The organism is Bradyrhizobium sp. AUGA SZCCT0283, from assembly GCF_018130385.1.
Classification (GTDB): domain Bacteria; phylum Pseudomonadota; class Alphaproteobacteria; order Rhizobiales; family Xanthobacteraceae; genus Bradyrhizobium.
Genome location: NZ_JAFCLU010000030.1, coordinates 1 through 57,671, shown reverse-complemented (window position 1 = coordinate 57,671; position 57,671 = coordinate 1). Strand labels below are relative to the sequence as shown.

Below are 57,671 nucleotides of genomic sequence, written 5' to 3'. Positions count from 1 at the left end.
GGATGCCCTCGGCGAGCAGCGGCCACGCTTTGGCGTTCGCCGAGATCGTGCCGAACATGATGTCGGAGTGGCCGCCGATATATTTGGTGGCGGCCTGCATGCTGATGTCGACGCCCTGGTCGAGCGAGCGGTGAAACAGCGGCGTCGCCCAGGTGTTGTCGTCGATGACGAGCGCGCCCCTCGCATGCGCGACTTCGGCGATGGCGGGGATGTCGCTCATTTCGAACGACTGCGAGCCGGGCGCCTCGACCAGCACCGCTTTGGTGTTGGGTTTGAACAGGCTTTCGATCCCGGCGCCGATCAGCGGATCGAAATAGCTGACCTCGACGCCGTAGCGGGCGAGCATGCCGTTGCAGAAATTGCGCGACGGCCGGTAGACGTTGTCGGTCACCAGCACGTGATCGCCGGCGCTCAGCACCGAGAGTAGGGTGGTGGTAATCGCGGCCAGCCCCGACGGTGTCAGGCCGACGCCGGTGCATTGCGGGCCTTCCAGCGCCATCAGTACGTCCTGCAGCGCGCGCGTGGTCGGAGAGCCGTGACGCCCGTAGGAGAATTCGGCGCGGTGGGCGTGCAGATCCTCGGCGGTCGGATAGAGTACGGTCGAACCGTGGAACACGGCGGGGTTGACGAACCCCCTTTGCCCTTTGGTGTCACGGCCCGCGGTGACCAGTCTGGTTTCGGGTTTTTGCGGGTTGGACGGTCCGTCGTTCGAAAAGCTCATGCGTTTGCATTATCCAAGACGTTATGCCGCAGCCACAACTTGATTGCGAAAACACCGCCGGGCGGCAGGGCGGGGCCGGGCAAGTTAATAACAAGACACAGAAGTCGGCAGTCAACCCCTTGACCCGGCACGCCAGTCGTTCTGAGATGCATGCCAACTAACAGTCGCTGCAAGTTGAGGGGCCTGCCGCGATTTCAGATCCATTGCCTGACCGAACTGGCACGTCAAATGCACGGTGAGGATGACGCTTTTCAGCGAGGGATCAGCGGGTTGGCCCCACAACGTCAGGCGTTGCCTAAAAAACGATCTCCGGACGACCCCCTTGAAAGGCCTTGCCCATGAAACGCGTATCTCTGGTTGTTACCCTTGCCCTAGCCGCCGGTCTCTCGGCCCAGGCCGCCTCGGCGCAAACCCTCAAGACGGTCAAGGACCGTGGCATGTTGTCCTGCGGCGTCAGCCAGGGTCTTCCGGGGTTCTCGTCACCCGACGACAAGGGTAACTGGACCGGGCTCGACGTCGACGTCTGCCGTGCGATTGCGGCCGCGGTCTTCAATGACGCAACCAAGATCAAGTTCGTGCCGCTGTCGGCCAAGGACCGTTTCACCGCGCTGCAATCGGGCGAAATCGACGTGCTGTCTCGCAACACCACCTGGACACTGTCGCGCGATACCTCGCTCGGCGCCAATTTTACTGGCGTGACCTATTATGACGGCCAGGGCTTCATGGTGAAGAAGGCGCTGAAGGTGAATTCCGCGCTGGAATTGAACAGCGCGTCGGTCTGCGTGCAGCAAGGCACCACCACCGAGCAGAATCTGGCCGACTACTTCAAGGGCAACAACATGAAGTACGAGGTGATCGCCTTCGGCACCAACGACGAAGCCGTCAAGGCCTATGAGTCCGGGCGCTGCGACGTCTTCACCACCGATGTGTCCGGGCTTTATGCCGATCGTTTGAAGCTTGCGAACCCCGCCGATCACGTCGTGCTTCCGGAAGTGATCTCGAAAGAGCCGCTCGGCCCGATGGTGCGCCATGGCGACGACCAGTGGTTCGATATCGTGAAATGGACGCTTTTCGCGATGGTCACCGCGGAAGAACTGGGCATCACCCAGAAGAACGTCGACGAGATGGCGAAATCGGACAAGCCGGAGATGAAGCGGGTATTCGGCACCGACGGCAATCTCGGCGAACAGCTCGGCCTGACCAAGGATTGGGTCGCGCGGATCGTGAAGGCCGTCGGCAATTACGGCGAGGCCTTCGATCGCAACGTCGGCGCCGGCTCCAAGCTCGGAATTGCCCGCGGCCTCAACGCGCTCTGGAACAAGGGCGGTATCCAGTACGCACCGCCGATCCGCTAAGCGCCAGCGAGAGGGGCTGCGGCGATGGCCATCGAACCCCGAAAACCACCGTCGCAGCTGCTTCCGAAGCTGCAGCGGGCACTTGGCGGCCGGGCGGGCTGGAGCGGCTTCGTGCTCCAGCTCCTGTTTGTCGCCGCGCTCGCCTGGATCTCCTACGAGATCGTCGCCAATGCCCGCGCCAATTTGCAGGCGCAGCGGATCACTGCGGGCTTTGGCTTCCTTGCCAACAATGCGGGCTTTGACGTCAGCCAGAGCCTGATCCCGTATGCGGGATCCGATCCCTACACGCGGGTTTTTCTGGTCGGCCTGCTCAATACGCTGCTGGTCTCGGTGATCGGCATCTTCTTCGCCACCCTGATCGGTTTCATCGTAGCCCTCGGCCGGCTATCGCCGAACTGGCTGCTGTCACGGATTTCGGGCGGCTATGTCGAACTGATCCGCAACCTGCCGGTCTTGTTCCAGATCCTGTTCTGGTATCTTGCGGTGCTCGCCGCTTTGCCCAATCCGCGGCAGAGCATCTCCATTTTCGACAGTTTCTTTCTCAGTAACCGCGGTCTCGTCATTCCAAAGCCGATCGGCACGGCGGGTTTTGAGCCGTTCGTCGTTGCGGTGCTGGCGGCGATCGTTGCTGCGATTGCACTGTCGCGCTACGCGCGCCAGCAACTGTTCCAGAGTGGCAGGGTGATCAAGGTGTGGCCCTATGCGCTGGGTCTGGTGATCGGCCTGCCGTTGCTCAGCGCGCTGATCTTTGGTGCTCCGGTCTCGTTTGAAGTTCCCACATTGAAGGGGTTCAACTTCGCCGGCGGCTCGCGCGTCATTCCGGAATTCGTCGCGCTCACGCTGGCGCTATCGACCTACACCGCCTCCTTCATCGCCGAGATCGTGCGGGCCGGCATTCTGTCCGTGCACAAGGGGCAGATGGAAGCCGGTTCCTCGCTTGGGCTGCAGCGCGGTTCGGTGCTTCGCCTGATCGTGATCCCGCAGGCGATGCGCGTGATCCTGCCGCCGCTGACCAACCAGTATCTCAACCTGACCAAGAACTCCTCACTGGCGGTCGCCATCGGCTATCCCGACCTGGTCTCGGTGTTTGCCGGCACGACGCTGAGCCAGACCGGGCAGGCGATTGAAATCATCGGCATCACCATGGGCGTCTATCTGCTGATCTCGCTGGTCACCAGCGCGATCATGAGCTTCTATGGATGGCGGATCAGCCGGAGCATGGGCGGATGAGCGACACCCCTTCATCCATTTTCGTTCGCCAGGACCTCGTGCCCGAGCGGCCCGCGCCGGTGAAGACCACCGGTTTCGTCGGTTTTCTGCGCACGCGGCTGTTCAATTCGCCGACCAACATCCTGATCACGATCGTCAGCGCGCTGCTGCTGTGGTTTATCGTCGGGCCCACACTGAGATTCCTGCTGGTTGATGCCGTCTGGACCGGCACGGACCGCACCGCCTGCCTCCCCAAGAATCCCGCTGATGCGATCGGCGCCTGCTGGCCCTTTGTTCAGGCCAAGTTCTCGCAGTTCATCTACGGATTTTATCCGGAGCCAGAACGCTGGCGGGTCAACCTGACCTTCTTTCTTGCCGCGATCCTGCTGTTGCCGCTGCTGATCCCGCGGCTGCCGGGCAAGGGTCCGAACGCCATCCTGTTCTTCCTGGCATTCCCCGTCATTGCGTTCTTCCTGCTGCGCGGCGGCGGGCTGGGTGGCTTCGGCGTGAGCTGGACGGCCGGGCTGTTGTCGGGCTTCAACGACAGTATTGGCGATGGCGGAAGGAAACTCGTCGCTTCGGGCGAAACGACCGCCGTGATCGGGCCGTTGTTGTGGGTGCTCGGCAAGCTGATCGTGGTCCTCAGCACGCTGATTGGCTGGATACTTCTGCCGCTGACCTGGTTGCGCGAACAGATCCAGGCTTTCGGCCGGCCCGTCTGGGCCGACCTCGCCGCAACCGCCTTGATCGTGTCCGCCGTGCTGTTCTGGCTGGGCGGCGGCCTGCGCGCCGGCTGGCGACCGCTGGCCACCAGTCTGGCGATCTTTGCTGGCATCGGCATCGTGATCGCGGCGATGGGGCTCGACAGCGGCGGGCTTCCGGAGGTGGATACGCGGCTGTGGGGCGGCCTGCTGGTGACGCTGGTGGTGGCGGTTACCGGCATCGTTGCGTCGATGCCGGTCGGCATTGCGCTCGCGCTCGGCCGGCGGTCGTCGATTCCGCTGATCCGGATTTTCTCGATTGCCTTCATCGAGTTCTGGCGCGGGGTTCCGCTGATCACGGTGCTGTTCTTCGCAACCTATATGTTGCCGCTGTTCGTTCCGACCGGCTTCACCATCGACGGATTGGTGCGCGCCCTGATCGGGATCGCGCTGTTTACGGGCGCCTACCAGGCCGAAAACATCCGCGGCGGCCTGCAAGCGATCCCGCGCGGGCAGGGCGAGGCGGCGAGCGCGCTCGGCCTGTCCTGGAGCAAGACCACGGCGCTGATCGTGATGCCGCAGGCGTTGCGCCACGTCATCCCCAATCTCGTCAACAGCTTCATCAGCCTGTTCAAGGATACCTCGCTGGTTTCGATCGTGGCGCTGTTCGATTTGCTCGGACAGTTGCGGGCAGCGTTCTCCGACCCGGCCTGGGCGACGCCCACCACGCTGTTCACCGGCTTTGCCTTTACCGGGATGATCTATTTCGTCTTCTGTTTTGGGATGTCGCGTTACTCGCTGTTCGTCGAGAACAGGTTGAACGCGCATCGTCGCAACTGAGTACATGACCATGACCGCAAACTCGATCGTCGGCATCAACGCGCTCAACAAATGGTACGGAGACTTTCACGTCCTGCGCGACATCAACCTCGATGTCGCCAAGGGCGAGCGCATCGTGATCTGCGGTCCGTCAGGCTCCGGCAAGTCGACGCTGATCCGCTGCATCAACGCGCTGGAGGAATTCCAGGAAGGCAACATTGTCGTCGACGGCATCGAACTGGGACCGAACCTGCGGAAGGTGGACGAGGTCCGCCGCGAGGTCGGCATGGTGTTCCAGAGCTTCAACCTGTTTCCGCATCTGACCGTGCTGGAGAACTGCACGCTGGCGCCGATCTGGGTGCGCAACATCCCGAAAAAGGATGCCGAAGCGACCGCGATGAAATATCTGGAGCGGGTCAAGATCCCGCATCAGGCCAGCAAATATCCGGGCCAGATGTCGGGCGGTCAGCAGCAGCGCGTCGCGATCGCCCGCGCGCTGACCATGAACCCCAAGGTGATGTTGTTCGACGAGCCGACCTCGGCGCTCGATCCGGAAATGGTCAAGGAAGTGCTCGACACCATGGTCGATCTCGCCAGGGAAGGCATGACCATGCTGGTGGTTACCCACGAAATGGGATTTGCCCGCGAAGTCGCCAACCGCGTCGTCTTCATGGACGCGGGGCAAGTGATTGAGTCAAACACGCCGCAGGAATTCTTCGCCAATCCGCAGCACGCGCGGACGAAGTTGTTCCTGAGCCAGATCCTGCGGCACTAGCTGAAACCACCGACCTCATCCTGAGGAGCGGCCTCTTGGCCGCGTCTCGAAGGATGGGCCACGGGCTTCATGGTTCGAGACGCGCGAAGACGCGCTCCTCACCATGAGGGTTAGAAAGTGCGACCGGCCGTCCTCACACCTTTTCGAACGGCACGTCGATCTGGGTGCGCTTTTCCAGCCATGCCGGCACCGGCAGGTTCTTCGAGCGCATGAACTCCGGATTGAACAGTTTTGACTGATAGCGGTTGCCGGAGTCGGCGAGGATCGTGACGATGGTCTTGCCTGGTCCGAGCTGCTTCGCGAGCTGGATTGCGCCGGCGACGTTGACGCCGGTCGAGCCGCCGAGGCACAGGCCTTCGTGCTCGAGCAGGTCGTAGATCACTTTCACGGCCTCCTCGTCCGAAATGAGAAAGGCGTCATCGACCTTGGCGGTCTCGATGATCGGCGTGACGCGACCCAATCCGATGCCCTCAGTGATGGAGTCGCCCGGCGTCGATTTGGCGGTGCCGTGCTTGAACAGCTCGTACATCGCAAAGCCATGCGGATCGGCGCAGGCGTTGACGATGCCTGGGTGCTTCTCTTTCAGATAGCGGCTGATGCCGGCCAGCGTGCCGCCGGTGCCGACCGAGCAGATAAAACCGTCGATCTTGCCGCCGGTCTGCTCCCAGATCTCCGGTCCAGTGGACTCGTAATGCGCCTTGGCGTTGTCGAGATTGTTCCACTGGTCGGCGAACAACACGCCGTTCGGCTCGGTCTTGCGAAGCTGGGCGGCCAGCCGCCGTCCGACATGCTGATAGTTGTTCGGATTGGAATAGGGCAGCGCCGGCACCTCGACGAGCTCGGCGCCGCACAGCCGCAGCATGTCCTTCTTTTCCTTGCTCTGCGTTTCCGGGATCAGGATCAAGGTCCGGTAACCGCGCGCGCTGGCGACGACGGCGAGACCGATGCCGGTATTGCCGGCGGTCGATTCCACCACCAGCCCACCCGGCTTGAGTTCGCCGCGCTTCTCGGCCTCCAGGATCATCCATTTGCCCGCGCGGTCCTTGACCGACTGGCCGGGATTCATGAATTCGGCCTTGCCGAGAATCGTGCAGCCGGTCAGCTCAGATGCGCGCTTGAGCTTGATCAGCGGCGTGTTGCCGATCGCTTCGATGACGTCTTTGTTGAAGGCCATGTTCTGAAATTGCCGGTTTGTTTGCCTATTCGTTGGGCGACCCTAAAGGACCGCCGCTAGCCATACAAGCCAGCGCTGAAACAGGGCTGTCAGCCCGATTTCGCAAACACCACCTGACGCACGTCGATATTTCCGGACAGGAACCCCGCCTCGCAATAGGCGAGGTAATATTCCCACAGCCGCCGGAAGCGGTCGTCAAAGCCTGATGGCGTCAGGTTGGGCCAGGCCGCGCGGAAATTGCTTCGCCAGATCGCAAGCGTCCTGGCATAATCTTGCCCGAAAATGCGTTCGCGGATGACGGGAACGCCGAAGCGTTCGCCGAGCGTTTTCAGGATCTGCGGCGAGGGCAGCATGCCGCCCGGAAAGACGTAGCGCTGGATGAAATCGACTTCGCGGCGATAGGTCTGGAACAGGCTGTCCTGGATGGTGATGGCCTGGATGCCGGCGAGGCCACCGGGCAGCAGGCGGTCGCGCAACTGTGAAAAATATTTCGGCCAGAATTGCTCACCGACCGCCTCGATCATCTCGATCGAGGCGATCCGGTCATAGCGGTCGCGCTCGTCGCGATAGTCCTGCAGCCTGATCTCGACCTTGTCGCTGAGACCGGCATTGTGAATGCGCGCCTGGGCGAAATCGCGCTGCTCCTTGCTGATGGTGAGTCCGACGACTTTGGCGCCGAACGTCTTGGCGGCGTATTCGGCAAAGCCGCCCCATCCGCAGCCGATCTCCAAAAGCTTCTGGCCCGGCCGCAGATCGATGGCCTCGGCAAGCCGGCGGTACTTGTTGTGCTGGGCTGCGGTCAGGTCGGAGGTGTCGTCCTCGAACAGCGCAGATGAATAGGTCATGCTCGGATCGAGCCACGCCGAATAGAACGCGTTGCCGATGTCGTAATGCGCATAGATGTTGCGGCGGGCCTGCCGCCGCGTATTGCGGTTTAGCCAATGTCTGACGGCCTGAAAGGTGCGTGTCAGCGGGTTGGCGACCAGCATGGTCTGCATCCAGTCCTGGTTGACGCAGAACAGATAGAGGAATTGCGTGAGGTCGGGCGTATCCCACTCGCCGCGCAGATAGGCTTCAGCGATACCGATGTCGCCGCCGCGCAGCAGACGCGAGGCGAAGCCGTAATCGTAAATCTTCATGGCGGCGGCAGGACCTGGCGCATTACCGCCCAGCCGCACAACGCGGCCGTCGGCCAGCGTCACGTCGAGCGTGCCATGTTGCAGCCTTGAACCAAAGCCCAGCGCCAGCCGGACCAGGCGGGGCAATTCCGGAAACGTCGCGTCTACGGTTTCCGATGTGACCGAAATCAACTCGGGCATGGGCGATCCATCGAATGGCGGTTTACCCGGCCTCGCATGGTCGATCGACCCTGCTTCAATTCCTGGCACGGGTGGACAACGCCGGCGAAGTATAATCGTTGCTTTTCCCGGTCGCCAAGCCGGTATTGAGGGCTGCGTCCTTCCGTGGCACCAGCCGCGCGCCCTTCCGCCAGAGCCGCAGTGCCTCCCAGTGGATCGCCGCCATGATCTTCATGGTGACCAGCGGCAGGGCGAAGAACGCACGCAACAACTCCTTGGTGTTGAGGACGCGATGGCTGCCATTGAAGGTTGCAGCGAGCAGGGGGCCTTCGCGGTCGGTTTCCAGAATTCGCAGTTGCACGCGCTCGCCCGGCGGCAGCACGCGAAAATGGTAGCGCATCGCCATCTCGATGAAGGGCGAGACGTAGAATAGCTTGTCCTGCCGCTGCCGCACGCCGGCATCGCTGATTTCGCCGGATAGCACCGGCAGGACGTAAGCATGGATCTCGCCAAAAGTGTTGCGCACTTCGTAAAGTAACAGTGCCAGCTCGCCATCGGCGCGGTAGCAGAAATAGACGGAGAGCGGATTGAAAGTGTAGCCGAGCAGGCGGGGATAGCAGAGCAGCAGCACCCGTCCGCCCGTGAGGTCGATGCCGCGCTCGGCCGCGCAATGTTGCGCCCAGGCGCGCAAGGATGATCCGTCCCGCTTGCCATGGTCGGCCTCGTGGAAACTGTAGAGCGCCGCGCGGTTGACGCGAAACAGCGGCGATTGCCGGTCCGCGTCCGCCAGCCGGTCGAGATCGATCAAGAGGCTCATCACGCGATAGCTGAAGCGATGGCCCATCGGCTTCAGCCGGGCATGCATGACGTCACCGACGTAAAGCGCGGCGGCCTCGGCAGGAGCGTCGGTTTTCCCCGATCTGATTGGTGTTGCGCGCATGGCTACTCCGCAGCTTCGGCCAGTTCGGGCGGCGCTTGGCGCCATGGCGCCACCGCGCCGAGCGCTTCGGCGACCGCAAGGCCGGATCGCAATCCGTCCTCGTGGAAGCCGTATCCGGTCCATGCGCCGCAGAACCAGGTGCGCCGCCGGCCCTGAATTTCCGGCAGGCGCTTCTGGGCGGCAAAGGCTGTGGCGTTATATTGCGGATGCTCGCACAGGTATTTGCCGAAGGTCAGCGTGGGATCGGGCGCGACCGGCGGGTTGAGGCTGACGAACAACGGCTTGTCGTCGTCGATCCCCTGCAGCTCGTTCATCCAGTAGGTCACGGAGACGTCGTTATCGACGCCGTGATCGAGGCCCCCCTGCCGCGGCCAGCGCAGGAAATTCCATGAGGCCCAGGCGCGCCGGCGCTTCGGCATCAGTGCGGGATCGCGGTGCAGATAGATCGTGTTGGGGGAATAGCCGATCGCGCCCAGTATGGCGCGCTCGCGGTCGTCGGCATCTGACAGCATCGCCAGCGCCTGATCGCTGTGGGACGCAATCACGACATGATCGTAGGTGTCGGTCTTGCCGTGGCTGTCATGGACGACGACGCCATGCGGGGTACGCTCGATTGCGGTGACGGCGCAGCCAAGCTTGATCCGGTCGCGGAATGAAGCGGTGAGCTTTTCGACATAACGCTGGCTGCCGCCCTTCACGGTGCGCCAGACCGGGCGGTCATATTGCAGCAGGCGATGGTTGGCGAAGAAGGCGACGAAATTTTCGGCCGGGAAGTCCAGCATCTCGCTCGATGGCGCCGACCATATCGCAGCGCCCATCGGCGCCAGATAATCGGTCAACAGCCGCGGCGCAAAGTGGCGCGTACGGAAATACTCGCCGAGCGTCAGCCCGGCGAGTTTTCCGGCCGCATAATCCTCGATGCTCTGCTGGTTGAAGGTGACGATGTCGCGCAGCATCCAGAGATAGGAGGGCGACAACAGGTTGCTGGCTTGCGCGAACAATCCGCGTGCGGTCTCGAACCAGTTGTTGCCGCCGCCTTTCCACTCGAAGCGGCCGGTGTCCGCCGTCACCGCAAAACTCATGCAGCTTTCGACGGTTTCGACGCCGAGATGGTCGAACAGCGCCGTCAGGTCAGGATAGTTCAGTTCGTTGTAGACGATGAAGCCGATGTCGACCGCAAGCCGCGCGCCGTCATAGTCGATGCTGACGGTATGGCTGTGGCCGCCGGGCCTGAGCTCGCGGTCGTAGACGGTGACCGGATAATGATTCGACAAGGTCCAGGCCGCGGCATTGCCGCTGATTCCCGTCCCGACCACCGCGACCCGCATTTTTGGCCCTCCATAGCACGCTGCGAGATACGGGGGGGCTGTTCCCGGGGTTTCAAACCGGCCACAGGCGCGGATTCGCTGTAGGACAGACGATGCGGGACGTCAGAACAGGGGGAAAACCCCCGGAAAACCCCAGGAAAACCCATGAAATCTTCGTAAGATTTCGGCGGTCCCGCCGCGTCCCGGCATCGCTCCAAGGCCTATAAAACAAGGGGGAGTGAGCTCTCTGCCGCGTGTTTTACGCGTCCAAACCGACGATCCGTGAAGGGCCGCGCGGGGCTGTCCGCGTGCTGATCGCAAGGCTAGTATCGGGTTCGGTTCCAACGGAAGCATCACCCCCGTGAACGTATCGCAGGCCATCAGGAGAAGCGCTCGTCGTGCGCCGGGCCGGGATTTGCCCGGTGGAGAACGGGTGTGACCCAGCGAATTGCAACGGCTGCGATGGAAGGCTGGCCCGCTCTCATTCCCGGCGGCAAGCGGCTGGCGCGGTCGCTCGCCGTGCTTGGCCTCGTCGCCAGCTCGGCGGGCTGCATCCTGACCAAGGATCTTCCCGATCCCGCACTTGACGTGCCCGAGGGCTACAAGGCGGCCCGGCTTTCGAAGGCCGCGGACGCGCCGCCGACGCTCGACTGGTGGCGCGGCTTCCGTTCGCGGGAGCTCACGGTCCTGATGGAGGAGGCGCAGACCGTCAATCTGGACATTGCGGCGGCCACCGCGCGGTTCAGGCAGGCCGACGCGCAGGCGCGGATCGCGGGCGCGGCATTGTTGCCCAGTCTCAGCGGCGCCGGCCAGGAGACCTATTCCCGCACCTCAGGCTCCAGCGCCAGCGGCCTGACCAATGGCGGCCGTGAGGTGGTCAACTATTCGGCCTCGCTGAGCGCCAGCTACGAGCTGGACTTCTGGGGCAAGAACCGCGACGCAGCGCAGGCGGCGGAAGAGACCGCCGTCGCCAACCGCTTCGACCGCGACGTCATCGCGCTGACGACGCTGACGACGGTCGCCAATGCCTATTTCCAGGTGCTGACGGCGCAGGACCGGATTCGCACCGCGCAGCGGAACATCGCCAGCGCCGAGCGCATCCTCAACGCCATCAAGGACCGCCTGGCCGCCGGCACCGGCAACGACCTCGACGTCGCGCAGCAGGAGAGCGTGCTCGCCAACCAGCGCGCGCTGGTGCCGCCGCTGCGCCAGACGCTCGACCAGAACATCAATGCGCTGGCAACCCTGGTGTCGCGGCCGCCGGAAGCCGTGCGTGTCAACGGCGGTTCGCTCAACCAGATCGCCGCACCGCGGGTCACGCCCGGCCTGCCGTCGGAACTCTTGACGCAACGCCCGGACATCCGCCGCCAGGAAGCCCAGCTAGCCTCGGCGACCGCCAATGTCGGCAACGCCCGCGCGCAGTTCTTTCCGAGCATTCAACTGACCGGGCAGGGCGGCTATCAGAGCTCGGCGCTGACGTCGCTGTTTCAGCCGCACGCCGCGTTCTTCAGCATGGTCGGCAGCCTGACCCAGCCGATCTTCGACGGCGGCAGGATCCTCGGCAATTTCGAGTTCACCAAGGCGCGGCAGGACGAACTGCTGCAGACCTACCGCAAGACCGTGGTGCAGGCCTTTGCCGATGTCGATAACGCCCTGATGTCGATCCGCCAGACCACCGAGAAGCTGCGGTTGCAGCGTGAGGTGGTGGCGGCGTCGCGGCGGGCCTTTCAATTGTCCGAACAGCAGCTGCGGGCCGGCACTGCAGATATCGTAACTGTGCTAAATACGCAGCTGACGTTGTTCCAGGCTGAGGATGCGCTGTCGCAGGCCCAACTGGCCCGGCTGCTTGCGATCGTCAGCCTCTATCAGGCGCTGGGGGGCGGCTGGGAGCCCAGGATGGAAAGGCCGGTCGATGCTCTTTAAGCCGGAATTGAAGGACGACGCCAAGACGGCGGGCAAGCGCGTCGCGCGCGGCATTGGCCGGCGGATGGTGTCGCTGACGGTTACGCTCTTGATCCTCGGCGGGCTCGGCTATCTCGGCTGGAACGCCTTTCAGCAGAAACAGACCGGCCGCGGCGGGCCCGGCGCACGCCCCGACCTGCCGGTGCCGGTGCTGGCGGCTGTTCCGCGGACGCAGGATGTCCCGGTCTATCTCGACGCGGTGGGCTCGGTCCGCGCGCTGAACACGGTGACGGTGCGCGCCCAGGTCGACGGCAAGCTGATCAAGGTGAATTTCGTCGAGGGCCAGGACGTCAAGCAGGGCGACGTGCTCGGCGAGATCGATCCCGTGATCTACCAGGCGCAGTACGACCAGGCGGTGGCGAAGAAGGCGCAGGATGAAGCCCTGCTTGCCAACCAGAAGCTCGATCTGGCGCGCTATCAGCAGCTTGCGGCGTCGAATGCCGGCTCCAAGCAGCAGGCCGATACGCAGCGTGCGGTGGTGGCGCAGCAGGAAGCGCTGGTCAATGCCGACCAGGCCGCGATCGACAACGCCAAGGCCACGCTCGGCTATACCAAGATCATCGCGCCGCTGTCGGGGCGCGCCGGCCTGCGCCAGGTCGACCAGGGCAACATCATCCGCGCGGCGGATGTAACCGGCCTCGTCATCATCACCCAATTGCAGCCGATCGCCGTGCAGTTCAGCCTGCCGCAGCAGCAGATCGTGCGGGTCAACGCCGCTGCGGCCAAGGGCGTGCTGGCGGTGGACGTGTTCGGCAATGACGGCGTGACGGTCGTCGATACCGGTACGCTCAAGGGCATCGACAACCAGGTCGATCCGACCACGGGCACGCTGAAGCTGAAGGCCGAATTCCCCAATGCAAAATTCCAGCTCTGGCCGGGACAATTCGTCAATGTGCGGCTGAAGGTCGAAACGATCGAGAAGGCGATCGTGGTGCCGACGTCGGCCGTGCAGCGCGGCCCGGCCGGCACGTTCAGCTATGTGATCGGCCCCGACAATGTCGCGACCGCCAAGCCGGTCGTGGTGACGCAGCAGAACGAAAGCGACGCCGTGATCGCAAGCGGGCTTTCGACCTCCGACCGCGTGGTGACGACAGGCTTTGCCAATTTGTCCGACGGCGCCAGGGTTCTGATCGGCACCGATGACCGGGCGCCGACCGCCGACCTCGCGCCGCGCAAGCGCAGCCGCAGCCCCGATGCCAAGGGAGATTCCAAGGGCGGTCAGGGCAAGGATGGCAAGCGCGAGCGCGGCGAGGGCGATCAGAAGGGACAAACCGGCCCGGCACCAGCCGGGCCATCGGGCGGCGCTGCGAAGTCGCAGCCGTGATCAACTACGCCGCACGCCTGAAATGAATTCGCAAGTGAGCACGCAACCATGAGCGTCTCCGAACCGTTCATCCGCCGGCCGATCGCGACCTCGCTGTTGGGGATCGCGCTGATGATCGGCGGCGCGCTCGGCTACTGGGCGCTGCCGGTATCGGCGCTGCCGCAGGTCGATTTTCCGACCGTGCAGGTGACGACGCAACTGCCGGGCGCGAGTCCCGACGTGATCGCGTCGCTGATCACGGCGCCGCTGGAGCGCCAGCTCGGACAAATTCCATCGCTGTCGTCGATGCAGTCGACCTCTTCGTTCGGCGTCAGCCAGATCTCGCTGCAGTTCGACCTCAACCGCGACATTGACGGCGCCACCCAGGACGTGCAAGCCGCGATCAACGCCGCCGCCGGAATCCTGCCGAGGAACCTGCCGTATCCGCCGACCTACGCCAAGGTGAACCCGGCCGATGCGCCGGTCCTGACATTGGCGCTGACGTCGGAGACGATTTCGCTGCGCGCCATGAGCGATATCGCCGACACCATCCTCGGCCAGCGGCTCAGCCAGATTTCCGGCGTCGGGCGCGTTGCCATTCTCGGCGGGCTCAAGCCCGCGGTGCGGGTGCAGGCCGATCTGGCCCGGCTCGCCGCCTATGGCATCTCGATGGAGGATCTGCGCAACGCCATCGCGGGCGCCAACGTGTCGGGGCCGAAGGGATCGCTCGATGGCGCGCAGCAGGCCTACACCATCGCCGCCAATGACCAGATCGCGGCGGCGGAGGCCTACAAGCCGATCATCATCGCCTATCGCAACGGTTCGCCGGTCACGATCGGCGACGTCGCCATCATCATCGATGGGCTGGAGAACGATCGCACCGGCGGCTGGTATCAGGGCACGCCGGCCGTGATCATCGACATCCAGCGGCAACCCGGTGCCAACGTGATCGAGGTGGTCCGGCAGATCCGCGCGGAAATTCCCAAGGTGCAGCGCGCGATCCCGGCCGGCGTCAACCTGACCATCGTTTCCGACCGGACCGTCACCATTCGCGCCTCGGTACGGGATGTCCAGTTCACCCTGATCCTTTCCGTGGTGCTGGTGACGCTGGTGGTGCTGTTGTTCCTGCGGTCGCTGCGCGCGACCCTGATCGCGGGCGTGGCGCTGCCGCTGTCGCTGATCACGAGCTTCGGCATCATGTATTTTTCGGGCTTCAGCCTCGACAACCTGTCGCTGATGGCGCTGACGATCGGCACCGGCTTCGTGGTCGACGACGCCATCGTGATGATCGAGAACATCGTCCGTCACATGGAAAACGGCGAGTCCGTGATGGAGGCGTCGCTGAAGGGCGCCAGCGAGATCGGCTTCACCGTGATCTCGCTGACGGTATCGCTGATCGCGGTCTTCATCCCGCTATTGTTCATGTCCGGACTGGTCGGACGCATGTTCCGCGAATTCGCGCTGACGCTGACGATTGCGGTCGTGACCTCGGCGATCGTGTCGCTGACACTGACGCCGATGATGTGCTCGCGGCTGCTCAAGCATGTCGGCGAGGAGATGACGGTCCCGGGGCTTGCCGCCGTCAGCCGCTTCATCGACCGCATGGTCGCCTTTTACCATCGCACGCTGTTGTGGGTGCTGCAGCGCCAGCGCGCGACGCTGGTGGTGACGTTCGCCACCATCGTTGCCACCCTCGTGCTGTATGTGATCGCGCCGAAGGGCTTTCTGCCGCTGCAGGATACCGCTTCGATTACAGCGGTCACGCAGGCCGGGCCCGATGTTTCCTTTGCCGAGATGCAGAGCCGGCAGGCGGCGGCGGCGGCCGTGATCCAGGCCGATCCGGATGTCGTCGGCGTGGTCTCCGTGATCGGGGCCGGCTCGGTCAACCCGACCACCAATGTCGGACGTCTGGTGATGACGCTCAGGCCGCGCGGCGAACGGCACGACGACATTTCCGTCGTGGTCGACCGGCTGAAGCAACGCACCGCGTCGATCCCCGGCATGACCATCTATTTCCAGCCGGTGCAGGACGTGCAGATCTCGACCCAGTCGAGCCGCTCGCAGTACCAGTATACGCTGACCGGCACCGATGCGGCGCAGGTCTCGCTGTGGTCGCAGAAGCTGGTTGCCGAAATGCGCCGCGATCCGCTGTTCCGCGACGTCTCGTCGGAAGCCCAGGAAGGTGGCTTGCGCGCCGCGCTCGACATCAATCGGCAGCGCGCCGGCCAGCTCGGCGTCAGCATCCAGGCGGTCAACGACACCCTCAACGACGCCTTCGCGCAGCGGCAGATTTCGACGATCTACGGCCAGGCCAACCAGTATCGCGTGGTGCTGGAGGCGATGCCGATGTATCAGCGCGATCCGTCGATCCTGTCAAAACTCTATCTGCCGGGGGCCGCGAGTACGACCGCCGGCGCCCCCGGCGCCCAGGTGCCGCTGTCGGCGGTGGCGACGCTGACCCGCACCACCGCGCCGCTGGCGATTTCGCATCTGGCGCAGTTCCCGGCGGTGTCACTCAGTTTCAACCTCGCGCCCGGCGAGGCGCTGGGCGATGCCGTCGAGGCGGTCAAGAAGATCGAGACCAGCATCGGCATGCCCGGCAGTATCGTCGGCGTCTACGCCGGCGATGCGGCCGAATTCTCGAAATCGCTGGCCGGCCAGCCCTGGCTCATTCTGGCGGCGATCGTCACCATCTACATCGTGCTTGGCGTGCTTTATGAGAGCTACATTCATCCGATCACCATTCTCTCGACACTGCCGTCGGCCGGCGTCGGCGCCATTCTGGCGCTGATGCTGTTCGGGCAGGACCTGTCGGTGATCGGCCTGATCGGCATCATTCTGTTGATGGGCATCGTCAAGAAGAACGCGATCATGATGATCGATTTTGCGCTGGAGGCGGAGCGGCACCAGGGCATGTCGCCCAATGAAGCCATCGTGCAAGCCTGCCTGTTGCGGTTCCGCCCGATCATGATGACGACGCTGGCCGCGTTGTTCGGCGCGCTGCCGCTGGCGATCGAAAGCGGCACCGGCGCCGAATTGCGGTTTCCGCTCGGCATTTCCATCATCGGCGGGTTGCTGCTCAGCCAGGTGCTGACGCTCTACACGACGCCGGTGATCTATCTGGCGCTCGACCGGCTCAATCGCAAAATCGAGAAGGCGGTGCCGGACCTCGGGCCGCCAGGACCGACGGTTGCCGGCGCGACCGAGGGGATGCAATAGATGGCATCGATCTCGGAGCCCTTCATCCGCAGGCCGGTGGGCACCACGCTGCTGGCGATCGGGCTCTTTCTGGTCGGCATGGTTGCCTACGTCTTCCTGCCGGTCTCGGCGGTACCCAATATCGATTTTCCGATGATCCGGGTGTCCGCCACGCGGCCCGGCGCCGATCCTTCCGTGATGGCCTCGACCGTTGCAGCACCCCTGGAGCGCCGGCTCGGCCAGATCGCCGGCCTCGACCAAATCACCTCGACCAGTTCGCTCGGCACCACCAGTATCCAGCTGCAATTTGCGATCGGCCGCAACATCGACCGCGCCGCGCGCGACGTGCAGGCCGCAATCAATGCGTCACTGGCGGATTTGCCGAGCGACCTGCCGTCGCTGCCGCGATTCCGCAAAGCCAATCCCGCAGCCGCGCCGGTGTTCGTGCTGGCGCTGACGTCGAGGACCCTGACCACCAGCGCGATGTACGACGTCGCCGATACCGTGATCGCGCAACGCATCTCGCAGGTGCCTGGTGTCGGCGAGGTCACCGTCTCCGGCGCCGACCAGCCCGCGGTGCGGATCGCGCTCAACCCGGTGGCGCTGTCGAATGCGGGGATCGCCACCGACGATGTGCGGCTCGCCATCATCAACGCCAATCCGCTGGGCCCGGTCGGCATCTTCAATGGCGGCCGGCAGAGCGAGACGATTTCGACTAACAAGCAGATGCGCACCGCGGCCGAATTCCGCGACATCATCATCAAGAGCGCAGGCAGCAATTTCGTCCGCCTCGCCGACGTCGCCGACGTCGAGGATTCCGTCCGCAACAGCCGCTCGATCGCCTGGTTCAACAAGCAGCCGGCAGTCCTGATCCAGATCACCAAGCAGGGCGACGCCAATGTGATCGATACCGTCGACCGGGTGAGGGCGCTGCTGCCGGAACTGAAGCAGTGGCTGCCCGGCGGCGTGGAAATTTCGACGCTGGTCGACCGCACCGGCACGATTCGCGCCAGCGTCCTCGACATGCAGTACACGCTGCTGGCGACAGCCTTCCTGGTGATGCTGGTGGTGTTCGCCTTCCTGCGGCGGCTGACGCCGACCATTGCGGCCGGGGTCTCGGTGCCGCTGGCGCTGGCCGGCACCTGTGCCGGCATGTGGCTTGCCGGATTCTCGATCGACAATCTGTCGCTGATGGCGCTCGCAATCTCCGTCGGCTTCGTGGTCGACGACGCCATCGTCATGATCGAGAACATGTACCGCAACCTCGAACACGGCATGGCGCCTTATCCGGCAGCGCTTGAAGGCGCCAGGCAGATCGGCTTTACCGTGCTGTCGATCAGCCTGTCGCTGATCGCGGCGTTTACGCCGCTGATCTTCATGGACGGGATCGTCGGCCGGCTGTTGCGGGAATTTTCGTTGACGCTGACCTTTGCCATCGTGGTGTCGACCGTGGTGTCGCTCACGATCACGCCGATGATCTGCGCACATTACATCAAGGAAGCGACGTCGGACCGTGCGACCTGGTTCGACCGCCTGGTCGAGGGCACGTTGTCGCGTATCGTCGCCTTTTACACCTGGACGCTGCGGGCGGTGCTGGGGTTCCCGTTCCTGACCCTGGTCGTGTTCTTTGCCACCATCGCACTGACGGTGGTGCTGTATATCAAGACCCCGAAGGGTTACTTCCCGACCGATGACAGCGGGTTCGTGATCGGCGCGACGCGGGCTTCGCCCGACACCTCGTTCCAGGCGATGCTCGGGCTGCAGCAGCAGCTGGCCGACATCGTGATGGCCGATCCGGCGGTCGCTGGCGTCGGTTCTTCGCTGGGCGGCCCCGGCGGTCCCGGCGGCGGAGGTTCCAACCGTGGCGTGATGTTCATTAGCCTGAAACCGCCGGAGGAGCGGGCGGGCCTGTCGACCGCGCAGGTGATCGATCGTCTGCGCAGGAATCTCTACCGGGTCGCCGGCATCCGCCTCTTCATGTTCGCCGCGCAGGACATCCGCGCCGGCGGACGGCAGAGCGATTCCGACTATCAATATACGCTGTCGAGCACCAACCTCGACCTCTTGCAGAAATGGGCGCCGCTGGTCGCCAAGCGCATGGAGACGGTGGAGGGCATCACCGACATTTCCAGCGACCGCGACCCCGGCGGCCTGCAATTGTCGCTGGTGATCGACCGCAAGACCGCCTCGAGCCTCGGCGTCCGCGTCCAGGACATCGACAACGCCCTGAACAACGCGTTCGCGCAGCGCCAGATCTCGATCATCTATACCCAGCGCAACCAGTACATGGTGGTGCTGGAAATCGATCCGAAATTCCAGGCTGATCCGTCCAACCTGGAGCGCATCTTCGTGGCCGGCGCCAACGACGCCCAGGTGCCGCTATCGGCCGTGGTGCGCTACCAGCGCGGCCTGTCGCCGCTGGCGGTATTTCATTCGCAGTCGTTCCCCTCGACGACGGTCTCGTTCAATCTGCTGCCCGACGTGCCGCTGGAGGTCGCGACCTCGAACATCCAGCGCGCGGTCGAGGAGCTGCACATGCCGGAAGGCATCCGCGGCAGTTTCGATGGCAATGCCGGCGATTTCAACAGGACCAGCGGCCGGCAGCCGCTTTTGATCCTCGGCGCGCTGGTGGCGATGTATATCGTGCTCGGCGTGCTCTATGAGAGCCTGGCGCATCCGATCACGATCATCTCGACATTGCCGTCGGCGGGCCTCGGCGCGCTGCTGGCGCTGCAGGTGACCAACACGCCGCTGACGGTGATCGCCTTCGTCGGCATCATCCTGTTGATCGGCATCGTCAAGAAGAACGGCATCATGATGGTCGATTTCGCGCTCGATGCCGAGCGCAACCGCGGCCTGTCGTCGGCGGACGCGATCTTCGAGGCGTGCCGCGTCCGCTTCCGCCCCATTCTGATGACGACGATGGCGGCCTTGTTTGCCGGCATCCCGCTGGTGATTGCCACCGGCCCCGGCACCGAGCTGCGCCGGCCGCTCGGCATCACCATCATCGGCGGCCTGTTCGTTTCGCAGATCCTGACGCTGTACACCACGCCGGTGATCTACCTCCTGATCGACCGGCTGCGGCAGCGCCTCCGGCCGGCCCCGCTTCCAGTGCCCGCGGAATAGTTGAATTACTGGCCACGAAGCGTATAGCGGGCGGATGTCAGAACAAGCCCATCCCGGGTCCGGCGCCGCCGAAGAGGTGGTCCCGGACTGTCCGCATTGCGGCAAGCCGCTGCCGCTCTGCATCTGCGACAGCGTCACGCCGATCGAAAGCAGGATCGAGCTCCTGATTCTGCAGCACCCGCAGGAGCAGGACAGGGCGCTCGGCACCGCGCGGCTGACGGCGATGCATTTCAAGGATGCGGTCGTCAAGATCGGCCTGTCCTGGCCAAGCCTGTCCAAGGCGCTGGGACGGAAGGTCGATGATCCCTCGCGCTGGGCGGTGCTGTATCTCGGCTCGGCCAAGGTCGCCGATCTCGATACCGATGCCGAGATCGTGGCGATCAACCGCAAGGGCGAGGTCGAGCCGCACCAGCGCGCCATCCTTTCCGACATCGAAGGCATCGTGCTGCTCGACGGAACCTGGAGCCAGGCCAAGGCGCTGTGGTGGCGCAACGCGTGGATGCTGAAGTGCCAGCGGGTCATTCTGGGTCCGAAACGCCCGTCGCGTTACGGCAAGCTCCGCAAGGAGCCGCGTGGCGACGGCCTCTCCACCATCGAGGCCGCCGGCCTGCTGCTGGCGGGGCTCGAAAAGCGGCCTGAGATCGCCGAGGCGCTCAATGCCAGCTTTGACCGAATGCTGGCGCGGTATCGGGAAGTGCAGGCCGAAATGCCCGAGCTCGCGCCAAAGCCGAAGAAGCGGGACTATCGGCGGCGCAAGCGGAGCTGACTTCCGACCTTTCAACCAGAGGGATGTCGACGAGGTGCGTGTGTCTCGTTGCGTGTCCAGTGTGGCACCGTTGCCCGCCTGGTTCCAATGCCTGCATCAAGGCATAGGTAATCCGAGTTTGCCGGGAAACAGCTGTGGACAATGGTGACACGGCTCTTGACGGTGATAAATTCCTTATCCTCCGCGTAACAATTTGGAGCTTAGTCGATGACTTTAAGCACAGAAATTCTCACGCGTTCTCCATTACTCAGCGCTGATGAACTCGAAGGCGAAATCGGCAACATAATCAGCAGAACCCGGCGAGGGCCCGTCCTCAGAGAAGTGTCCGAGAGCCACGATCGTCCGTTACCGAAAGGCCCGATGCCCGATTACGTCGAGCACAGGGAAGGGGTCAATCAGGTCGGCAAGCTCTCAGCCGAAGCCGTGGTCCGCGAATACGACGCGGCAGTGAAAGAGATTGAAGCCCTCGGTGCCGAACTGACTGAGGCCGCCAAGAAATGTGAGGCGATGGTCGCGGGCGTTCACGCCACGGTGAACGAGATCAGGGAGTTGGCGGCGAATTATCGCGAGGAAGGCAAGCGCTACTTCCTGCAGATCGAGGATTGTTCGCTGATGACATCCGAAGTCCGCAGCGTCTGCGAGACGCTCAAAAAGAAAATTGCCGCAGGTAGCAATCTCGCCGCCTGACGCTCCGATAGGGCGGGCACGATGTTGCTCCATTGTTTCGCTCGCACACGGGTGCGTCAGATGCAAGCGGAGCAACGGGATGGAACTGGTTGCGGATTGGCGCCGGACGGCAGAGGACGACGCGCTGCTGCGATCGTTGATTGGTAACGGCAAGCCTCCGAGCGCCATCGCGCTGAAATGAAGCGAACGGTCGGGGGCATTCGCGCAAGGACACTGGCCCTTCGGAACAACCGTCTCGGCGGTGCGTGCGCCCATTGAAGTGCCGGGCCGGGCGGAAGATCCGGACTGTTTCAGTTTGCTAACCAGTGCGACGCAGGACCAGCGCTGCTTGGTTGCCTATCCGGGGCAGGCCGTATATGAGTGCGCCCCGATGGGGCCACGTGGCGGAGTGGTTACGCAACGGTCTGCAAAACCGTGTACACCAGTTCAATTCTGGTCGTGGCCTCCATCCATATAATCAATGACTTAGATCGATTATACGAGAAGCTACGGTAAGCTAGCCGCGATCAGCAGGCGGCGTACCAGCCCTCGGGAAACGGAACCAGCGGCCAGGGGCCCCGGTTGTCGTTGGCGGCACGCGGCGACGGATAAAAGCGCTGGGTCTGGACCACGAAATCATCCTCCGGGGCTGGCGCAATGGCCGTCTGCACGGCTTCCAGCAGCAGATTGTATTCAACTTCGCTCATCGCGCTCTCCGGGGTTCCAGAGGGCGACGATCGCAAAAGGTTTTTGTTTCCAGCTTGAGCGGATCGTTCGAATTTTAGCGATTCGGCGATCGCGGCAAAGCTGGTTACTAAAGTGTTGAGTTCCCCACGCAAGCACTAACCCGTGCATGCGGGGCGCAGTGTGAGAAAAATCACTTTTTGCAAAATTAAGTTCGCGTATTCGCCTGGATGACGCCTGCCTTGTCAAGGCGGACACGATCCGGGAGATGCAGTCATGAAGGCAAGGTTTGCGCGAAGTGCGGCGCTTCTCCGTCGTTCCCGCCGGGCTTCCACGCTCGGCTTCCTGCTCACGCTGATCGCGAGCGGCTCGGCCGGTGCCCAGCAAGGCAGCCCCGAACAGCGCCGGGCCTGTACCCCCGATGTCTACCGCCTCTGCGCCGGCGAGATCCCGAACGCCCGGGCGATTACCGCATGCCTGCGCCGGCAGAAGTCGAGCTTGAGCCCGGCCTGTGCGGCGGTGTTCGAACAGTAAGTCTCGCGCTTCCCTACATCTCCAGCGCGGCCAGATTCTTCGGCAGCATCCGCTTGAACAAGGTGAGAATGCGGGCAGCCTCCTTGGCGTCCTGCGTGATCGCGTGGCGGACGGTCGCGGCGATCAGCGTCATGATCAGTTGGGAAAACGAGGCGAGGGCGGTTGCGGGTGCGTCGGGTGCGATACGCCGCAGCGCGTCGCCGAGCAGCCCGGCGAGATAGACGCCGTCCTCCTCGTCGAGTTTTTGCAGCGCCCGGTCGGCCTGCGTCGCTTGCCAGATGTCGCGCATCACCGGCACGTCGATGAACATCTGATAATAGCTGTCGGTAATGCGACACAACGCCGGATGGAGATCCCGGGCCGTCTTGACCACGGCGAGGTCGCGCCGGACGCAGTCGCGCCCGGTCGCGTTGTGGCGTTCCGCGAGCGTGCCGATGATCGCGGTCTTGTCCGGAAAGTATTGGTAGAGCGAGCCGAACGGCACGCCGCTGCGTTCGACGACGTCGCTCATGCGGAAGGCTTCGCTGCCTTTTTCAGCCATCAGTTCGGCCGCGCAGGCGAGGATTTTCTCGAACCGCTCGCGGCTGCGCTGCTGGGTCGGGACCAGGCGCGCCAGTCCCGACGCGCCTGCCTCGGCTGTCTTCTGTCCGGCTTTTCCCCTCGGCATCGGTCCTCTCACATAAACGCGACTTGACGCTATTAATACGAGAGTTTATCGGGTTTAGCAAATACGAGATATTATCGTATTTTGTCCCGAAAGGATGATCCATGTCAGAATTTCCGATCCTGATTATCGGCGGCGCGGGCAAGACCGGCGCGCGCGTCAATGCGCTGCTAAGGGCGAGCGGCGTCCCGACGCGGCCGGTGTCGCGTTCGACCTCGGTGCCGTTCGACTGGACCAGGCCCCGGACGTGGCCGCCCGCGCTTGCCGGCGTCTCGATGGCCTACGTCACCTACCAGCCGGATCTTGCGGTCGAAGGCGCCAGTGATGCGATCGCCGAGGTGAGCCGGCTGGCGCGCGAGAACGGGCTTAAGCGCGTCGTGTTGCTGTCGGGCCGCGGCGAGCCGGGTGCGCAACGGGCGGAGGCGGCGTTGCAGCAATCCGGCGTTCCCTGGACCATCGTTCGCGCCAGCTGGTTCGACCAGAATTTCTCCGAAGGCTATCTGCTCGACGGCGTGCTGGCCGGTGAGATCGCCTTGACGGCCGGCGCCGTACCCGAACCGTTCATCGACGCCGACGACATCGCCGAGGTCGTCGTCGCCGCGCTGATGGATCGGCGCCATGCCGGCAAGCTCTATGAGGTGACGGGGCCGCGCGCGCTGACGTTCGCGCAGGCCGTGGCCGAGATCGCCCGTGCCGCGGGGCGGCCGGTCCACTACCGGCAAATCGGTTCGGACGAATTTGCCGGCAGCATGCGGCCCCATGTGCCCGAGGAATACATCGCGCTTCTGCTCGAGTTGTTCACCGTCGTGCTCGACGGGCGCAATTCCGATGTCGCACACGGTGTCGAACAAGCGCTCGGCCGTCCCGCGCGGGACTTTGCCGATTACGCCCGCCGAACCGCCGCGACCGGTGTCTGGAGGGTATGATCATGCTGCAGATGTTGATTGTCGGCCTGCTGTGGTTCTCCGCGATCGGCTGCGGCCTGCTCGCCGGCCTCTATTTCGCGTTTTCGGCCTTCATCATGACGGCGCTTGGCCGCATCGGGCAGGCCGCAGGCATCGCGGCGATGAATGCGATCAACGTCGCGATCGTCCAGTCGCTGTTCATGCCGGTCTTCCTGGCAACGACCGCTGCGAGCGCAGCGCTGGCGGTGACTGCGCTGTTGCGCTGGGGCGAGCCCGGCGCGATGGCGATGGCGATGGCGGCCGGCGGCGCGCTCTATGTGTTCGGCATGTTTGTCGTCACGATGATCTTCAACGTGCCCCTGAACAACGCGCTGGCTGCGGCCGACCCCGCAAGCCACGAGGCCGCGTCGCTGTGGGCGCGCTATCTCACGGACTGGACGTTGTGGAACCACGTGCGGACCGTCTCATCCACGGCGGCTTGCGCGCTGTTTATTGCGGCGATCGCGGCAAGATAGGGTGCCACGGATGCCGATAAACACAAAAGCCGCCCCGGACGAGGGGGCGGCTTTCGAATGGCTTTCGGCGCGCGAGATCAGGCAGCCGTGAGAGCGTTCCCGCCACGCTTGCGGCGATACGCCATGAAGCCGACGCCGCCGAAGCCGAGGATCATCATTGCCCAGGTTGACGGTTCCGGTACAGGCGGAGCATGAATATCGGCGGTGAAATCCGCCACTATCTTAAGCGTCGACGTCCCGCACTCCGGGTTCGTCCATTTGTTTCCGTCGTACCATCCATCGCCATATTCAACGAAATGAATGTCGGAAACCGTCACGCCGTTGAGAGTGAACGGGCCCAGGTTGTTGAGCGTTGCCTGGCTGATGTTGAACACGTTGTCGGGCGACGGATTGGTCGTCTGCTGGATGTTGAGGTTGAACACCACAGTATCGAACGCATTGCTCGGCGAAGTGAAGTTCAGCGAGAACGTGTAGTTGACGTTGAAGTCCTGGTCGGTTCTGTAGGTGGCCAGGTTCACCCAGGTGATCTTGCCGATGACGTAATCGTTCTTGTTGGTCGGAACGTTGGTCTTGGCAATGTCCGTGATGGTCAGCGTGCTCGACTGACCTCCCCACGTTGCTCCCGACATTTTGAGCACGTTACCGTTGTTCGTAATGGAGCAGCCGGGGCTGCCGCCGCTGCAATTCGTGACGTTGGAGAAATTGCCGTCGCCGGTGAAGCTCACGAGTGCTGCATTGGCCGGTGAATGCACGAGACCGGCGAGCAAACCGGCGGTTAGAATTTTAAATACCTTGCCCATGGCGGGACGCCCCAATTTTTAAGCGATTTATTATAATGGAACCCTCTCAGATATAATATAACCAGTCAAGGAACATATTTAAATTTCACAATTAAATATCTATCCCCCGGTTGTATGGTGAATCATGCTCGCCTGCAAGGAAGCTCTGGCCCCGCGGCGCTATCGTTTCGTGCGCTAGTCTAAATGCGATAGCTCCGGATTTGCGGACACCCGGCGGCTACAGGCGGCGGTCGATGCGGGTCTGCGGGCTGCATCCGGAAAGATCTTCGGCAAAACAGACGCGGGCGAGGCTCCCCCGCACCGGCAGGCGTATTATGCCGCGCTGGTCGAGATTTAATCTGGCGTGTCGGAGGACATAATGGCCGTGACTGGCTCCCCGGGCTGGATTCGAACCAGCGACCATTCGATTAACAGTCGAATGCTCTACCGCTGAGCTACCGAGGAACAGGCGAAACAAAGGTTCGCGAGCGGGGAGCGTATAACAAAGCCTTTCGGGCTTGCAAAGGACCAAATCACCGGCTGCGCTCTGGCGTGAAGCGGGGCCGGAAAGCCCCTGCGCTACAACGATTTGTCGTCGTTTTCGACCCCCGGGCAAGCGGCGGCCGGAACCGGCCTTGTGCAATTCCGTCACACACAGGTGTGATGGATCGGGTCGCCAACTCGACAAAATCGCCCAAAAGGCTCGGCCGTGTCGGGTTTCATGGGAGCTGATTCGATGCCAGCCATTGCCGACCTGATCCGCGCAGTGCCTTCGATTGTTCCAAGCGACATTCCCGCCATCAGTGACGACGAATGCCTGCGTCGGCTCGCGCAAGCCGTTGAAGCGCATGATAGCGAGCATCTGGAAGAGGTCGCGCGGCTGATCGCCCGGCTCGCCGTGACGATCGAGTAGGCGACTTTCCCGCGCCACCGGCGGCGCCTCGGCAACAGGCGCCCGGATGTTGCGTTTTGCCGACGCTTGTACCAAAGATAACGCGGTTTCAGCTCTCGCTTCCAGTTCTCTTGCGGCCACGCCGCATGCTCTCAGGGTCTTAGCCTATGTCCGGTTTTGCGACCGCGCGCCAGAAAATGGTCGATGGTCAGGTGCGTCCGAGCGATGTCACCGATATCCGAATTCTCGATGCCATGCTGGCGGTGCCGCGGGAGGCCTTCGTTCCCGAAAACAAGCAGGCCCTGGCCTATCTGGACCTCGATCTCGACGTCAGCGAAGGCGGCGCGGCCAAGCGGTTCCTGATCAAGCCGGTGGTGCTGGCGAAGATGTTGCAGGCGGCTGACATCAAGGAGGCCGACCGCGTCCTGGTGGTCGGCTGCGCCACCGGATACGCCGCCGCCGTGATCGCCCGATTCGCCTCCCAGGTGACCGCAACCGAAAGCGATCCGGCGCTGGCGGCCAAGGCGCAGGCGATTCTGGCCAGCAATGGCTGTGGAAACGTGACGGTCCGCCCCGCGGCGCCGGTTGATGGCGACCCAGCGAAGGCGCCCTACGATGTCATCGTGCTGAACGGCGCGACCGAGATCGTGCCGGAACAGCTCTACGGACAATTGCGCAGCGGCGGACGATTGGTGGGCGTTTTTGCGACGTCGCGGCCGGCGCGGGCCACCATCGTGACCGCCTCGCATGGCGATTTCGGTCACCGGACGCTGTTCGATGCCGCCGCCCCCGTACTGCCCGGCATGGAACTTGTTCCAGCCTTCGTTTTCTAGCGTTTCGCCCCTTCCACGCCCAATATTCGCCCTCTGTGGCCAGCTAAATCCCCTTCGAAGTCAGAAGTGTGGCCCGATTGCCCCACATCCAGAGTTTCAACGGCGTTTGCTTGCGGGGGGTGTTCCGTCCAGGCTACGTGCGGAATAAGGTGAGCCGGGACTCACTTCAAGTGAAGCGACGTTCGGTTAATGATCATGTGCGACCATGGTCATGGGCCGGGCGACCAAAAATGATTGGATTGCTTGGGATGCGTGGGGTGAAGGAATTTGCCGGAGCTGCGGCTTCGGTCCTTCTATTAGTGTGCATGGGCTCGACGCCCGTCTTGGCCGACACGATTGAGGCGGCGCTGGTGCGCGCCTATCAGAACAATCCGCAGCTCAATGCGCAGCGCGCGCAGGTGCGCGTCACCGACGAGAACGTGCCGCAGGCGCTGTCGGGTTACCGCCCTACGGTCTCGGTCACGGCGAGCGCGGGCTACCAATATACGGATACGCTGAGCACGCAGGGCGGTGACGAGAACCGCATCGCGAAAACCGTCATTAACGGCGCCAATCCGCCGCGCAGCGTCGGCGCCACCATCACGCAGACGCTCTTCAACGGCCAGCAGACCGCGAACAGGACCAGAGCGGCTGAGGGCCAGGTTTCAGGCGCGCGCGAAGCCCTGCGCGCACTCGAACAGGCCGTCTTGCTCAGTGCCGCGACAACCTACATGGACTATCTGCGCGATTCCGCGATCGTCGAGGTGCAGAAGAGCAACGTGCGCGTGCTCGAGCAGACGCTGAAACAGACCCGCGACCGCTTCAATGTCGGCGAAGTCACCCGCACCGACGTTGCGCAGTCGGAGGCCCAGCTCGCCGCCGGCAAGACGCAGCTCCTGACCGCGGAAGCCAATTTGACGACGACGCGCTCGAACTTCCGCCGCATCATCGGCAACGAGCCGGAAGCGCTCGCGCCGGGTTCGCCGGTCGATCGCTTCCTGCCGGGGACGCTGCCGGCCGCCGTCGAACTCGGCCTCACGCAAAATCCGAACGTCACCGCAGCGATGTTCGGCATCGACGTCAGCTACCTCCAGGTCAAGGTGGCCGAAGGGGCGCTGTTGCCGACGGTCACGTTGCAGGCCGCGGTGCAGCAGACCTATGAGCAGAGCCTGATACAGTACCGCTCGTTCGGCGCATCCGTGACCGCGCAACTCAACGTTCCGATCTATCGGGGCGGCGGCGAATACTCGCTGATCCGCCAGTCCAAGGAAACGGTGGCGCAACAACGTCTCGTGCTCGATCAGACCCGCGACCAGACCCGTGCCAACGTCGTTACCGCATGGGGACAACTGGTGGCCGGCAAGGCGCAGGTGCAGTCCGCCCAGGCGCAGGTGGCGGCGTCCGAAATCGCATTGAACGGCGTGCGCGAGGAAGCCAAGGCCGGACAACGCACCACGCTCGACGTGCTGAACGCGCAGCAGGCGCTGGTCAACGCGCGCGTCGCGCTCGTCACCGCGCAGCACGATCGCGTGGTTGCGTCCTACTCGGTTCTGAACACGATCGGGCGGCTGGCGCCGCAGGTGCTCAACCTGCCCACCACGATCTATGACCCGAGCGTGCACTATCATCAGGTGCGCGATAGCTGGGCAGGCGTTCGTACGCCCGACGGCCGCTGATATCTGAGAATATTCCCGCGCAGGCGGAACGAATATCATCGCCCGGCGCCTGCTGCGCCGGGCGCTTTGCTTGCAATCAATTGTGGCCATGACGTACCGTTTCCGGGGCGAGCTGAGCGATTCGTGGCCCCGCGTCTTTACATCTCACCGACGCGGGTCACGGGTCGCCTTGAGGGGAGCAGGACCCCCGCGCGATGCAGCGCGCGGGCTTGATCTGGGGACAAGTCGGGCTTGTGCGATGAAAATCCCGGCCTGCATATCCGGAACCGGCAATTCCTTCGTGGCTTTGGTGTAAAATGGTTTCGATGTGGAGTCGGAGATGACGCAACCTGCAAAGGTCCAAGAGCCCTCGATGGAGGAGATTCTGGCGTCGATCCGTCGCATCATAGCCGACGACGAGGCCAAGCCTGCTGCTGCCGAAAAGCCGGCGGGCCCGTCGGCCGCCGCGAAACCGGCCGTGATGAAGGATATCCCGCCGTCGGCGATCGCGCCTGCGCCAAAGCCGGCTGCCGCGCCGAAACCAGCGCCGCCACCGCCGCCTGCACCCGAACCGGTCGCCAGCAACAACCAGGACGACATCGATGCGATGCTGGCGAGCCTCGACGCGGCGACGCCCGAGGCGGACATCAGACCGGCGCAGCCCGAGCCCGAAGCCGACGTGTTCGAACTCACCGACGAGATGGCATTGCCGGAGCCGGCACCAGCAGCGGCAACATTCAGCAAGGTCGAACCGCAGGACGACATCGAATTCACCGAAGCCAAGGCGTCACGTCGCCAGCCGGCCTATGAGCCGTCGTTCGAGAGCGCTGCGCCAGCACGACCCATTTTATCGCATTCGACCGTTTCCGCCGTGGAATCCGCCTTCAACTCGCTGGCCAATACAGTGCTGAGCAACAATGCGCGGACGCTGGAAGATCTGGTCAAGGAAATGCTGCGGCCGATGCTGAAATCCTGGCTCGACGACAATCTGCCGGGATTGGTGGAGCGGATCGTCAAGGCCGAAATCGAGCGGGTTTCGCGCGGCGGACGCTAGCCCCGGGACCGCACCCGATCGGCCATAATTCGGCCCATGGGCCGTCCCAGCCGGCACGATCGCGGTCTCCAACCCTTCAGACAGCGTTGTCAGGTTGACTTGCGGCGCTGCGGCGGCTTTCTAGGGGCCGTCCGGTGCCGACCACATCAGAACCGGACGCGACGGCATGATCCGGAAAAGTGGATACCGGTTTTCCGAAAAGATCATGCCTCTATCATGTTGTTTTGACGCGGTTTCCTCAGGTGAGCCGGTGACGGATTGCCCGAAAACGCCCCCAGCACCCCAATTGCATTGTCATGATCGAGAAAAACTACCAGCCCGCCGATATCGAAAGCCGCATGTCCCGGATCTGGGAGGAGAGCGGCGCGTTCAAGGCCGGCCGTCCGGAACGAAAAGACGCCGCGCCGTTCACCATCGTGATCCCGCCGCCGAACGTGACGGGCTCGCTGCACATGGGCCACGCACTGAACAACACGCTGCAGGACATTCTCTGCCGCTTCGAGCGCATGCGCGGCCGCGACGTGCTGTGGCAGCCCGGCACCGATCACGCCGGCATCGCGACCCAGATGGTGGTCGAGCGGCAGTTGATGGAACGGCAGGAGCATCGGCGCGACCTCGGCCGCGTCAAATTCCTCGAGCGCGTCTGGCAATGGAAGGCCGAGAGCGGCGGCACCATCGTCAACCAGTTGAAGCGGCTGGGCGCATCCTGCGACTGGTCGCGCGAGCGCTTTACGATGGACGAGGGCCTGTCGCGCGCGGTCGTGAAGGTGTTCGTCCAGCTGCACCGCGAAGGCCTGATCTACAAGGACAAGCGGCTGGTCAACTGGGATCCGAAGCTGGTGACCGCGATCTCCGATCTCGAAGTGCAGCAGGTCGAGGTCAAGGGCAGCCTGTGGTATCTGCGCTATCCGATCGAGGGCAAGACGTTCAGCCCCGACGATCCCTCGACGTTTGTCGTCGTGGCGACGACGCGGCCCGAGACGATGCTCGGCGACACCGCCGTTGCTATACATCCGGACAATGAGCGGATCGGGCATCTGATCGGCCAGCACGTCATCCTGCCGCTGGTCGGCCGCCGCATCCCGATCATCGGCGACGACTATGCCGACCCCGAAAAGGGATCGGGCGCGGTCAAGATCACGCCGGCGCACGACTTCAACGACTTCGAGGTCGGCAAGCGGCACGGCCTGCCGCAGATCAACGTGTTCGATCGCGAGGGCAGCATGGCCCTTGTCGACAACGAGGATTATCTGCGCGGACTGCCCGAGGGCGCGGACCAGCTTGCGGAGGAACTCCACAATGTCGAGCGCTTCGCCGCGCGCAAGCAGATCGTGGCGCGGCTGGAAGATTTCGGTTTCCTGGAGAAGATCGAGCCGAACACGCACATGGTGCCGCATGGCGACCGCTCCGGCGTGGTGATCGAGCCCTATCTGACCGACCAGTGGTATGTCGACGCCAAAACCATGGCGCAGCCGGCGATCGCGGCCGTGCGCTCGGGCGCGACCACCTTCGTGCCCAGGAACTGGGAAAAGACCTATTTCGAATGGATGGAAAACATCCAGCCCTGGTGCATCTCGCGCCAGCTCTGGTGGGGCCATCAGATTCCCGCGTGGTACGGGCCTGACGGCAAGGTGTTCGTCGCCGAGACCGAAGAGGAAGCCGTCGGCAACGCGCTCGGTTACTACGTCGAGCAGGAAGTCATTACGGAAGAGCAGGGGCGCGAGATGGCGCAGGACCCTGCCAGGCGCGAGGGGTTCATCACGCGCGATGAAGACGTGCTCGACACCTGGTTCTCCTCCGGGCTGTGGCCGTTCTCGACGCTTGGCTGGCCGGAAGAAACGCCGGAAGTGAAGCGCTATTACCCGACCAACGTCCTCGTTACCGGATGGGACATCATCTTCTTCTGGGTCGCCCGGATGATGATGATGGGCCTGCACTTCATGAACGACGCGCCGTTCTCGACCGTCTACATCCACCGCCTGGTTCGCGACGAGAAGGGCGCGAAGATGTCGAAGTCGAAAGGCAACGTCATCGATCCCCTGGGCGTCATCGACGACTTTGGCGCGGACGCGCTGCGCTTTGCGCTGGCGCGCGGCGCGGCCCACAGCCACGACATCAAGCTGTCGCCGCAGCTTGTGGAAACCAATCGCAATTTTGCGACCAAGCTCTGGAACGCCTGCCGCTTCGCCGAGATGAACGGCTGCGAGCAGCCCGCAGGCTTCGATCCGACAGCGGCAAAGGAGACCCTGAACCGCTGGATCGCGCATGAGACCTCGCGCGCCACGCGGGAGGTCACCGAGGCGATCGAGTTCTATCGCTTCAACGATGCGGCCAATGCGATCTACCGCTTCGTCTGGAACGTCTATTGCGACTGGTATGTCGAGCTCGCAAAGCCCGTGCTGATGGGCGAGGAGGGCGCCGCCAAGGCCGAGACCCGCGCCATGATCGCCTGGGCGCGTGACGAGATCCTTAAATTGCTGCATCCGTTCATGCCCTTCATCACCGAGGAGCTCTGGGCGGTGACGGCCAAGCGCGACGGCCTCTTGGTGCTGGCCGAATGGCCGCGCAAGGCAAGCTCGGTCAGCGCCGAACAGATCGCTGCGATGGCGCTGGCTGGTCCCGGCGACCCGCTGATCGCGCCGGTCATCGCCGCGCTCGACGCCGGCGATTTCAGCGACCCCGCGGCCGAGGCCGAAATCGGCTGGGTGGTCGATCTCGTCACCGCCATCCGCTCTTTGCGTTCGGAAATGAACATTCCGCCGGCCACGTTGATCCCGCTGGTGCTGTCGGGTGCGTCCGCGGAGACCAAAGAGCGCGCACAACGCTGGAACGACATCGTGAAACGTCTGGCGCGTTTGGCGGATATTTCCTTTGCCGACCGCCCGCCGGAAGGCGCGGTGCAGTTGCTCGTGCGCGGTGAGGTCGTCGCGCTGCCGCTGAAGGGCGTCATCGACCTCGCCGCCGAAAAGGCCCGGCTCGACAAGGAAATCGTCAAGGCCGATGCCGACATCAAGCGCGTCGACGCCAAGCTCGGCAACGAGAAATTCGTGGCGAACGCGCCCGAAGAGATCGTTGAGGAAGAAAAGGAAAAGCGCGAGGCGGCGGTTGCGCGCAAGGCCAAGATTCTCGAAGCGCTGGAGCGGCTGAAGAACGCGTCGTAGCCACCGGCTTCGTCATTGCGAGCGAAGCGAAGCAATCCATTGTCCCGCGAAGAAAGTATGGATTGTGCGCGATCCCGACGGCACCCGGATCGAGGCGGTTTGCCATCGCGCCATCTGAAGCGGCTTCCGCCGAACATTTGCCGGGCTTGAATCCGGATTTCGCTTCGTCGATGGTCCTGTCATATATTTCCACATAACCTGTTCTTTATCTCCTTGAGTTCCTTCAATGCTGTTCTACGAACCATCGTTCGTGACGTTCTTTGCCGCGTTCTACGCGCTTTATCTGTTGGCGACAGCTTCGGTTACGAAGAAATCAGCGCTGTTGATCGCCAGCATGCTGTTCTATCTCTGGGGCGAGCCGGTCTTCGTCCTGCTGCTGCTGCTTTCGACCACGGCGGATTACACTCTTTCATTTTACCTCAATGACAAGGTGCCGCACCGGTCAAGGCGGCTCGCCCTCACGGTTGGAATTGCAGGCAATCTGGGCATGCTGATTGTCTACAAATACGCCGATTTTCTTCTCGGCAATCTCAACGCGTTGCTTTCGTCATTCGGTCCGCACCTCCTGCCGCTGCTGCATATCGCGCTCCCGATCGGCGTCTCGTTCGTCGTGTTCGAGAAGATCACGTATCTGGTCGATACCTATCGCGGGGTTTCCTGGCCTGCGGCGTCGTTGTGGGACTACGCCCTGTTCGTGTTCTTCTTTCCCAAATTGCTGGCTGGTCCGATCCTGAAATACCATGAGATGAGGGATCAGATCGCGGCGCCGCCTCCGATTCAGTGGAGTGATTTCGGCGACGGCTTTCTCCGCTTTGCGCGCGGTCTCGGACGCAAGCTGCTGATTGCCGACCCGCTCGGCGCATTCGCCAATCAGGTGTTCTCGGCCGACCCCGCGAATCTCGGCGCATCCTATGCCTGGCTGGGCCTCGTCTGTTTTGCCGTACAGATCTATTTCGATTTTGCCGGTTATTCCGACATGGCCATCGGGCTTGCCCGGATGCTCGGATTTCGCCTGAGGGAAAACTTCAATGCGCCCTACATTTCGCAATCGCTGACGGAATTCTGGCGGCGCTGGCATATCTCCCTGACGACCTGGATTCGCGACTATCTATACCGGCCGCTCGGCGGCAATCGCCAGGGTGAGGCTCGCACCTATCTGAATCTCTGGATCTGCTTTCTCGCATCCGGGCTGTGGCACGGCGCCAGTGGGAATTTCGTGCTGTGGGGTGCCTATAACGGACTGTTCCTGACGCTCGACCGGATGTTCCTGCGCGACACGTTGCAACGTTGCGGCCGCATCGTCGCCACCGCCATCACCTTGTTCATCGTCATGATCGGATGGGCGCTGTTCCGCTCCGAGCAGCCGTCGCGACTATTGCCGTTCCTCGGCGCACTGTTCGGAATGTCGGAGGGAACAACGGCGCTGGAAGTGCCGGCCGAGGTGCCGCTCACACTCTTCATCGGGGCGCTGGTTTCGCTGTTTCCGGCAACGCCGCTTTATCCCTTGCTGGCACGCGCGCACGAGCAACTAGCCTGGCTCAGGTGGGTGACCGTCGCCGTGCTGGTCCTGATCTATGTCCTGGCGTTGGCGCGGGCATTTGCCGTGCCTTTCCAGCCCTTCATCTATTTCAGGTTCTGACGAATGAACCGCTTTGCCCTCACACGCCCAATACCGCGTCTGCTGCTCTGCGGGGCGCTGGCGCTGTTGCCACTCGTCACTGCATGGAATCTGGCCGTGGCGCCGAGCCGGGAGATCAAGATCGGGCCGAAGCTTGGCGGCGTCACTCTCGAAGCGCCCGTCACCATGTCCTGGTCGTCGCTGCGTGACGGCAGCCTTCAGAAGGCTGTGGCAAGCCGGCTAACCGAAGCCATCACTTTCCGGCCGCTCTTGATCCGGCTTAACAACGAGATCCGTTTCGAACTGTTCGGCGCTCTGACCGCGCCGCAGGTCGTCAGCGGCAGGAAGGGACAATTGATCGGCCAAAACTATCTCGACGAATATTGTTCGCGTACCGAGGACCGGGGGGCCACGCTTGCGGCCGCGACCATCCCAAAGCTCAGGGCGATCCAGGACTACTATTCCGAGCGCGGCAGCGTATTCGTCTATATCGTCTCGCCCTCGAAGGCAGCGCATTTGCCGGAGCATTTCCTCGATCGCCTTTCCTGCCCGAGCACGCCGGCGGCGCGGGCGCAACTCGTTCCGCAATATGTCAATGCGCTCAGGGATTCCGGCATCAACGTGCTGGATGGCGCGGGCCTGATTCACGCGCTCAAGGGACGTTACGAAGTCGACCTGTTTCCGCAGGGCGGAGAGCACTGGAATGATCTCGGTGGCGCGCTGGTGGTGAGCGCCCTGGTGAAGGAAATCAACGCCCAGGCCGGCCGTGAGATCGTGCCGCCGTTCACCTTCACCTATACGCTGTCGCGGCCGACCGGCGGTGCCGATCGCGAACTGGCCGATCTGCTCAACGTGTTCTTTCCGCCGCTCGGCTATCTGACGCCGAAGGTGAATTACGTTCAATCGACCCCGTGCGAGCAGGGGGGCGCGCGAACGCTGGACGCGGCGATTGTCGGCAGCAGTTTTGGCCATCTGCCCGCCAGTATTCTGATCGAGCACAACTGCCTCTCCGCTCTCAACCTCTATTACTATGCCAGGCTGGGGCGGTTCGGCGGCGTTCCCTATCGTGAACTACAGAGAAACCCGGGGGACAACGACCTTGCCGCGCTGCGCAACGTCAAGCTCATGATGATCGAGGAAAACGAGTCCCTTATCGGTCGCTCCAGTTATGTCGACGAGATGTTGAGGATCGTCGGCCGATAGTGCGCGGCGACTTCGAATTACGGTGACACTGTCACCGTAATTCTTCGTCATTGCGAGCGCAGCGAAGCAATCCATCGTGCCGCGAGGAAGGTATGGATTGCTTCGTCGCTCCAGCGCAAAATTGCTTTGCAATTTTGTCGCGAGCTCCTCGCAATGACGGCTGAGGTAGTCTCGGTCATCGTTGAGGACTGATCGACGCTTGGCCACGGACGACGGTGACAGCGCAGTCATTTGCAGATCGCCGGCGGTATTGGTCCCACCAGCAATCGAGTACCGTGTCGCCGTACCACCGCTGCACCGGTCTCATTTCACCTTGTCCTGCGACACATCCATGATCATGCGCGCCGACAAATAAAGGCGCGGCACGATTGACTCCAGCTTCACGTATTCGGCGTCGTTCGAGTGGGCGCCGTAGCTGCTCAGGCCGAAACCCTCGATGACGGGGGCGGTGGTCTTCAGCGCCGCGAAGGCGGCGTCGGTACCGCCGCCAGAGGCCACGTCGAGCACCTTCAATGGCAAGCCCAGTTCCTCGTAAATGGCGGCGCCGTGGGCGGCCAGGCGGCGCGAGGCGGGCGTGGCCTCCAGCGGCGGGCGGCGCATCTCGAACCGGAGCTGCACCTTGGCGTCGGGAAGTCGTTGCGACTTCACGCGTTGCTGCAGAGTGGCCTCCAACTGGGTGAAATCGGACACTTTCAGCGCCCTTGCGTCGCCTTGCGCGGTGGCCTGTGCCGGGATCACGTTGCGGTTGGTACCGGCCTGCGAGACCGTCCAGTTCAGGCTCAGGCCCTGGTCGCGCCGCGACAGGTCGCTCAATTGCAACACCTGATGGGACAACTCGACCAGCGCGTTCACGCCCTTGTCCGGCGCAGCGCCGGCGTGCGAGGCCTTGCCGTCCACGGTCAGGTAGGCCGCGCCGATGCCGCTGGTGGCCAGGCGCAGGCGGCCGTCCTCGCCGCCGCCTTCGTAGGAGAACACGGCGTCGTGTTCGCCCGCCATGCGGGTGATGGTGCTGCGCGAGCCCGGCGAGCTGATCTCCTCGTCGCCGTTGATCAGGACGGTCAGCGTGCCGTAATCCCTAAACTGCAATGTTTGCAGCATCGCTATCGCGTGCAGGATGAGGGCTACTCCCTGCTTGTCGTCGGCGATGGCGAGCCCATAGGCGCGCTCGCCGTCGATGCGGAAGGGTTGGTCCTTCAGCATGCCGGGCAGGTAGACGGTGTCCATGTGGGCGATCAGCATGATCTTCTTGGCTCCGGTCCCCTTGAATTCGGCGTGCACCATGGCGCCCGGTCTGGGCGGCGTGTCGTCCATCCGGTAGACGTCGGTCGGCTCAATGATCTCGACCTTGCCCCCCAGCCGCGTCAGGCGTTCGCCGATCAACGCCGCCAGCCGGGCCAGGCCCTCGGCGTCCTTGCTGCCGGATTCGATGTTCACGAGATCGCGCAGCGTGTCGAGCAGCGAGGCTTTTTCCTGCTGCGCCAGATCGTGGATGCGACCCTCCGGCGCAGCCCGAGAGGGCAGGGCCGACAAGGCCAGGGTGCAGGCAGCGATGCAGGCCAAGGGCAAATGCCGAGGGAACCGGGCGGGACGCGACATGGTGGTCCTTTCAAATGGCGGCCTGATGATTGATGGGGCTCGAACGGAAATTGAGACTGCACCGGACCCTGTTGATAGTAACCGGAAGCCGGCGCCTGCTCCAAACGTTCGAGCGTTCTGGCTGCGACATCCGGGGTGTGGTGGCTCGATACTTGGGGCGTAATTCATAAATTCGGAGCGGTCGGCGGACGTCCGCTTTGGTGCGCATTCCGGACGCAAGTCGGACATCGCCCGCTGGTCAGGGCAGGTGGGACCGCGGCGGCGGGCACACCACGGATTATCTCCCACGCCGCGGAGGCCGCGCGTGCTATCGTTCCAAGTATCGAAAATATTGACCTCAGCCCGGGACGGAGTTGCCATGAGCCGGCGCGAATTCATCGACGTTCTGGGCGGCGCCTCCATCGCGTGGTCGCTTGCCTTCCCTGATGCGAGTGGGCAGGAATTGAGAAAGGCCTATCGAGTGGGCTTTCTGGCAATGTCTCAACTCAAGTAGGATATTCTGAACATGTCGACGCTCACCCCGCACGGCGCGTGCCTGCTGTGGAAGCCGGAATTGATCTGGCTGAATGCCGTTTCCGACGCCATGCTCGCCGGTGCCTTCTTTGCTACCGCGTTCGTCCTCGGGTTCTTCGTGTGGCGTCGCCGCGATCTCATGTACCGCGGCGTGTTCGGGATATTCGCCATCTTCGTCACGGTCTGCGGGATAACCCGCCTGCTGGCGATCCTCACCTTGTGGGTGCCGGCCTACGACATCGAAGGCCTTACCAAAGGCTTCCTGGCGCTGATATCGGTCGGGATCACGGCGGCACTGCTGCTGTCGCTGCCGCGGATCCTGGTGCAGCCGTCACGCACGCAACTTCAGCAGGCCAATGCGGCGCTTGAGGAGGAAATCCGACACCGGCGCAAGGCCGAGGCCATGGTTAAACGTTTTCAGGAGATCGAGGCCAACGAGGCCCAGGTCCGGCAAGCGCAGAAGATGGAAGCCGTCGGCCAACTCACCGGTGGTGTTGCGCACGACTTCAACAACATTCTGACCGTGATCACCGGAACCATCGAAATCCTCGGCGAGGCGGTCAAGGATCGTCCGCATCTCGTCCAGATCACCGATATGATCAGCGCCGCCGCAGCGAGGGGGGCTGACCTGACGCGGCATCTGCTGGCCTTCGCCCGTCGGCAGCCGCTGCAGCCGCGCAACACTGACGTCAACGCCCTGGTCATCGATGCCGCGCGGTTGCTGCGACCGACTCTCGGCGAACAGATCGAAATCGAATCGATGCTGGCGCACGATTCCGCGCCGGCCCTGATTGATCCCAGTCAGCTCTCGACTGCGATCCTCAACCTCGCACTGAATGCGCGTGACGCCATGCCGAACGGCGGCAAGCTCACGCTCGAAACCAGGAATGTCGTGCTCGACGAGAACTACCCCGGCATGACCAGCGAGCTCAAGCCGGGCGACTACGTCATGATCGCGGTGAGCGACACGGGGGAAGGAATCCCAGGCAGCCTGCTCGACAAGGTGTTTGAACCGTTCTTCACCACCAAGGAGGTCGGAAAGGGATCGGGGCTGGGTCTCAGCATGGTCTACGGGTTCGTCAAGCAGTCGAACGGACATATCAAGATCTACAGCGAAGAGGGCCACGGCACCACCGTGAAGCTTTACCTGCCGGCGGCGGCGGGCCTGCCGGACGCGCTGGCCGGCGAGACTGGTATCTCGGGGGTCGAACACGGCGACGAATCCATCCTGATTGTCGAGGACGACGCGCTGGTCCGCGAATACGTCGTGACGCAGATCAGCCGTTTCGGGTACCGGACGACCGCCGCCGGCAATGCCGCCGAGGCGCTGGCCATCATTGATGGTCCCGAACGCTTCGATCTGCTGTTCACTGACGTGATAATCCCCGGCGGACTAAACGGCCGTCAGCTCGCGACCGAGGCGCTGAAACGGCGCCCGGAACTCAAGGTGCTCTATACGTCCGGTTATACGGAGAACGCCATCGTCCATCATGGCCGCCTCGACGCCGGCGTGCTGCTGCTGCCGAAGCCTTACCTCAGTTCCGATCTCGCCCGGATGATCCGGATCGCGCTGGCATCGTGAGTTCTTTGGGGGGAGCGATTGCACTCAACTGCGTCAGCCGGAGTTCGCGAGATGGGATGGGCCATGCTTTCCAGCCCTGCGCCAATGTGCGATTTTCCTTTGCAACTTCAAGCTGATTTGCCCCGTCCAGTCTCGCCCGCAAAAATATTCCGCTTCGCGCCAGACCCAAATCACCCCTACAACCTCCGCCATCCCGTCCTAAGAAGAGGGGCGTTGGCCATCGTCACGAACGTTGGGGCGGGTTGCGGTGGACGCGGCAGCGTCAGGCGCGTGGATGTATTCGCAGGGCGGGCTTCCGTGAGCGAACATCGCGCGCAGACGAACGGCGCTTAAACGCTTCCGCCAGATCTTCGGTTGGCCGGCACTCGGCTGGTTGGAGTCTTTGGTGGAGGAAGCTGCGTACGGCAAAACCGTGTGGTCCTGGCGCCCGTGGCTGGCGTCAAGCCGGCGGAGGTTTGCAAAGCTCAACCGGGCGATGCGAACCGTCAATTCGCTGGCGACGGAGGCAAGAGGAATTCGTCTCCGGGGAGAGCTCGGCATAAGCCGTAAAACCATTGCGCAGGGAATGCCGGGATGCTCCGGCTGTACCTGTATGCTCGTGTGCGCATTCTTGAGTGCATCCTGCACACGAGACCGCGGGTGCCAGCCGGCACCCGGCATTCCCTGCGCCCTCTGTTTCGATGGAGGGTAAACTTCAAGCAAGCCTCGGGCGCAACGCGCCGCGAGATTGCAGAGGTGTATCTGGTAGGATGGGTGGAGCGAAGCGATACCCATCAATGCCGGTGCGTGGGGCGATGGGTATCGCTTCGCTCCACCCATCCTACGGACTTCGCTCGCGACGACGGTCTCATGCTCCAGTTGTCAAAACGGCTTGCTCAAAAACCTCGATCCCTTCAACCCGTAGCGCCACGGCAGGTCGGCCGCTTTTGTAATGCCGATCCGCGCGCCGGCGACGATCTCGGGTTTGCCGGGCCGCGCATGGAGTGCGAATGGCGGCTGATCGAGCGGCAACGCATTATGTTTGACGGTGATGCCCAGCGCCTCGCAGAGCTTGCCGGGCCCGGAACACAGCGCGCGTTCCTCCTGCAGGCCGCGGCGGCGGCGCATCGCAGGCAGACCGTGGGTCGGCTGCAGCGCACGGATCAACACGGCGCTGGCCGAGCCTTCCTTTTCGCAGACGAAATTCACGCACCAGTGGATGCCATAGGAGCGGTAGACATAGGCAAAACCCGGCGGGCCGAACATCACGAGGTTGCGCGGCGTCGGCCCGTTGAAGGAATGCGCGGCCGGCTCGGTGTGATGATACGCCTCGACCTCGGTGATGATGCCGCCGACGCCATCGACCAGGAGCGTCGCCCCGATCAGGTCGGGCGCGACCTCATGCACGCTGCGGCCAAAAAACGAGCGTTTCAGCGGCTTGCCGAGGCGAGGGGCGGCGGCATCGGCCGGCTTCGGATTTTGAGCCATTTTCAGGTGGGAATCAGGGCGGAACAGGTGAAAACTACCAATATGTTGCACGTTTCTGCTAGGTTCGGCGAGCCGGATTGCGGCCCTTCCGCAATCGGGGTTGCGGCCTTCCGCAACTGGGTTGCAGCCACCAGGAACACCGATTAGCTAGATGTTCTCGCAATAGCCGGACTTAACATGGTCGTTCTCGTCGATACCGTCTCAGCTACCCAGGTCCGCCCGCGTCACCCCGAAAAGGTGAACCGGCCGGATGCGCTGTCGCCGCCGAAGCCGAACTGGATCAGGGTGCGCGCGCCGAACACGCGCGGCTATGCGGACACGAGAAAGATCGTCAAGGAGAACGGCCTCGTCACGGTGTGCGAGGAGGCGGGCTGCCCGAACATCGGCGAGTGCTGGGACAAGAAGCACGCCACCTTCATGATCATGGGGGACACCTGCACGCGAGCCTGCGCGTTCTGCAACGTCAAGACCGGCATGCCTGGCGCGCTCGATGGAGCCGGAACATGTCGCGGAGGCCACCTTCAAGCTTGGGCTCACCCATGTGGTGGTGACCTCGGTCGATCGCGACGATCTCGCCGATGGCGGCGCTGAGCATTTTGCGCAGACCATCCGCGCCATCCGCGCGCGCTGCCCGACGACGACCATCGAGATCCTCACGCCGGACTTTTTGCGCAAGGAAGGTGCGTTGGAAGTGGTGGCCGCGGCCAAGCCCGACGTGTTCAACCACAATCTGGAAACCGTGCCGGCGCGCTATCTCACGGTGCGGCCCGGTGCGCGCTATTTCCATTCGATCCGGCTGTTGCAGCGGGTCAAGGAGATCGATCCGACCATCTTCACCAAGTCAGGCATCATGGTCGGCCTCGGCGAGGAGCGCCACGAGGTGCTGCAGGTGATGGACGATCTGCGCTCGGCCGAGGTCGATTTTCTCACTATCGGGCAATATCTGCAGCCGACCCGCAAGCACCACGCCGTCATGCGCTACGTGACCCCGGATGAATTCGGAGGGTATGAGAAGGTCGCCTACACCAAGGGCTTTCTGATGGTGTCGGCGAGTCCGCTGACCCGCTCGTCGCACCACGCGGGCGAGGATTTTGCCAAGCTGCAGGCGGCGCGCCTCGCACGGGCTGGAGCGTGATGACTTTTCTTCGAATCGTCATCCCGCTCTGTCTCTTTGATTGGAGCATGATCTTTCGGAAAACCGGTGCCCACTTTTCCGGATCATGCTCTAGCCTCGGATAGAACCAATGCAACGCGTTCTTGTCATGGGATCGTCTGGGTCCGGCAAGTCGACATTTGCTCGGCAGCTGTCGGAGATGACGGGCATTCCCTTTGTTTCGCTGGATGCGCTGTACTGGAAACCCGGCTGGGTCGCCTCCGATAATGCCGAGTTCGGACAGCGCGTGGCCGAGATCGCGCGCCGGCCGCAATGGGTCATGGATGGTAACTACACCAGGCACGGCGCGGGTGAATTGCGCCGCCATTGCAGCGACACCGTGATCTGGTTCGACCTGCCGCGCAGGAGCTGCATGTTCGGCATCGTGAAGCGGATCGCCGGCAGCTATGGCCAAGTCCGCCCGGAGATGGCCGAAGGCTGTCCGGAGAAATTCGACGTCGAGTTTTTTCGCTATGTCTGGACCTACCGCCGGCAACAGCGGCCAAAGCTGTTGAGCTATTTTGAAGGACTGCGCGCCGATCAATCGCTGGTCTGCTTCACCGACCGGACGCAGGCGAACGACTATCTGACGGAAATCGCGCTCAGGCAGAACCGGGCGAGTATCCACTGATGCCGCGCTTTTCCAGCAAGCGCCGGGTTCATCATACCGCGTCGCAGATGTTCGATCTGGTCGCCGATGTCGAGCGTTATCCGGAATTCGTGCCACTGTGTCAGTCGCTGCGGATACGTCAGCGCACGTCGAGGGGAGACGGCACTGAAGTCATCGTCGCCGACATGACGGTGTCGTTCAAGCTGGTGCGGGAATCCTTCACCAGCCGGGTGACGCTGGACCGGCCGAACCTGAGGATCATGGTCGAATATCTGAAGGGCCCGTTCAGCAACCTCGAAAACCGCTGGTCGTTCGAACCGAAATCCGAAACCGACTGCGACGTCGGGTTTTTCCTGTCGTACGAATTCAGAAGCCGGATGCTGGCGATGCTGATGGGAACGATGTTCGACACCGCGTTCCAGCGTTTTGCCGCGGCGTTCGAAAAGCGTGCGGATGCGGTTTACGGAAAGCCGGGGGCAGGGCCGCGGCGGGATATCTGATCTTGCAGGAAAACCGGTTGCTGGTGCCGCCGCCATTCTCTAAGCCGGGTCCAAATCCGTGATCCCGTAACCGAAGGACGAGGCAATGGACGCAAATCTTCGAACCGGTGGCCATATTCTGATCGAGCAACTGGCCCTGCACGGCGCCGACACCGTGTTCGGCGTCCCCGGCGAGAGCTTCCTCGCCGCGCTCGACGGCATGTACCAGAGCCAGCGCGTGCGGTTCGTCAACGCCCGGCATGAAGGCGGCGCGGCCATGATGGCGGACGCCTATGGCAAGCTGACGGGCCGCCCGGGTATCGCGTTCGCCACGCGCGGGCCCGGCGCGACCAATGCGTCAGCCGGCGTTCATGTCGCGTTTCAGGATTCAACGCCCATGATCCTTTTGCTGGGCCAGGTCGGGCGCGACATGATGGAGCGCGAGGCGTTTCAGGAAATCGACTATCGGCTGATGTTCGGGCCGATGACGAAATGGGTCGCCCAGATCGATGACGCGCGGCGGATTCCGGAGTTCATCTCGCGCGCCTTCTTCACCGCGACTTCGGGCCGTCCCGGTCCGGTCGTGCTGGCGCTGCCCGAGGACATGCTCACCGACAGCGCCGAGGTGCCGGATGCGCCGCCCTACACGCCGCTTCCGATCGCGCCTGACGAGGGGGCGCTGCGGCAGTTCCATGCGCTGCTGTCGGAGGCGAAGAAGCCGTTTTTGATCGTCGGCGGCGGCGGATGGAGCGATCAGGCACGCCGCGATCTCGAGGCGTTTGCATCGGCGCATGAAGTGCCCGTCGGCGTCTCGTTCCGCTGCCAGGACTATTTCGATAATCTGCATCCCTGCTATGGCGGCCACATCGGCATCGGGCTCGACGCCAAAATAGCCGACCGGATCCGCACCAGCGATCTGGTGATCGCGCTTGGCGCGAGGCTGGGGGAGGCCACCACTGGCGGCTACACGCTGTTCGATATTCCAAAGCCAAGGCAGCCGCTGGTTCACGTCTATCCCGACCCCGAAGAGATCGGCCGCGTCTATTCGCCGACGCTCGGCGTGGTCGCGAGCAGCGCGGCCTTTGCGGCGGCGATCAAGCGGCTGGAGCCGAAGCATCGATCGCGCGCCGACCATGTCAAGGCGGCGCATGCCGACTATCTCGCATTTGCCGAGCCGACGCGCTCGCCCGGCGATGTGCAGCTCTCGCAGATCGTGCGCGGTTTGAGCGATCGCCTGCCCCATGACACCATCATCTGCAACGGCGCCGGCAATTATGCGGTCTGGGTGCACCGGTTCTGGCGCTATCGGCAATATCGCACCGAACTCGCGCCGACCTCGGGTTCGATGGGCTATGGCCTGCCCGCGGCCGTCGCCGCCAAGCTGCAGCATCCCGAGCGCACGGTGATCGCATTTGCCGGCGACGGCTGCTTCCAGATGACCGGGCTGGAGTTCATGACCGCGGTCGAAAACCGGCTGCCGCTGATTGTAATCGTCTGCAACAACGGCATGTACGGCACGATCCGGATGCACCAGGAGCGGACCTATCCTGGCCGTGTTTCCGGTACCGATCTCGCCAACCCCGACTTCGCGGCACTGGCGCGCGCTTGCGGCGGCTTCGGCGCGCATGTCGAACGCACCGAAGATTTCGCGCGCGCTTTCGACGAAGCCGTGGCAAGCGGACTTCCGGCCATCATCGAGCTTTCGATCAGCCCGGAGGCATTGACGCCGGTAAGCTCGCTGAGCGAAACGCGCGCCAAGGCTTTGGCCGCGCAGGTCTGATACTGGTCTTAAGTTCGCGCCGGCCGGCGTCGCTTGACGGCGCTGCGCCGCGGCGTACGCGCCACCCGTGGGCGCAGCCGGCTCATCGTTTCGCGTCGCGGCTTGGCGGGCGGCTGCGGGCCGCGCGCCAGTTCCATCAGCATGCGCAGCGCCTCCACGACGGAGCGCTGGCGCACGGTGGTGCGGCCAATGGCTCCAAAACGGAATTCGCGGTGGAGTATTTTTCCGTCGCGCGAGGCGACCGCGAAATGGACGAGGCCGACCGGCTTGCCCGGCGTGGCGCCGCCGGGACCTGCGATTCCGGTAATGGATACCGCGAGATCAACGCCGGCTTTTTCCAGGGCGCCGATCGCCATCGCGGTCGCGGTTTCCTTGCTGACGGCGCCGAAGGTCGCAAGCGTCGTGGCCTTGACGCCGAGCATCGCGCGCTTGGCGTCGTTTGAATAGGTGACGAAGCCGCGGTCGATCACGTCCGATGAGCCGGGAATGTCGGTGAGCGCGCCGGCGACCAGGCCCCCGGTACAGGATTCCGCCGTCGCAATCGTCAGCTTGCGCATCCGGCAGAGGTCGAGCAGCGAGCGGGAGAGGGCGCGGGCGTCGCTGCCGCTCATGGCTTACTCGCTCCAACCTTTATCGTCCCACGGCAGACGGATGGTGGCGCTCGCGGTCGCGGCGATGCCTTCCTCGCGGCCGGTAAAGCCGAGCCGTTCGCTGGTCGTCGCCTTGACGGCGATGCGCGAAATGTTGAGCCCGGTGATCTCGGCAATCCGGGCGCGCATGGTATCGCGCAGCGGCCCGATCTTCGGACGCTCGCAGATCATCGTGACTTCGAGATTGGCGATCCGGCCGCCGCGCGCGGTGACGCGGTCGACGGCATATTTGAGGAACTTGTCGGACGCGGCGCCTTTCCACTGCGGGTCGGTCGGCGGAAAGTGCGAACCGATATCGCCGTCCGCCAGCGCGCCGAGAATGGCGTCGACCAGGGCATGCAGGCCGACATCGCCGTCGGAATGGGCGAGAAAGCCGCGTGTATGCGGCACGCGCACGCCGCAGAGCATCAGGTGATCGCCGTCGCCGAAAGCGTGCACGTCGTAGCCGGTGCCGGTCCTGATGTCGCCGAGCTGGGCGGCGAGGCGGGCTTCCTCGCGGGCAAAATCTTCTGATGTTGTCAGTTTCATGTTCGCAGGATCGCCTTCAAAGGTCGCTACCGTCAATCCCGCCCATTCGGCGAGCGCCGCATCGTCGGTGAAATCGCTGCGGCCGTCGCGCGCGGCGCGGCGATGGGCATCGAGAATCACATCGAAGCGGAACGCTTGCGGCGTCTGCGCGATTCGCAGTCGCGCGCGTTCGGGCGTCGCCTCGACGTCGCCGGTATCGCCGACCTGCTTGATCGTGTCTGTGACCGGGATCGCAGGGACCGCCGCGCCGGTGCGGCCGGCGGCATCGATCGCGCGCGAAATCACCGCAGGCGTTACGAATGGCCGCGCGGCGTCGTGGATCAAAACGATGTCGGGCTTTTCCGCCGCCAGCGCTTCGAGCCCGGCATGCACCGAGGCTTGACGCGTCGCGCCGCCATTGGTGGGAGGCTGGTGGCGCAGTCCCGCGACAGCCTCGTTGAACGTGGCGGCGTCATCGGGATTCACCACCGGCTGCACGGCAAACACGTCCGGATGTCGGCAGAACGCCTGCATGGCGCGGAAGATCACGGTCTGTCCGCCGATCTCGCGATATTGCTTGGGTCCCCCGGCACCGGCGCGAAGCCCGCGTCCGGCTGCGACGAGGATGGCTGCGGTACGCTCAGGTCTGGGCATTGGGACTCAAATACGAACGAATCAGGGTTGAGGAGAGGGCGTCGGGCCGCGCTGGCGCACAGCCCTTACCATGCCGAATACGGAAAAACAGAGCGATTCCATTAGCTGTGGGAAAAGCGGTTTTTGTTGCAGTGCACTTGCACAAATGATAGATCTGTCTAAAGTGTAGGCAAGAAGCTTGACTGCCCAAGATTTGTGCTCACAATATGCGCCGACGGTTGCAATGAAGCCGCCGCCCTAACCAAGAGAACGACGTGACCGGCCCGGAAAGTTCAGCCTCTAAGCCGTTGAAAATAGGCGAGATTGCCGTCGCCAACCGGGTTCTCCTGGCGCCGATGTCCGGCGTCACCGATGCTCCCTTTCGACGCCTTGCCGCCACTCTCGGCGCAGGACTGGTCGTCTCAGAGATGACCGCCAGCGACGAGCTCGTGCACGGCAGGCCGATGTCGCTTCTGCGCTGCGAGGCAGCGGGTGTCGGAACGCACGTCGTTCAACTCGCAGGTTGCGAGGCGCATTGGATGGCGGAGGGCGCACGGGTTGCGGAAGCGGCCGGCGCCGACATCATCGATATCAATATGGGCTGTCCGGCGCGTCATGTCACCGGCGGTCAATCCGGCTCGGCGCTGATGCGCGATCTCGATCATGCGCTCAAGCTGATCGAAGCCACGATCGCGGCGGTGAGCGTGCCGGTGACGCTGAAGATGCGGCTCGGCTGGGACGATCGCTCGCTCAACGCGCCCGAACTGGCACGCCGCGCAGAAAAGGCCGGCGTGCAGATGATTACCGTGCACGGACGGACGCGTTGCCAGTTCTACAAGGGCGTCGCCGACTGGACCGCCGTGCGCGCGGTCAGGGACGCGGTCTCCGTGCCGCTCGTCGTCAACGGTGACATCACTTCATTCGAGAAGGCGGTCCAGGCGCTGGATCGGTCAGGGGCGGACGCCGTGATGATCGGGCGCGGCGCGCAGGGCCAGCCCTGGCTCCCGGGGCAGATCGGCCGCCGGCTCGAAACCGGACAGGCGGAGACTGCACCGTCGCTCGCCGAACAACTCGCGCATGTGCGCGCCCTCTACGACGAAGTCTGCAGCCATTACGGGCTGCGCATCGGGCTCAAGCACGCACGCAAGCATCTCGGCTGGGCGTTGGAGATCGCGGCCCAGTACAGCCGCGCGCCGGCCGAGACGTTGAAGGGCTGGCGGCAAAAGGTTCTGACGTCGGAGGATCCGCACCGCGTGCACCGATCGCTGCAGGACGCGTTCGACGATTTTGCATGGAGTGCTGCCGCATGACGTCAGCCGCAGAACATCGCCGCGCCGTGCCCTCCGACAGCGAGGCCATCCTCAATGCGCTGCCCAATCCAGTGCTGCTGGTGGCGCCCGACGGCCGCATCGTCGACGCCAACATCGCTGCCGAATCCTTCTTCGAGATTTCGACGCAGTTTTTGCGGCGGCAGTCGCTGAAGGAGCTGGTGCCGTTCGGCAGCCCGCTGCTGGCGCTGATCGATCAGGTGCGCTCGAGCGGCTCGCCGGTCAATGAATACAAGGTCGATCTCGGTACGCCCCGCATCGGCGGCGACCGCCAGGTCGATCTGCACGTCGCCCCGCTAACCGAGCGGCCGGGCCATATCGTGGTGATGCTGCAGGAGCGCACCATCGCCGACAAGATGGATCGGCAATTGACGCATCGGAGCGCGGCGCGCTCGGTGATCGCGCTGGCGGCGATGCTGGCGCATGAAATCAAGAACCCGCTGTCGGGAATCCGCGGCGCGGCGCAATTGCTGGAGCAGGCCGCCTCATCCGAAGACCGCATGTTGACCCGGCTGATCTGCGACGAGGCGGACCGCATCGTCACGCTGGTCGACCGCATGGAAGTGTTCGGCGACGACCGTCCGGTGGCGCGCGGACCGGTCAACATCCACTCCGTGCTCGACCACGTCAAACGGCTGGCGCAGTCCGGCTTCGCCCGCAACATCCGCTTCGTCGAGGACTACGATCCGTCATTGCCGCCGGTGCTGGCCAATCAGGACCAGCTCATTCAGGTGTTCCTCAATCTCGTGAAGAACGCTGCCGAAGCGGTGGCCGATCTCGGCTCGGACGCGGAAATCCAGCTCACCACCGCCTTCCGTCCCGGCGTTCGCCTGTCGGTGCCGGGCAAAAAATCGCGGGTGTCGCTGCCGCTCGAATTCTGCGTCAAGGACAACGGTTCCGGCGTGCCGGAAGACCTACTGCCGAACCTGTTCGATCCCTTCGTGACGACGAAGCAAACCGGCAGCGGGCTCGGCCTGGCGCTGGTTGCCAAGATCGTCGGCGATCACGGCGGCATCATCGAATGCGAATCCCAGCCGCGGAAGACCACCTTCCGCGTGCTGATGCCGATGTTCAATCCCACCAAACAGTTCGACCAAAGCAACCGCGACGGCGTTCCGGGTACGCTGCCGCCTGCGTCACAGGACGCAAGATGAGGAATAACGATGCCCGCAGGTAGCATTCTCGTTGCCGATGACGACACCGCCATCCGCACGGTTCTGAACCAGGCGCTTTCGCGCGCCGGATACGAAGTTCGCCTGACCGGGAACGCCGCCACGCTGTGGCGCTGGGTCAGCCAGGGCGAGGGCGATCTCGTCATCACCGACGTGGTGATGCCCGACGAGAACGCGTTCGACCTCTTGCCGCGGATCAAGAAGATGCGGCCGAACCTGCCCGTCATCGTCATGAGCGCGCAAAACACCTTCATGACGGCGATCCGGGCCTCGGAACGCGGCGCCTATGAATATCTGCCGAAGCCGTTCGACCTGAAGGAGCTGATCACCATCGTCGGCCGCGCATTGGCCGAGCCGAAGGAGCGGGTGGCAAGTGCGGCGGATGATTCCGAATTCGATTCGATTCCCCTCGTCGGGCGCTCGCCGGCCATGCAGGAAATCTACCGGGTGCTGGCGCGGCTGATGCAGACCGACCTCACGGTGATGATCTCCGGCGAGTCCGGCACCGGCAAGGAACTGGTCGCCCGCGCGCTCCATGACTACGGCAAGCGCCGTAACGGCCCGTTCGTCGCCGTCAACATGGCGGCGATCCCACGTGACCTGATCGAATCCGAACTGTTCGGCCATGAGCGCGGCGCGTTCACTGGCGCCAATACCCGCGCGTCGGGCCGATTCGAACAGGCCGAAGGCGGCACGCTGTTTCTCGACGAAATCGGCGACATGCCGATGGAAGCGCAGACTCGGCTGCTGCGCGTGCTGCAGCAGGGCGAATACACCACCGTCGGCGGGCGCACCCCGATCAAGACCGACGTCCGGATCGTGGCGGCCAGCAACAAGGACTTGCGCATCCTGATCCAGCAGGGGTTGTTCCGGGAGGATCTGTTCTTCCGCCTGAACGTGGTGCCGCTGCGGCTGCCGCCGCTGCGGGAGCGGATCGAGGATCTGCCCGATCTCATCCGGCATTTCTTCTCGCTCGCCGAAAAGGACGGCTTGCCGCCCAAAAAACTCGACACGCTGGCGCTGGAGCGGCTCAAGCAACATCGCTGGCCCGGCAATGTGCGCGAACTCGAGAATCTGGCGCGTCGGCTGGCTGCGCTTTACCCGCAGGACGTCATTACGGCCTCGGTGATCGATGGCGAGCTGGCGCCTCCGGCGGTCACCTCGGGCGGCAACGCGCCGATGGGCGTGGAGAACCTCGGCGGGGCGGTCGAGGCCTATCTGTCGTCGCACTTCTCCGGCTTCCCGAACGGTGTGCCGCCGCCGGGCCTCTACCACCGCATCCTCAAGGAGATCGAGGTGCCGCTGCTCACCGCAGCGCTGGCGGCCACGCGCGGCAACCAGATCCGCGCGGCCGACCTGCTCGGCCTCAACCGCAATACGCTGCGGAAGAAGATCAGGGACCTCGACATTCAGGTCTACCGGAGCGGCGGTTAGGGATTGCACTCGCTTCCCTCCGCAATAAAGACGGGTGGCGCGGCTGGGGATCGCTTGCTTTAGCGGTCGGATGGCCGCGGAATTGTCGCAATTCGGCAACATTGTGATATGAATGCATCAGTCCGCGCCAGGCGGGCACCAGCCCTTTCAAATCACCGATTGCCGGAATGACCACCGCAGAGACGACCTCGGCACCATCGTTCGACCCGTCGCTTGCCGAATCCGGAGGCGGGATCCTGCGGAAGTGGGTGGCGCCGTTTGCGGTTGCGATCGCGCTGCTGTCGGCGTTTCTGACCTTCGTGGTCCTGAGCGGCCTGACACCGATCGAGCCGACCCGCCAAGTGGTCTATTCGTTCCTGCTGATCAATGCGGCGACCATCCTGCTGCTGGTCTGCATCATCATCCGCGAAGTCTGGCAAGTAATTCAGGCGCGGCGGCGCGGCAGGGCTGCGGCCAGGCTGCACGTCCAGATCGTCAGCCTGTTCTCCGTCATCGCCGTGCTGCCGGCGGTCGTGGTAGCCATTGTCGCCAATATCACCCTTGATCGTGGCCTCGACAGGCTATTTTCCGGGCCGACGCGCGCGGCGATCGAGAATTCGCTGAACATTGCCCACGCCTATGTCAACGAGCACGCCTATTTGATCAATGGCGACATTCTGGGGATGGCCAACGACCTCTCCAATGCGCGGCCACTTTTCGACCAGGACCGGCAGTCATTTTTCGAGTTGCTGACGAACAACGCTGCCTCGCGCAATTTGCCGGGCGCGATGCTGATCGACAAGGACCGCAACGTTCTGGTGACGGCGCAAACCGGCATCCAGCAGCAATTCTCGACGCCACCGCAGGAGTTCCTCAGCAATATCGGCGAAAGCAAACCGGAGATCGCGGTGTTCCCGGAAGAAAACTACGTCGCAGCGATCATTCGCCTCCACGGCTTCACTGACACCTTTCTTTACGTTGCCCGTCTGCTCGACCCGCGGGTGGTCAGTCAGCTTAAGCAGACCCAGGCCAGCGTTGCCGAATACGCCCAGATCGAATCCCGCCGGCTCGGCATTCAGGTCGCCTTCGCGCTGATGTTTGCGGTGATCGCGCTGACCATTCTGATGGCGTCGGTGCTGATCGGGTTGAATTTCGCCAATTGGCTGGTGGCGCCGATCCGCAATTTGATGAGCGCAGCCAATATCGTTTCGACCGGCGATCTGCATGTCCAGGTGCCGGTCCACAAATCCGAAGGCGACCTCGCGCAGCTCGGCGAGACCTTCAACAAGATGACGGCCGAATTGCGCACCCAGCGTGACGAGCTGGTGAACGCCTCCGACCTGATCGACAGCCGCCGGCGATTCATCGAGGCCGTGCTGTCGTCGGCGAGCGCCGGCATCATTGGCGTCGACGCCTCCGGCAGCGTCGGCATCCTGAACCGTTCGGCCGAGAAGCTCATCGGCCATGCCGAGTCGGAGACGCTGGACCATCCGCTGTCGGACGTGCTGCCCGAGCTCGACGACATGATGAAGACGGCGCGCGAGGGCACGCAACGCCTGGTGCAGGGCCAGATCACGATCATGCGCGACGGCCATGAGCGCAACCTGTCGGTCCGCGTCAGCGCCGAGCAGACCAGCCAGTCGCGCGACAGCTACATCATCACGCTCGACGACATCACGGAGCTCGTCTCCGCGCAGCGGACGTCGGCATGGGGCGACGTCGCGCGCCGCATCGCCCACGAAATCAAGAATCCGCTGACGCCGATCCAGCTTTCGGCCGAGCGCATCCGCCGCAAATTCGGCAAGGTCATCACCGAAGACAAGGGTATCTTCGAGCAATGCACCGACACCATCGTGCGGCAGGTCGACGACATCAGGCGAATGGTCGATGAATTCTCCCGCTTCGCGCGAATGCCAAAGCCGGTCATGGAAGGCGAGGACGTCGCCGATACCGTGCGCCAGGCGGTATTCCTGATGAAAGTTGGCCATCCCGATCTCGATATCGAGGCTGATATCAAGCAAGACCCGATGCGGGCGCAGTTCGACCGCCGGCTGATTTCGCAGGCGCTGACCAACATCATCAAGAACGCGACGGAGGCGATCGAGCAGGTGCCGCCGGAAGAACTCGGCAAGGGACGCATCGACGTCATCGCCGCGCAGGAAAACGACGACATCGTGATCGACGTGATCGACAATGGTATCGGCCTGCCGAAGGTGAGCCGTGCGCGGTTGCTGGAGCCCTATGTGACGACGCGCCAGAAGGGCACCGGGCTCGGGCTCGCTATCGTCGGCCGCGTGCTGGAAGACCATGGCGGCCGCATCGAACTCAAGGATGCCTCCGATTTCCGGCCCGGGCAGCGCGGCGCTTGGATGCGGCTGCGGTTCGCCGTGTCAGGCCATGCGCCGAAGGCGGAAGCGAAGCCGCCGGAGTCGAACGCAAAACCACAGGTTGACCAAACAAAAGCGCCGTCAGGCGAAACCAATGAGGCGGTATCCGCGACCAATGACGAAGCAAGAACCGAAGCCGCAACAGGCAACTGACAAGACAGGTGTAACCCATGGCCAGTGACATTCTGATTGTCGACGACGAAGCCGATATTCGTGACCTCGTTGCGGGCATCCTGGAGGACGAAGGCTTCAAGACCCGCACCGCGCGCGACAGCGATTCGGCGCTGGCCGAGATCGCCAACCGCCGCCCGCATCTGGTGTTTCTCGACATCTGGCTGCAGGGCTCCAAGCTCGACGGCCTGCAATTGCTTGAGCAGATCAAGAAGGATCACGCGGAGGTTCCCGTGGTGATGATCTCCGGCCACGGCAACATCGAAACCGCGGTAGCCGCGATCAAGCGCGGCGCCTACGACTTCATCGAAAAGCCGTTCAAGTCCGACCGGCTGATCCTGGTAGCGACGCGGGCGCTGGAGACCTCGCGCCTCAAGCGCGAGGTGAAGGAACTCAAGCAACTGGCTCCCACCGCCAGCGTTCTCACCGGCCGCTCCGCCTGCATGAACCAGTTGCGCCAGACCATCGACCGGGCAGCCAAGGCCAACAGCCGCATCCTGATCGTCGGCCCCTCGGGGTCGGGCAAGGAACTGGCCGCGCGCACGCTGCACAATGCATCGAGCCGTGCTGAAGGACCGTTCGTCGTCATCAACGCCGCGGCGATCACGCCGGAGCGGATGGAAGTCGAACTGTTCGGCATCGAGCAGTCGAATGGCGAGCAGGCGCGCAAGCCGGGCGCGCTGGAAGAGGCCCACGGCGGCACGCTGTTCATCGACGAAATTGCCGACATGCCGCGTGAGACCCAGAACAAGATCCTGCGCGTGCTGGTCGATCAGACCTTTCAGCGCTCGGGCGGCACCGCCAAGATTCATGTCGATGTTCGCATCATCTCGTCGACCGCGCGCAACCTGGAGGAAGAGATCGCGGAAGGGCGATTCCGCGAGGATCTCTACCATCGGCTGTCGGTGGTGCCGATCCGCGTCCCGCCGCTGTCGGAACGCCGCGAGGACATTCCCGAACTGATCGACTATTTCATGGACCAGATATCGGCGGCGACGGGCCTGCCGAAGCGGCAGATCGGCCAGGACGCAATGGCGGTGCTGCAGTCGCATGTCTGGCCCGGCAACGTCCGCCAGCTCCGCAACAATGTCGAGCGCGTCATGATTCTGGCCGGCGGCGGCCCCGAAGCAATCATCACCGCCGACATGCTGCCGCAGGATGTGGGTTCGATGGTGCCGGCGATGCCGACCAGCAACAATGGCGAGCACATCATGGGACTGCCGCTGCGTGAGGCGCGGGAAGTGTTCGAGCGGGACTACCTGATCGCGCAGATCAGCCGGTTCTCAGGCAACATTTCGCGCACCGCCGAATTCGTCGGCATGGAGCGTTCGGCGCTACACCGCAAGCTGAAGGCGCTTGGGGTTGGCTGAGACTTGAGTGAATCGCTTGTTCGCTACGTGCCGCAATCATCGGCTCATCTCGCTCGCTTTGAGCCGATCCATGCACTTGCTTTGGAATATTTATCTCTTTCCGCGCTTTTACGGAGAATGGCCACTGGGTTCCGGCTAGGCGGGGCCCGAACCGGCTTGCCTTAAAAGCGCGCGTACCCTCTAATTGAACTGCCGAGCCGACCGGAGGGGGATCTCAGGGGACGCCGGCAAGTCGGGGGCAGGCTCCATGAGAGAGCAACAGCCGGCTTAATAAAAAGAAACACACTGCGGGACAAAAACAATGGCGGCAGACCGCGCACAAAATCTACAAGACACCTTCCTGAATCACGTTCGCAAAACAAAAACGCCACTGACGATCTTTCTGGTCAACGGAGTGAAGCTGCAGGGGATTGTTACCTGGTTTGACAACTTCTGCTTGTTGCTTCGGCGCGACGGTCATTCGCAGCTTGTCTACAAGCATGCGATCTCGACCATCATGCCGGGGGCTCCGATTCAGTTGTTCGAAGGCGGCGAGGATGCTCCGGCTTGAGAGTGAACTGATTGGAACCCCTCAACCGCGAAGGGAGCGCCGATCGTCCGCGGTCGGCGGGGGCTAAGCAAAGCGGGCGGGTGATCGTCATCGGCCCTTATCTGCGAATGCGCCGCGGCGACGCCGATGCGCAGGCGAGCGATGTTGTGCGCGATTCCGAGGCCCGGCTCGAGGAAGCGACGGGTCTGGCGCGCGCCATCGACCTCACGGTCGCCGACACGCTGATTGCGCCTATCAGCCAGATCCGGCCTGCGACCTATCTCGGCAAAGGCAAGGTCGAGGAGATCACCGGCCTGATCGCGGGCCACGACATCGAACTTGTGGTGATGGATTGCGCGCTGTCGCCGATCCAGCAGCGCAATCTCGAGAAGGCGTGGAACACCAAGGTTCTCGACCGCACCGGGCTGATTCTGGAAATCTTCGGCCGCCGCGCCAAGACCAAGGAAGGTTCGCTGCAGGTCGAACTGGCGCATCTCAATTATCAGCGCAGCCGGCTGGTGCGGTCGTGGACCCATCTGGAGCGCCAGCGCGGCGGATTCGGATTCATGGGCGGCCCCGGCGAGACCCAGATCGAAGCCGACCGCCGCCTGATCGGCGATCGCATCACGCGGCTGGAGAACGAACTCAAGAAAGTGCAGGCGACGCGGCGGCTGCATCGCGCCGGCCGCCAGCGGGTGCCCTACCGCGTGGTGGCGCTGGTCGGCTACACCAACGCCGGCAAGTCGACGCTGTTCAACCGCCTCACGCGTGCTGATGTGCAGGCGGCCGACATGCTGTTTGCGACGCTGGATCCTACCTTGCGCGCGCTGAGCCTGCCGCATGGCGGCAAGGCGATGCTGTCGGACACCGTCGGATTCATTTCCAACCTGCCGACGCAACTCGTCGCCGCGTTTCGCGCCACGCTGGAAGAGGTGCTGGAGGCCGATATCATTCTCCATGTTCGCGATATCTCGCACGAAGACGCGGAGGCGCAGGAGCGCGACGTCGACACCGTGCTGCGCCAGCTCGGCATCGATCCCGACTCTGGCGCACGCATTCTCGAAGTCTGGAACAAGATCGATCGCTTCGATCCCGAGGAACGCGAAAACCTGCGCAACATCGCCGCGCGCCGTCCGCCGGAGCGGCCCTGTTTTCTGGTGTCCGCCGTGTCAGGCGAGGGCGTGAATGAGCTGTTGACTGCGATCGAGGATCGGCTGGCGGCGACACGCACGACGCTCGATCTGTCGATCGATGCTTCCGACGGCGCCGGCATCAGCTGGCTGCATCGCAATGCCGAAGTGCTCAACAAGGAGCTCCACGAGGGGCGTTTCGACATGACCGTGCGCGTCGACGAGACCAAGCGCGACATCGTGGTCTCCCGGTTTGACGCCGTGCCACACGTGGCGTGATTGTCGTCCTTGCCTAGTGCGCCATTGCGCACGGGAGCAGGGACCCATAGCCACAGGCCGTGATTTTAAGCGCGGCATTAAAGCGGGATGGGGTTAGGTTGAATCGATTTGGGATTCCCAAATCAGCGGGCTTCTGATTCACCATGCTGGCTGGACAGGAGGCCAGCATGGATGGGCAAGCCCTATTCTCTGGATCTTCGCAAGCGTGTCGTGGCGGCAATTGAGGGTGGGATGTCCCGCAATCAGGCGGCCAAGCGGTTTGGGGTCGCGATCAGCACGGCCATCGGCTGGATGCAGCGGGTTGAGGAGACCGGCAGCGTTGAACCTGGTCAGATGGGCGGTCACAAGCCGAAGGCGATCTCGGGCGACCACGCGGTCTGGCTGTCGCAGCGGCTCAGGGACGGTGATTTCACCATACGCGGGCTCGTTGCTGAGCTTGCCGGACGCGGTCTGAAGGTCGATTACCACTCGGTGTGGGATTTCGTGCATGCCGAGAAGCTCAGCTTCAAAAAAAAGCGTGGTGGCTGGCGAACGCGATCGTCCCGACGTGGCGCGGCGGCGCGTCCAATGGACAAAGTATCAAGACCGCGTCGAACCTGAGCGGCTCGTCTTCATCGACGAGACCTGGACCCGAACCGACATGGCTCCCTTACGGGGATGGGCGCCGCGCGGGCGCAGACTCCCCGCCAAGGTTCCCCACGGCCGCTGGAAGACCATGACCTTCCTGGCGGCTTTGCGCCATGACCGGATTGATGCGCCGTGGTTTATCGAGGGACCGATCGACGGCGAGAGCTTTCGGACCTATGTGGCGAAGGTTCTTCTGCCGACGCTTCGACCCGGAGATATCGTGGTCATGGACAATCTTGGCAGCCACAAAGGCAAGCTCGTGCGTCAGCTCATCCGATCCGCCGGAGCCAAGCTGTTCTTCCTGCCAAAATACTCACCCGACCTGAACCCGATCGAACAGGTCTTTGCCAAGCTCAAACATCTGCTCCGAAAGGCCGCGGCGCGAACCGTCGATACAGTCTGCACCGCCATCGGTGAGGTCCTCGACGCCTTCACACCCGAAGAATGCGCCAACTACCTTAAAAACTCAGGTTATCGAAGCTAATGCCATCACGCTTTA

The 57,671-nt window shown here is 63.4% G+C and carries 45 protein-coding genes, 2 tRNA genes and 1 pseudogene (1 of these 48 running past the window's edge); 35 read left to right on the top strand and 13 right to left on the bottom strand.

From position 1 onward, the window contains the following. Nucleotides 1-721, bottom strand: partial view of a cystathionine beta-lyase gene (gene metC / locus JQ624_RS30330; protein WP_212422581.1) — the 5' portion only. 473 nt of this gene lie to the left of the window's left edge; the window shows 721 of its 1,194 coding nt (coding positions 1-721); the start codon lies at nucleotides 719-721; its stop codon lies beyond the left edge, outside the window. 338 nt (nucleotides 722-1,059) lie between these two features. Between metC and JQ624_RS30325 the strand changes: the two genes are divergently transcribed. Genes JQ624_RS30325 through JQ624_RS30310 form a run of 4 tightly spaced genes read left to right on the top strand, consistent with a single transcriptional unit; the run spans nucleotide 1,060 to nucleotide 5,580 of the window. Next, a complete protein-coding gene (locus JQ624_RS30325) occupies nucleotides 1,060-2,076 on the top strand; it encodes an amino acid ABC transporter substrate-binding protein (protein ID WP_212422580.1) in 1,017 nt (338 codons plus the stop codon). Between the two features lie 24 nt (nucleotides 2,077-2,100). After that, nucleotides 2,101-3,306, top strand: a complete 1,206-nt coding sequence (locus JQ624_RS30320; protein WP_212422579.1) for an amino acid ABC transporter permease — start codon at nucleotides 2,101-2,103, stop codon at nucleotides 3,304-3,306. Continuing rightward, complete coding sequence (locus JQ624_RS30315; protein WP_212422578.1) at nucleotides 3,303-4,826, top strand: amino acid ABC transporter permease; 1,524 nt, start codon at nucleotides 3,303-3,305, stop codon at nucleotides 4,824-4,826. The genes JQ624_RS30320 and JQ624_RS30315 overlap by 4 nt, the downstream gene beginning before the upstream one ends. A 10-nt stretch (nucleotides 4,827-4,836) precedes the next feature. After that, on the top strand, nucleotides 4,837-5,580 hold the full coding sequence (locus JQ624_RS30310) for an amino acid ABC transporter ATP-binding protein (protein ID WP_249130182.1): 744 nt from the start codon (nucleotides 4,837-4,839) through the stop codon (nucleotides 5,578-5,580). 133 nt (nucleotides 5,581-5,713) lie between these two features. Here the strand turns inward: JQ624_RS30310 and JQ624_RS30305 are convergent, their stop codons facing one another. The 4 genes from JQ624_RS30305 to JQ624_RS30290 form a co-directional block, all read right to left on the bottom strand. After that, nucleotides 5,714-6,754: a cysteine synthase A gene (locus JQ624_RS30305; RefSeq protein WP_212422577.1), complete on the bottom strand. Its 1,041-nt coding sequence runs from the start codon at nucleotides 6,752-6,754 to the stop codon at nucleotides 5,714-5,716. Between the two features lie 89 nt (nucleotides 6,755-6,843). Further along, entirely contained in the window at nucleotides 6,844-8,073 is a 1,230-nt protein-coding gene (locus JQ624_RS30300) for a cyclopropane-fatty-acyl-phospholipid synthase family protein (RefSeq protein ID WP_212422576.1), read from the bottom strand. 55 nt (nucleotides 8,074-8,128) lie between these two features. Continuing rightward, on the bottom strand, nucleotides 8,129-8,992 hold the full coding sequence (locus tag JQ624_RS30295) for a DUF1365 domain-containing protein (RefSeq protein ID WP_212422575.1): 864 nt from the start codon (nucleotides 8,990-8,992) through the stop codon (nucleotides 8,129-8,131). A 2-nt stretch (nucleotides 8,993-8,994) separates the two neighbouring features. After that, the gene (locus JQ624_RS30290; RefSeq protein ID WP_212422574.1) at nucleotides 8,995-10,320 is read right to left on the bottom strand and encodes an NAD(P)/FAD-dependent oxidoreductase; all 1,326 of its coding nucleotides are present in this window, start codon (nucleotides 10,318-10,320) and stop codon (nucleotides 8,995-8,997) included. A 441-nt stretch (nucleotides 10,321-10,761) separates the two neighbouring features. On the opposite strand from JQ624_RS30290, the gene JQ624_RS30285 reads away from it, so the two are divergent. The 7 genes from JQ624_RS30285 to JQ624_RS30255 all read left to right on the top strand — a co-directional run bounded on the left by JQ624_RS30285 (nucleotide 10,762) and on the right by JQ624_RS30255 (nucleotide 21,789). Then, nucleotides 10,762-12,222 carry an efflux transporter outer membrane subunit gene (locus tag JQ624_RS30285; RefSeq protein WP_212422603.1) on the top strand — a complete coding sequence of 487 codons (1,461 nt, stop codon included), beginning with the start codon at nucleotides 10,762-10,764 and terminating at the stop codon, nucleotides 12,220-12,222. Further along, nucleotides 12,212-13,585: an efflux RND transporter periplasmic adaptor subunit gene (locus tag JQ624_RS30280; protein WP_212422572.1), complete on the top strand. Its 1,374-nt coding sequence runs from the start codon at nucleotides 12,212-12,214 to the stop codon at nucleotides 13,583-13,585. Before JQ624_RS30285 ends, JQ624_RS30280 begins: the two co-directional genes overlap by 11 nt. 48 nt (nucleotides 13,586-13,633) lie before the next feature. Then, entirely contained in the window at nucleotides 13,634-16,783 is a 3,150-nt protein-coding gene (locus tag JQ624_RS30275) for an efflux RND transporter permease subunit (RefSeq protein ID WP_212422571.1), read from the top strand. Further along, nucleotides 16,784-19,888, top strand: coding sequence for an efflux RND transporter permease subunit (locus tag JQ624_RS30270; protein ID WP_212422570.1), 3,105 nt, complete (start codon nucleotides 16,784-16,786; stop codon nucleotides 19,886-19,888). Nucleotides 19,889-19,922: 34 nt separating this feature from the next. Beyond that, nucleotides 19,923-20,654 (top strand): tRNA-uridine aminocarboxypropyltransferase, encoded by a 732-nt coding sequence (locus JQ624_RS30265; RefSeq protein ID WP_212422569.1) that lies wholly within the window; start codon nucleotides 19,923-19,925, stop codon nucleotides 20,652-20,654. Nucleotides 20,655-21,014: 360 nt separating this feature from the next. Then, nucleotides 21,015-21,341 (top strand): hypothetical protein, encoded by a 327-nt coding sequence (locus JQ624_RS30260; protein ID WP_249130180.1) that lies wholly within the window; start codon nucleotides 21,015-21,017, stop codon nucleotides 21,339-21,341. Between the two features lie 374 nt (nucleotides 21,342-21,715). Further along, nucleotides 21,716-21,789: transfer RNA gene (locus tag JQ624_RS30255), tRNA-Cys, on the top strand. Between the two features lie 58 nt (nucleotides 21,790-21,847). Here JQ624_RS30255 and JQ624_RS30250 read toward each other — a convergent pair. Next, entirely contained in the window at nucleotides 21,848-22,027 is a 180-nt protein-coding gene (locus tag JQ624_RS30250; protein ID WP_212422567.1) for a hypothetical protein, read from the bottom strand. Between the two features lie 253 nt (nucleotides 22,028-22,280). Here JQ624_RS30250 and JQ624_RS30245 point away from each other — a divergent pair, with 253 nt between their 5' ends. Next, the gene (locus JQ624_RS30245) at nucleotides 22,281-22,538 is read left to right on the top strand and encodes a hypothetical protein (RefSeq protein ID WP_212422566.1); all 258 of its coding nucleotides are present in this window, start codon (nucleotides 22,281-22,283) and stop codon (nucleotides 22,536-22,538) included. Nucleotides 22,539-22,551: 13 nt separating this feature from the next. On the opposite strand, the gene JQ624_RS30240 is transcribed toward JQ624_RS30245, so the two are convergent. Further along, nucleotides 22,552-23,205 carry a TetR/AcrR family transcriptional regulator gene (locus JQ624_RS30240; protein ID WP_212422565.1) on the bottom strand — a complete coding sequence of 218 codons (654 nt, stop codon included), beginning with the start codon at nucleotides 23,203-23,205 and terminating at the stop codon, nucleotides 22,552-22,554. A 101-nt stretch (nucleotides 23,206-23,306) separates the two neighbouring features. Between JQ624_RS30240 and JQ624_RS30235 the strand changes: the two genes are divergently transcribed. Further along, on the top strand, nucleotides 23,307-24,128 hold the full coding sequence (locus JQ624_RS30235; RefSeq protein ID WP_212422564.1) for an NmrA family NAD(P)-binding protein: 822 nt from the start codon (nucleotides 23,307-23,309) through the stop codon (nucleotides 24,126-24,128). Between the two features lie 2 nt (nucleotides 24,129-24,130). Beyond that, nucleotides 24,131-24,622: a DUF1772 domain-containing protein gene (locus JQ624_RS30230; RefSeq protein WP_212422563.1), complete on the top strand. Its 492-nt coding sequence runs from the start codon at nucleotides 24,131-24,133 to the stop codon at nucleotides 24,620-24,622. 77 nt (nucleotides 24,623-24,699) lie between these two features. Here JQ624_RS30230 and JQ624_RS30225 read toward each other — a convergent pair whose 3' ends face one another. Next, nucleotides 24,700-25,422 carry a choice-of-anchor K domain-containing protein gene (locus tag JQ624_RS30225; protein WP_409334389.1) on the bottom strand — a complete coding sequence of 241 codons (723 nt, stop codon included), beginning with the start codon at nucleotides 25,420-25,422 and terminating at the stop codon, nucleotides 24,700-24,702. Between the two features lie 369 nt (nucleotides 25,423-25,791). Next, nucleotides 25,792-25,866 (bottom strand) — tRNA-Asn (locus JQ624_RS30220). 271 nt (nucleotides 25,867-26,137) lie between these two features. On the opposite strand from JQ624_RS30220, the gene JQ624_RS30215 reads away from it, so the two are divergent. From JQ624_RS30215 to JQ624_RS30185, 7 genes are all read left to right on the top strand, one after another. Then, nucleotides 26,138-26,314 carry a hypothetical protein gene (locus JQ624_RS30215; protein WP_212422561.1) on the top strand — a complete coding sequence of 59 codons (177 nt, stop codon included), beginning with the start codon at nucleotides 26,138-26,140 and terminating at the stop codon, nucleotides 26,312-26,314. 146 nt (nucleotides 26,315-26,460) lie between these two features. Next, a complete protein-coding gene (locus JQ624_RS30210) occupies nucleotides 26,461-27,126 on the top strand; it encodes a protein-L-isoaspartate O-methyltransferase (protein ID WP_212422560.1) in 666 nt (221 codons plus the stop codon). 248 nt (nucleotides 27,127-27,374) lie between these two features. Next, the gene (locus JQ624_RS30205; protein ID WP_212422559.1) at nucleotides 27,375-28,781 is read left to right on the top strand and encodes a TolC family outer membrane protein; all 1,407 of its coding nucleotides are present in this window, start codon (nucleotides 27,375-27,377) and stop codon (nucleotides 28,779-28,781) included. A gap of 319 nt (nucleotides 28,782-29,100) precedes the next feature. Further along, entirely contained in the window at nucleotides 29,101-29,814 is a 714-nt protein-coding gene (locus JQ624_RS30200; RefSeq protein ID WP_212422558.1) for a PopZ family protein, read from the top strand. A 296-nt stretch (nucleotides 29,815-30,110) separates the two neighbouring features. Beyond that, on the top strand, nucleotides 30,111-32,975 hold the full coding sequence (locus tag JQ624_RS30195; protein ID WP_212422557.1) for a valine--tRNA ligase: 2,865 nt from the start codon (nucleotides 30,111-30,113) through the stop codon (nucleotides 32,973-32,975). 226 nt (nucleotides 32,976-33,201) lie between these two features. Then, nucleotides 33,202-34,614, top strand: a complete 1,413-nt coding sequence (locus JQ624_RS30190) for an MBOAT family protein (RefSeq protein WP_212422556.1) — start codon at nucleotides 33,202-33,204, stop codon at nucleotides 34,612-34,614. A gap of 3 nt (nucleotides 34,615-34,617) precedes the next feature. Then, nucleotides 34,618-35,796: an alginate O-acetyltransferase AlgX-related protein gene (locus tag JQ624_RS30185; protein WP_212422555.1), complete on the top strand. Its 1,179-nt coding sequence runs from the start codon at nucleotides 34,618-34,620 to the stop codon at nucleotides 35,794-35,796. Nucleotides 35,797-36,099: 303 nt separating this feature from the next. On the opposite strand, the gene JQ624_RS30180 is transcribed toward JQ624_RS30185, so the two are convergent. Then, complete coding sequence (locus JQ624_RS30180) at nucleotides 36,100-37,392, bottom strand: M20/M25/M40 family metallo-hydrolase (protein ID WP_212422554.1); 1,293 nt, start codon at nucleotides 37,390-37,392, stop codon at nucleotides 36,100-36,102. 358 nt (nucleotides 37,393-37,750) lie between these two features. Here JQ624_RS30180 and JQ624_RS39415 point away from each other — a divergent pair, with 358 nt between their 5' ends. After that, entirely contained in the window at nucleotides 37,751-37,885 is a 135-nt protein-coding gene (locus JQ624_RS39415; protein WP_283816982.1) for a hypothetical protein, read from the top strand. Between the two features lie 12 nt (nucleotides 37,886-37,897). Continuing rightward, nucleotides 37,898-39,487 carry an ATP-binding protein gene (locus tag JQ624_RS30175; protein ID WP_212422553.1) on the top strand — a complete coding sequence of 530 codons (1,590 nt, stop codon included), beginning with the start codon at nucleotides 37,898-37,900 and terminating at the stop codon, nucleotides 39,485-39,487. Nucleotides 39,488-40,348: 861 nt separating this feature from the next. Here the strand turns inward: JQ624_RS30175 and JQ624_RS30170 are convergent. Continuing rightward, a complete protein-coding gene (locus tag JQ624_RS30170) occupies nucleotides 40,349-40,954 on the bottom strand; it encodes a DNA-3-methyladenine glycosylase (protein WP_212422552.1) in 606 nt (201 codons plus the stop codon). A 177-nt stretch (nucleotides 40,955-41,131) separates the two neighbouring features. Between JQ624_RS30170 and lipA the strand changes: the two are divergent. The 4 genes and pseudogenes from lipA (at nucleotide 41,132) to JQ624_RS30150 (ending at nucleotide 44,976) form a co-directional block, all read left to right on the top strand. Next, nucleotides 41,132-42,089: pseudogene (gene lipA / locus JQ624_RS30165) on the top strand (lipoyl synthase). Between the two features lie 109 nt (nucleotides 42,090-42,198). After that, nucleotides 42,199-42,738: a DNA topology modulation protein gene (locus JQ624_RS30160; RefSeq protein WP_212422551.1), complete on the top strand. Its 540-nt coding sequence runs from the start codon at nucleotides 42,199-42,201 to the stop codon at nucleotides 42,736-42,738. After that, nucleotides 42,738-43,217 (top strand): type II toxin-antitoxin system RatA family toxin, encoded by a 480-nt coding sequence (locus tag JQ624_RS30155; protein ID WP_212422550.1) that lies wholly within the window; start codon nucleotides 42,738-42,740, stop codon nucleotides 43,215-43,217. Before JQ624_RS30160 ends, JQ624_RS30155 begins: the two co-directional genes overlap by 1 nt. Before the next feature lie 85 nt (nucleotides 43,218-43,302). After that, complete coding sequence (locus JQ624_RS30150; protein ID WP_212422549.1) at nucleotides 43,303-44,976, top strand: thiamine pyrophosphate-binding protein; 1,674 nt, start codon at nucleotides 43,303-43,305, stop codon at nucleotides 44,974-44,976. An 8-nt stretch (nucleotides 44,977-44,984) separates the two neighbouring features. Here JQ624_RS30150 and JQ624_RS30145 read toward each other — a convergent pair whose 3' ends face one another. Both JQ624_RS30145 and JQ624_RS30140 read right to left on the bottom strand, forming a co-directional pair. Continuing rightward, nucleotides 44,985-45,587: a CinA family protein gene (locus JQ624_RS30145; RefSeq protein ID WP_212422548.1), complete on the bottom strand. Its 603-nt coding sequence runs from the start codon at nucleotides 45,585-45,587 to the stop codon at nucleotides 44,985-44,987. A gap of 3 nt (nucleotides 45,588-45,590) precedes the next feature. After that, nucleotides 45,591-46,787 carry a bifunctional 2-C-methyl-D-erythritol 4-phosphate cytidylyltransferase/2-C-methyl-D-erythritol 2,4-cyclodiphosphate synthase gene (locus JQ624_RS30140; RefSeq protein WP_212422547.1) on the bottom strand — a complete coding sequence of 399 codons (1,197 nt, stop codon included), beginning with the start codon at nucleotides 46,785-46,787 and terminating at the stop codon, nucleotides 45,591-45,593. Between the two features lie 287 nt (nucleotides 46,788-47,074). Between JQ624_RS30140 and dusB the strand changes: the two genes are divergently transcribed. The 8 genes from dusB (at nucleotide 47,075) to JQ624_RS30100 (ending at nucleotide 57,656) form a co-directional block, all read left to right on the top strand. Continuing rightward, nucleotides 47,075-48,076: a tRNA dihydrouridine synthase DusB gene (gene dusB / locus JQ624_RS30135; RefSeq protein ID WP_212422602.1), complete on the top strand. Its 1,002-nt coding sequence runs from the start codon at nucleotides 47,075-47,077 to the stop codon at nucleotides 48,074-48,076. Beyond that, nucleotides 48,073-49,248 (top strand): nitrogen regulation protein NR(II), encoded by a 1,176-nt coding sequence (locus JQ624_RS30130; RefSeq protein WP_212422546.1) that lies wholly within the window; start codon nucleotides 48,073-48,075, stop codon nucleotides 49,246-49,248. Before dusB ends, JQ624_RS30130 begins: the two co-directional genes overlap by 4 nt. 9 nt (nucleotides 49,249-49,257) lie before the next feature. Then, nucleotides 49,258-50,700 (top strand): nitrogen regulation protein NR(I), encoded by a 1,443-nt coding sequence (ntrC, locus tag JQ624_RS30125; protein ID WP_212422545.1) that lies wholly within the window; start codon nucleotides 49,258-49,260, stop codon nucleotides 50,698-50,700. Nucleotides 50,701-50,867: 167 nt separating this feature from the next. Continuing rightward, entirely contained in the window at nucleotides 50,868-53,219 is a 2,352-nt protein-coding gene (locus tag JQ624_RS30120) for a PAS domain-containing sensor histidine kinase (RefSeq protein ID WP_212422544.1), read from the top strand. Between the two features lie 17 nt (nucleotides 53,220-53,236). Then, nucleotides 53,237-54,607, top strand: coding sequence for a sigma-54 dependent transcriptional regulator (locus JQ624_RS30115; RefSeq protein WP_212422543.1), 1,371 nt, complete (start codon nucleotides 53,237-53,239; stop codon nucleotides 54,605-54,607). Nucleotides 54,608-54,908: 301 nt separating this feature from the next. After that, on the top strand, nucleotides 54,909-55,157 hold the full coding sequence (gene hfq, locus JQ624_RS30110) for an RNA chaperone Hfq (protein ID WP_006020546.1): 249 nt from the start codon (nucleotides 54,909-54,911) through the stop codon (nucleotides 55,155-55,157). An 11-nt stretch (nucleotides 55,158-55,168) separates the two neighbouring features. Further along, the gene (gene hflX / locus JQ624_RS30105) at nucleotides 55,169-56,545 is read left to right on the top strand and encodes a GTPase HflX (protein ID WP_212422542.1); all 1,377 of its coding nucleotides are present in this window, start codon (nucleotides 55,169-55,171) and stop codon (nucleotides 56,543-56,545) included. 171 nt (nucleotides 56,546-56,716) lie between these two features. Beyond that, nucleotides 56,717-57,656 (top strand): IS630 family transposase gene (locus JQ624_RS30100; protein ID WP_212422541.1). Its coding sequence is split into 2 segments (ribosomal slippage): nucleotides 56,717-57,052 and nucleotides 57,054-57,656, totalling 939 coding nucleotides; the frame shifts between segments, so codons are not numbered across the junction. The last annotated feature ends 15 nt before the right edge of the window (nucleotides 57,657-57,671 follow it).

Bases quoted from the DNA above. Each gene is read 5' to 3' on its own strand.
- JQ624_RS30325 (WP_212422580.1), top strand. From the start codon at position 1,060: ATGAAACGCGTATCTCTGGTTGTTACCCTTGCCCTAGCCGCCGGTCTC.
- JQ624_RS30320 (WP_212422579.1), top strand. From the start codon at position 2,101: ATGGCCATCGAACCCCGAAAACCACCGTCGCAGCTGCTTCCGAAGCTG.
- JQ624_RS30315 (WP_212422578.1), top strand. From the start codon at position 3,303: ATGAGCGACACCCCTTCATCCATTTTCGTTCGCCAGGACCTCGTGCCC.
- JQ624_RS30310 (WP_249130182.1), top strand. From the start codon at position 4,837: ATGACCGCAAACTCGATCGTCGGCATCAACGCGCTCAACAAATGGTAC.
- JQ624_RS30305 (WP_212422577.1), bottom strand. From the start codon at position 6,754: ATGGCCTTCAACAAAGACGTCATCGAAGCGATCGGCAACACGCCGCTG.
- JQ624_RS30300 (WP_212422576.1), bottom strand. From the start codon at position 8,073: ATGCCCGAGTTGATTTCGGTCACATCGGAAACCGTAGACGCGACGTTT.
- JQ624_RS30295 (WP_212422575.1), bottom strand. From the start codon at position 8,992: ATGCGCGCAACACCAATCAGATCGGGGAAAACCGACGCTCCTGCCGAG.
- JQ624_RS30290 (WP_212422574.1), bottom strand. From the start codon at position 10,320: ATGCGGGTCGCGGTGGTCGGGACGGGAATCAGCGGCAATGCCGCGGCC.
- JQ624_RS30285 (WP_212422603.1), top strand. From the start codon at position 10,762: ATGGAAGGCTGGCCCGCTCTCATTCCCGGCGGCAAGCGGCTGGCGCGG.
- JQ624_RS30280 (WP_212422572.1), top strand. From the start codon at position 12,212: ATGCTCTTTAAGCCGGAATTGAAGGACGACGCCAAGACGGCGGGCAAG.
- JQ624_RS30275 (WP_212422571.1), top strand. From the start codon at position 13,634: ATGAGCGTCTCCGAACCGTTCATCCGCCGGCCGATCGCGACCTCGCTG.
- JQ624_RS30270 (WP_212422570.1), top strand. From the start codon at position 16,784: ATGGCATCGATCTCGGAGCCCTTCATCCGCAGGCCGGTGGGCACCACG.
- JQ624_RS30265 (WP_212422569.1), top strand. From the start codon at position 19,923: ATGTCAGAACAAGCCCATCCCGGGTCCGGCGCCGCCGAAGAGGTGGTC.
- JQ624_RS30260 (WP_249130180.1), top strand. From the start codon at position 21,015: ATGCCCGATTACGTCGAGCACAGGGAAGGGGTCAATCAGGTCGGCAAG.
- JQ624_RS30250 (WP_212422567.1), bottom strand. From the start codon at position 22,027: ATGAGCGAAGTTGAATACAATCTGCTGCTGGAAGCCGTGCAGACGGCC.
- JQ624_RS30245 (WP_212422566.1), top strand. From the start codon at position 22,281: ATGAAGGCAAGGTTTGCGCGAAGTGCGGCGCTTCTCCGTCGTTCCCGC.
- JQ624_RS30240 (WP_212422565.1), bottom strand. From the start codon at position 23,205: ATGCCGAGGGGAAAAGCCGGACAGAAGACAGCCGAGGCAGGCGCGTCG.
- JQ624_RS30235 (WP_212422564.1), top strand. From the start codon at position 23,307: ATGTCAGAATTTCCGATCCTGATTATCGGCGGCGCGGGCAAGACCGGC.
- JQ624_RS30230 (WP_212422563.1), top strand. From the start codon at position 24,131: ATGCTGCAGATGTTGATTGTCGGCCTGCTGTGGTTCTCCGCGATCGGC.
- JQ624_RS30225 (WP_409334389.1), bottom strand. From the start codon at position 25,422: ATGGGCAAGGTATTTAAAATTCTAACCGCCGGTTTGCTCGCCGGTCTC.
- JQ624_RS30215 (WP_212422561.1), top strand. From the start codon at position 26,138: ATGCCAGCCATTGCCGACCTGATCCGCGCAGTGCCTTCGATTGTTCCA.
- JQ624_RS30210 (WP_212422560.1), top strand. From the start codon at position 26,461: ATGTCCGGTTTTGCGACCGCGCGCCAGAAAATGGTCGATGGTCAGGTG.
- JQ624_RS30205 (WP_212422559.1), top strand. From the start codon at position 27,375: ATGCGTGGGGTGAAGGAATTTGCCGGAGCTGCGGCTTCGGTCCTTCTA.
- JQ624_RS30200 (WP_212422558.1), top strand. From the start codon at position 29,101: ATGACGCAACCTGCAAAGGTCCAAGAGCCCTCGATGGAGGAGATTCTG.
- JQ624_RS30195 (WP_212422557.1), top strand. From the start codon at position 30,111: ATGATCGAGAAAAACTACCAGCCCGCCGATATCGAAAGCCGCATGTCC.
- JQ624_RS30190 (WP_212422556.1), top strand. From the start codon at position 33,202: ATGCTGTTCTACGAACCATCGTTCGTGACGTTCTTTGCCGCGTTCTAC.
- JQ624_RS30185 (WP_212422555.1), top strand. From the start codon at position 34,618: ATGAACCGCTTTGCCCTCACACGCCCAATACCGCGTCTGCTGCTCTGC.
- JQ624_RS30180 (WP_212422554.1), bottom strand. From the start codon at position 37,392: ATGTCGCGTCCCGCCCGGTTCCCTCGGCATTTGCCCTTGGCCTGCATC.
- JQ624_RS39415 (WP_283816982.1), top strand. From the start codon at position 37,751: ATGAGCCGGCGCGAATTCATCGACGTTCTGGGCGGCGCCTCCATCGCG.
- JQ624_RS30175 (WP_212422553.1), top strand. From the start codon at position 37,898: ATGTCGACGCTCACCCCGCACGGCGCGTGCCTGCTGTGGAAGCCGGAA.
- JQ624_RS30170 (WP_212422552.1), bottom strand. From the start codon at position 40,954: ATGGCTCAAAATCCGAAGCCGGCCGATGCCGCCGCCCCTCGCCTCGGC.
- JQ624_RS30160 (WP_212422551.1), top strand. From the start codon at position 42,199: ATGCAACGCGTTCTTGTCATGGGATCGTCTGGGTCCGGCAAGTCGACA.
- JQ624_RS30155 (WP_212422550.1), top strand. From the start codon at position 42,738: ATGCCGCGCTTTTCCAGCAAGCGCCGGGTTCATCATACCGCGTCGCAG.
- JQ624_RS30150 (WP_212422549.1), top strand. From the start codon at position 43,303: ATGGACGCAAATCTTCGAACCGGTGGCCATATTCTGATCGAGCAACTG.
- JQ624_RS30145 (WP_212422548.1), bottom strand. From the start codon at position 45,587: ATGAGCGGCAGCGACGCCCGCGCCCTCTCCCGCTCGCTGCTCGACCTC.
- JQ624_RS30140 (WP_212422547.1), bottom strand. From the start codon at position 46,787: ATGCCCAGACCTGAGCGTACCGCAGCCATCCTCGTCGCAGCCGGACGC.
- JQ624_RS30130 (WP_212422546.1), top strand. From the start codon at position 48,073: ATGACGTCAGCCGCAGAACATCGCCGCGCCGTGCCCTCCGACAGCGAG.
- ntrC (WP_212422545.1), top strand. From the start codon at position 49,258: ATGCCCGCAGGTAGCATTCTCGTTGCCGATGACGACACCGCCATCCGC.
- JQ624_RS30120 (WP_212422544.1), top strand. From the start codon at position 50,868: ATGACCACCGCAGAGACGACCTCGGCACCATCGTTCGACCCGTCGCTT.
- JQ624_RS30115 (WP_212422543.1), top strand. From the start codon at position 53,237: ATGGCCAGTGACATTCTGATTGTCGACGACGAAGCCGATATTCGTGAC.
- hfq (WP_006020546.1), top strand. From the start codon at position 54,909: ATGGCGGCAGACCGCGCACAAAATCTACAAGACACCTTCCTGAATCAC.